This window comes from Vogesella aquatica (assembly GCF_028548455.1).
Classification (GTDB): Bacteria; Pseudomonadota; Gammaproteobacteria; order Burkholderiales; family Chromobacteriaceae; genus Vogesella; species Vogesella aquatica.
This window is the reverse complement of sequence record NZ_JAQQLF010000013.1, coordinates 57672-113616: the sequence shown is the minus strand read 5'-3', so window position 1 is coordinate 113616 and position 55945 is coordinate 57672. Positions and strand designations below refer to the sequence as shown.

Here is a 55945-nt window from a genome sequence, read left to right as displayed (position 1 = left end):
CTGCTGGGCGGAACGCTGGGGGTGGGCGTGTTGGCGTTTGCTATCAAAATGCTGATTGCGGCAGCCATTATCCAGTACCCCGACACCATGACCCGGCCCTGGTTGCAGTTTTCTGCGCTGGGGCTGGCACCACCACAGGGCGGCGACGCCTTTGCTGCGGCCGTGTCGCGCCGCTATGTCTGGCAGGCACTGCCGTTGCAGGCCCCCCAGCCTGCGGCCAACCCTGGCAGCCCGGCCAAGGTGGCGCTGGGGCGCCGCCTGTTTAACGAAACACAGTTGTCGGCGGATGGTACGCAGTCCTGTGCCACCTGCCATGCCCTGACACGGAAGGCGGGGGGCGATGGCCGCGTTATCGCCGTGGGCATCCGCGGGCAGCAAGGGTCGCGCAATACCCCCACCGTATGGAATGCCGCATTCCAGCAACAGTTGTTCTGGGATGGGCGGGCCGCCTCGCTGGAAGAACAGGCCAAGGGGCCTATCCTCAACCCGCTGGAAATGGGCCTGCCCACTGCAGCTGCCGCTGAGGCGCGCATCCGGCAGCTGCCCGGCTATGCCGGCGGCTTTGCTGCTGCTTTTGGCGATGCCGGCATCAGTTTCGAGCGGATGGCGCTGGCGCTGGCAGCCTACGAGCGCACGCTGATTACCGCCGACAGCCCGTACGACCGCTATGTGCGCGGTGAGCGCCAGGCGCTGGACGCTGCGCAACGCCGCGGCATGACCCTGTTCGACACACTCAATTGCGTGCTGTGTCACAACGGGCCCAACTTCAGTGCTGCCGGGCTGGGCGGTAGCGGGGGGCCGCGCCGCCTGTTTCCGGCCAACCCTAGCGTGTACGAGCAACGCTATCGTCTGTTTGACGATGCCGGCCAGCGTGGCACGTGGCGTGTGCCGTCCTTGCGTAACGTGGCGCTCACCGGCCCCTGGCTGCACAACGGGTCGATAGACCGTCTGGAAGAGGTGGTCCGCATCATGGCCACTGCCCAATTGGGGCGCAGTGGCGGGCTGCAAAGCTGGCTGGGGGACGATGCCACCCTGTACAGTGAGGATCGCAGCCCGTTGACCGACCGGCAGGTGGCCGACCTGGTGGCCTTTTTGCAGGCGCTCAGCAGCGATGCGCTACGTGTTGCCGCCACGCCGCGCGCAGCGGCCTTGCAGAAGGGAGCATCGTGACCCTGACCGATTACCCGCCGTTCAGCTTGCTGGGTGCCCGCAGCCAGGCCTTGCTGCGACAGTGCTCGCTGCAGCGGCACGAAGTGTCACCGGCGCCCTTGCTGGGCAAGGGACAAAACATTTCCGGCGCCTATGTGGTGCTGTCCGGCTGCTTACGCGTCTACACGCTGACGCCTGCCGGGCACGAGGCCACTCAGTACTTCATCCGCCCCGGTGAAACCTGCGTGTTTGCCCTCAACAGCCTGTTCAATGATGTGCGTTACCCGGCCTGGGTGGCGGTGGAGGAGGCGGCCGAGATTGCCTTCATACCCGGGCCGGTATTCCGCAGCCTGTTCGCGCTGGAACCGGTCATGCAGGACCTCACCGTGCGGACTCTATCCGTGCTGGTGTTCCGCCTGATGGCCATGCTGGAAGAAATGCACGCCTGCACGCTGGGCCAGCGGCTGGCGAACCTGTTGTTGCTGCATGCCGGTGCGGATGGGCGGGTGAGCATGACGCAGCAGGTCATGGCCAATCATTTGGGTAGCAGCCGCGAGGTGGTGGCCCGCCTGATCGGCGCGCTAGTGGCATGCGGCGCCGTCAGTTCGCATCGCGGCTATGTATGCGTGCGGCAGGCTGCCTTGCTGGCTGCCCGCAGCGGCATGTGATGCGGCCAGCCGTTACAGCCAGCCAGACTGCTTGAAGCGCCACCACAGCACGCCATCGAGCACGGCCATGATCAGCAGGGTTGTGGGGTAGCCGGTGACCGATTTCAGTTCCGGCATGTGTTCGAAGTTCATGCCATAGATGCCGGCAATCATGGTGGGTACGGCAAACAATGCCGCCCAGGCGGCCAGTTTCTTGCTGACGCTGGAATCGTCCAGCGAAATCATGGCCAGGTTCACCTGGATGGCGGTAGCCAGCATGTCGCGTTGCGACTCCAGATTGCGGATGATGCGCGCCAGGTGGTCGTCCACGTCGCGATAGTAGTCTTGCAGCCCGCCGCATACCCGCGGCACGCGCCCGCCGTGCAGGCGCGCGGTGGCTTCGTGCAGCGGCACCAGTGCGTGGCTGACCATCACCAGCTTGCGCTTTAGCGCGTACAGGTCTTGTATGTTTTGCCGCGCCTGGCCGTTGCGCGAGAACAGCCGTTCTTCCAGCGCTTCCAGCTCGTCTTCCAGCTGGTGCATCACCGAAAAGTAGCGGTCCACCACGGCGTCCATCAGCGCGTAGAACACAAAGCCGGCACCATGCTGCAGCAGGTGCGGCTCGCGTTCGCAGCGGTCGCGCACGTTCTGGAAGCCTTTGCGTGTGCCGTTACGGATGGACAGCACATAGTTGGCGCCGACAAATACATCGACCTCGCCCTCGTTCAGGTAGCCCTCGTCATCCAGCTGCAGGGTTTTCATCACGCAGAACAGCATGTCGCCGTATTCGTCCAGCTTGGGCCGCTGGTGGCCGTGCTGCGCGTCTTCCACGGCCAGCTCGTGCAGGTCGAATTCGCGCGCCAGCTGGCTGATTTCGCTGGGTAGCGGGTCTTTCAGCGCTACCCACACAAAACAGTCTGGCCGGCGCAGGTAATCGTGTATGTCGGTGCTGGCGATATCGCCCAGTTTCTGGCCGTTCTGGTAGGCCACGCAGTTGATCAGCATGCGGCTTGTCTCGTTATGGTTATATTGCCGGCCCGGGTGGCGGGTGTGTTCAAGGGTATTGTTGTGCCTGCGGCGGTGCATTGCCAGCTTCATCTTGGCATCGTGCCGCAGCGGCCTGGTGGCCGTGCTGGCCTGCTTTGGCAATAAATGCCGTTCAGTGCGGCGATGGTGCTGTGACATTGCCCGGCTCTTGAAATAGCCGGTGTATGCGGCCATGTACCGGTTTTATTCCTGTTTTCGGGGTGCTGTGGTGAATAAACCAAGCCTGCTGCAAAAATTTACGCCGCTGGGCGGTTTGCTGCCCTTCATGCGCCCTTATCGTGGCCGTTTTGTGCTGGCGGGCCTGTCGTTGCTGGTGGCCGCCGGGGCGACGTTGCTGCTGCCGGTGGCGTTTCGCTACCTGATCGACCACGCCTTCACCCAGCGCCAGGCGGTGGACGGCTATTTCCTGGCGCTGTTTGGCCTGGCCAGTGTGCTGGCCCTGTTTACCGCGCTGCGTTTTTATCTGGTGTCGTGGCTGGGCGAGCGTGTGACGGCCGATTTGCGTAGCGCGGTGTACCGGCATGTGGTGGGCATGAGCCCGGAATACTTCGAGACCCTGCAAACCGGCGAGGTGCTGTCACGGCTGACCACCGACACCACGCTGGTGCAAACCGTGGTGGGCACCAGCCTGTCGATGGGCCTGCGCAATGTGCTGTTGATGCTGGGTGGCCTGGTGATGCTGGCGGTGACCAGCCCTAGCCTGACGGGTTACATCCTGCTGACACTGCTCTTGGTCATCGTACCGATTCTGGTCTACGGCCGCCGTGTGCGCGCACTGTCGCGTTCCAGCCAGGACCGCATTGCCGATTCCAGCGCCATGGCGGGCGAGGCGCTGAACGCCGTGCAGACGGTGCAGGCGTTTGCGCAGGAAGGGCACGAAGTGGCACGCTTTGATGCCTCGGTGACGCGCAGCTTTGATACCGCGCTGGCGCGCATCGTGGCGCGTAGCCAGCTTACCGCCCTGGTGATCTTGCTGGTGTTCGGTGCCATCGTGTTTGTACTGTGGCTGGGCGCGCACGCCGTGCTGGCCGGGCAGATGAGCAGCGGCCAGCTGGCACAGTTCATCCTGTACGCGGTGGTGACCGCCGGTGCCATCGGTGCGGTGGCCGAGGTGTGGGGCGACCTGCAACGCGCGGCCGGAGCCACCGAGCGCCTGCTGGCCTTGCTGGCGCAGCGCTCGCCAGTGCAGCCGCCCGCGCAGCCGCAGTGGCTGCCGCCAGAAGGCGAGGGCCTGCAGCTGGATAATGTCACCTTTGCCTACCCGTCGCGCCCCGGCCAGCCGTCGCTACAGGGGCTGAGCCTGCAGGTGCGCCCGGGCGAGCACGTGGCGCTGGTGGGGCCGTCCGGCGCCGGCAAGACCACGCTGTTCCAGTTGCTGCTGCGTTTTTACGACCCGCAAGTTGGCCGCATCCGCCTCAACGGTGTCGCCATCGACCAGCTGGACCCGGCCGCGTTGCGCCGCCACATCGGCATTGTGCTGCAGGACACGGTGATCTTTGCCGCCAGCGCGCTGGAGAACATCCGTTACGGCCGCCCCGACGCCAGCGACGACGAGGTCATCGCCGCCGCCCGTGCCGCCGCCGCGCACGATTTCATCGAAAAGCTGCCCGAGGGCTACCACAGCTTTCTGGGCGAGCGCGGCGTGCGCCTGTCTGGCGGCCAGCGCCAGCGCATTGCCATTGCCCGCGCCATTCTGAAAAACCCGCCTGTGCTGCTGCTGGACGAAGCCACCAGTGCGCTGGACGCCGAGTCGGAACAGCTGGTGCAGCAGGCGCTGGAGCACGCCGCTGCCGGGCGCACCACGCTGGTGATTGCCCACCGCCTGGCCACCGTCAAGCAGGCAGACCGCATCATCGTGCTGGAGGGTGGGCGCATTGTGGCCGAGGGCCGTCACGAAGCGCTGCTGCAAAGCTCGCCGCTGTACGCCAGGTTGGCCGCATTGCAGTTTGGCCAGGCTTAGAGCCTGGCGGCCGGATGTGCGATAATCGCCACCCGTTTTTCAGCCCCCAACAGGAAGCATCATGCAGATAACCGAAGCCCGCGTAGAACGCCTCGTGGTACACCGTGTCGGCAACCCGGCCCGCAGCGAGCCCTTGCAGCTGTCCGGCAAGGCCACCCAGGTGGACGAGGGCGTATCGGCGCTGATCCTGGACGGCTACCTGAAGGGCATTGTCTCCGACAAGAAAAAGTACCAGTTCTACCACGAGAGCGACCTGAACCTGAACGAGCTGTACCACTACAGCCGCCAGTTCTTCCGTGGCGAGGCCGACCTGCTGGAGGTGTCGCAGCGCATTGCCAAGCACCTGTACGCCCGCTCGCAGCACCCCAACATCATGGCCGGCGACTTGCTGGTGATCCTGTTTTCCGGCCTGAGCGACGGCGACCGCGAAGTGCGTGCGCTGGGCCTCTTTAAAGCCGAAATCCAGGAAGACTTCCTCACCATCGTGGAAAGCGGCGAGGTGTTCGACATCAGCCACGCCAGCGGCATCAACCCGCGCCTGATCGACAAGGGCGCGCTGCTGCTGGAGCACGGCCCGCTGCTGTACGCAGTGGACCGCCAGGGTAACGAAGCCAAGTTCTGGCTGGACGACTTCCTGCAGGCCATGCGCGTGCCCGATACCAGCACCAGCAGCAAGGTGGTGGCCGAGGTGCTGGAGCAGATCTCGGAAGAAATTGACGACCCGCAGCAGCAGGTGCGCTTCAAGGACGAAGTGATGAACCTGTGCAAGACCGAGCCGGAGCTGTCGCCGCGCCAGATGGGTAGCATGGCCGAGCGCTACGTGGGGCCGGAAGAGGTTGGCCGCCTGTTCGACAACGCCGCCGAAAGCTACGGCTTTTCGCTGGAAAGCGACGCGCCGCTGCCGGCGCAATCGGTGGCCAAGCGGTTGGAGAAGAGCTGGAGCAAGGTCGGCATCGGCCATGGTGTCAGCCTGCTGCTGCCGTCCGACCTCAGCCTGCAGAACGTGCGCAGCGTGAAAGGCGAAAACGGCGAGCTGACGCTGACGCTGTTTTTGCAGCAGAAGGAAGACTAGCCGTTACCAGCCCATGATGCCAACGGTGCTAGCGCAGGGCTTCCATCACATGGACGCCCTGGTTTTACTGGAGCTGGCGCCGCTTCTGGTGCAGGGCGTGGATGTCTGCAAGGATGGCGCTGGCACGGTTTTCCCATCGATGGTGTTGTCGGACATGTGATGCCGCTGCCTGGCCGATGTCGCGCAGCGTCTCGTGTTGTGCTTTCCACTGTGACAGCGTATCGCGCAAGGTTTCCGGTTGGTAGGCGATGTAGTGTTCGCCATCGGTGAAATGCGCCTGTACATCATGTTCCGGGTCGTAGTCGGTATGATTAATCAGGATGACGCCGCCGGCAGCCATGCATTCGAGTACGCGCTGGTGCATGCCGAAGGCGCCATTGTGCAGATTGAACTGGCTGCGACGATAGACATTGCATAACTCGCTACCCCAGCTCAGGTTGCGTTGATAGTAAGGCGCCAATCGCTCCCATCCCAGCCACTGGTTCGGGCCAAAGAGCTGTAGTTGTAACCCTTCGTCCAGCACGGCATTGGCATTGCCCAGTCGATCGGGAATCCGTGGGAGCTCTGTGTCAAGCAGCAGCAGTGTCCAATGTGAGTCGAACAGGGCTAGCATCTCGTCAATGCTGATGGAGATCCCCAGGCGTTTGTTGATCTCGGCTGTCATCAGGGCATGGATATCGCCGGTGGAGTGGCGGCTGATGGATACCTTGTGCTGGTAGCTCAGGCTGAAAATGAGATCGCCTACCGATACCTGCCGGCCTTGATGCTGGGCAATGAGCAGCTCGTGCATGGCGGGGGTCGGCTTGATCGGTTTCGGAATATAGCCGCAAATGGACGCGAGTCCCGGCTCCGGCCGGCTATCCGGCAGGTTCGCGTACAGGTCGGTATCGGCACCAGGTTGCAGGATTTTCCACTCCTGGCTAGTGGCCTGGGCCTGAAGGCCGAAATAGTCGGCTTTCAGCAGGCCGTACAGCAGGTCGCTGCCGCCAAAGCGAGGATCGGCACGGTGCAGCAGCTTGTTGCCGCTCACCGGGTCCTGATGCCAGGCATCCTGAATCCAGCACAGGTGCAGGCAGGATGCCGGCAGGGACAGCGGCGACTGGCCTCGTGTGCGGTTGATTTCGAACACGGCATCCGGGCACAGCTTGTCCAGCTCGTTGCCCAGTGCGTCGGCGGGTTTGTCAGCATCCAGCAGCTGGCAGTCCACACCGATACGGTGAAACCCTTTCATCAGGGCAAAGCACATGTTCAACAGATAGGTGTTGCTGGTGCTGCACAGTATGGCCAGTCGGAGCGGGGTCATCATCAGTTTACGAATACCGGCATGTCATCATGTTTGAAATAGCGCACGTAGTCATCAATGATCAGGCGCAGTTCTTCTTCTTCCTCTTCGGAGCGGATTTCCGGAATGATGAAATCCGGCACCGGGTTCTTGCAGAATTCGGTCCAGATATCTGTCTTGAACTTGCCGGTGCGTAGCAGCTCTTCGTAGTAGGGCGTTTCCGCCAGCGGCGACAGCAGGTTGAAGTAGGGCAGCTTGATGCCAAGGTCGCGGATGCGTTGCGGCAGGGTACGGCGGTACTCGCTGGTTTCGCCCGGCGCGCCGATGATGAAGTAGCCCAGAATGTCGATGTCGTACTGCTGGCACAGCGTGGAAAACTGCTCGATGTGCTTGTAACGGGAGGCCTTCTTGAAGCCGGCCAGAATGGTGTCGTCCAGGCTCTCGATGCCGACATGCAGGCGTTTGCAGCCGGCTTCGGCCAGGTCTGCGATAACCGACTCCCGTACCTCTACCGTGCCCCTGGCACTCCAGTCTACCTTGATGTTTTCCCGTACTAGCGCTTTGGACATTTCGCTGACGCGGTTGCGGTTGACGTTGAACGCGTCGTCCAGGATGTGGATCGAGGTAGCACCCAGCTCGACCAGCGCCTTGAATTCTTCCACGCAGCGCTCGGCGGACTTGAAGTTGAAGGTTTTCTGTTGCACGTCGCAATAGGTGCAGGCGTACGGACAGCCTTTGGAACTGAACATCGGCAGACGCAAGGCGCCAACGTCAAACAACAGGTCTTCGTTTTTCTCGATGCGATAATCGTCGATATTGAGCAAATGGCGAGCCGGTAGCGGAATGGTGTTCAGGTTGACCTGGCCACCCCAGAACACGCCTTCCGGGCAGCCGGCTTGCAGCCATTGCGGGAAGGTGACTTCGGCATCATCCACGAACACGGCGTGGGCACCTTGTTCCAGAATGTAGTTGTAGCTCTTGGTGGCGTGCGGGCCACCGACAATCTTGATGGGTGCGCTGGTGCGTTGCAGGATCTGCACCATGGCCCAGGCACGGTAGGTGACTACCGACAGGCCCAGGACATCCGGTGCCCAGGCTTCGATCTGGTCGATGGTTTCCTGCAGGTCCAGACCCAGGCTGGCCGCATCCAGTACCTTGACTTCGTATTCGGGCGGCACGCAGGCCGCGAGGCTCAAGACACCCAACGGCATGTATTTTACGGCTTTGTTCTTGTAGAACTTGGCGGTGACGCGATCACGTACTTCACCTTCGTAAGGCATGACAACAAACAGGATTTTTTTGGGTTTCACGTTTTGCTTCCGTCTATTTGTCAGTGAGTGTGTGTTAAGGCAGGCCAGTATAATGCCATTTTTGCATTTGGCATTGGATGGTGGCGCATCCTGACATAACGACACACTGCGCACAAACTTTAGACTTTGTTAACGAAACACTATTGCTAGTTGGGTCTTTTCTATCGATAGCGCATGCCATTCGGGGAGATATCCACTGGTTGACAGCCTCCGGGCCGGTGGCGTGTTCAGCCTTCTTTCAGCTCTTTCAGGTACTTGTACACGGTGGCACGGCCCAGCCCCAGCACGTTGGCAATGTAATGCGTGGCGCTCTTGCCCTGGAAAGCGCCTTCGGCATGCAGCGCGGCCACCAGCTGGCGGCGCTGGTCGCGCGTCAGGCCGTTCAGTGCCAGCTGCCTGTGCTGCAGCCAGCCGTGCATGAAGGTATTGATACGCTCCTGCCAGTCGTCACGGAATAGCTCGGCCGGCTGCGCCACCAGCCCGGCGCCTTTGAGCAGCATGCCCAGCATGCCGTGCATGTCTTCGAATACCGCAATGTTGAAGTTGATGCACATCACCCCCAGCGCCTGCCCGTCATCGTCAAACAGCACGCTGCTGACGCAGCGCATGCGGCGCCCATCCCAGTTCAGCTTTTCGTAGGGGCCGACAAAACGGTCGGCAATGGTGCGCTCGATGTCTTCCAGCCCGGATTCGTCACCGATTTCGCGCCGCGACAGGTTGTTGGCCAGGTAGCGCACGCGCTGCTCGGCCAGGTCGTGGATCACCACCTCGGCGTAGGGGAAGAACAGCTTGGTGATGCTGTCGGCCAGGTGGGCGTAGCGGGACAGCAGCAGGTCGGTAGCGTGGGTAGCGTGTCTCATGGGCATGGGTTCCGGGCAGAGGCGGCATAGTGCCGTAGCGCAAGGTTGGCCACAAGTGCGGCCAACCTTTTGTCCGGATCTAGCCGCCTTGCTGCACGCGTTGCAGCAGGGCGTGGGCAATGGCGATGTCCTGCAGGCCCATGCCGATGGAGCGGAAAAACACGTGGCGCTGGTAGTCCGGGCGCGGGCAGTGGCCGGTTACCAGCTCGGCCAGGTCGCCACGGATGGCATCGGCCTGCCACTGGTGGTCGCGTGCGGCCAACACCATGTCGCCGGCGCGGCTGGGGGTACTGGCGCGGTGGTCGCAGTACACGTCCAGCTGCGATAGCAGCGCCGGTGCGATCTCGTGCGCCTGGGCCACATTGGTGCTGATCGAGGTAATCAGCGCCGGGCGGCGCAGTGCGGCCACGTCCAGTACCGGGCTGCCGGACGAGGTGCACAGCATCACCACGTCGGCGTCGGCGGCGGCATTCTCGGCCGAACTGGCCAGCTCGATGCGGGCATCCATCGCCAGCAGCTGTGCCTGCAGGGCGCTATCTGCTGCCAGGCCGGGGGCAAATACGCGGATGCGCGTCCACGGCCGCAGGGCCAGTACGTGGCGCAGGTGGGCCTGGCCGACTGCGCCGCAGCCGATCAGCGCCAGCTGCTGGCTGTCCGGGCGCGCCAGCTGTTCTATTGCCAGTGCCGTAGTGCCGGCGGTGCGCTCTACGGTGAGCAGGCTGGCGTCGCAGAACAGCAAGGGTTGGCCGGTCTGCATCGAGAAAAGGCTGGTCCAGGCGGTTACCAGCGGCTTGCCGCCCGTCACGATATACGGCGACAGCTTGGCACCAAACAGCTGCTGGCTGGCCAGTACGCCCTGGTAAGTGATGACATCGCCGGTGTCACCCGGAAACAGTGTCAGCGTTTGTGGTGGCTGCACCGCCTGGCCCTGGCCCAGTGCGGTGAACAATTGCAGCAATACCTGACGTACCGGCAGCTGCGGCAGGTGCGGGCGGATGGCGTCGGCGGTCAGAACTAGCGGGGCGGCGTGGTGGTTGATAGCGTGCATGGTGTCTTGGCATGGCGGATGGCAATGACCTTAGCTTAGCGATGAAGAAAAAAATTGTCCACGATGGAAATTTTATCTATTCTTGCCGGCAAGCGGCCAAGACGAGCCGCCACCCGCTACCGGCAGCCGCCGGGCAGGACCCCGCCAGGAGAAATCATCATGAGCAAAACCCGCACTGCCAGCCGTTATCTGCTGCCCCTTATCGCTTTGCTGGCCGGCCCGGCGCTGGCCGGTGGCCAGGCCGTCCGCATGGGGCTGGAGCCATTTTACGCACCATTCGAAAGCAAGCTGCCCGATGGCAAACTGGTGGGTTTCGATATCGAGATCGGTAATGCCATTTGCGAACGCATGGCGGCCAAGTGCAGCTACGTGGAAACCTCGTTCGAGGGGCTGATTCCGGGGCTGATGGCGCGCAAGTTCGAGGTGATCAACTCGGCGATGAACATTACCGCCAAGCGCCGCGAATCGATTGATTTCACCGTGCCGATCTACATCGTCCCTATCCAGATGGTGGCGCGCCGTGACAGCAAACTGCAGCCTACCGTGGCCGCGCTGAAGGGCAAGACCGTCGGCGTGCTGCAGGGCGCCACGCAGGAAGACTTTGTGCGCAAGCACTGGGAGCGCGCAGGCGTGAAGGTGGTGGCCTACCGTGACCAGAGCCAGATCTACCTGGACCTGGCCGCCGGCCGCCTGGATGCCTCGGTACAGGAAGGGCAGAATGCGCAGGAAGGCTTCCTCGATAAACCGCAGGGCAAGCCCTTCGAGTTCAAGGGCAAGGTGCTGAGTGACTTTGCCACGCTGGGCGAAGGCACCGGCTTTGGCGTGCGCAAAGGCGACCCGCTGAAGGCCGAGCTGGACAAGGCTATTGCGGCGCTGAAGCAGGACGGCACCCTCAGCCGCTTGTCGCAGAAGTACTTCAAGCGCGACATTATCGCCAAGTAGGTTTTTACCCGCCCGGCTAGCCGCCGGGCGTCGGTGCGCCAGGGTTGGCCGCATCGTTTGACTATCGCCGCGGCCAGGCCGGCGCGGCAGCAGGAAGGCAACAAGCAGCATGGATGCAGATGTAATCGTACTGGGTGCCGGCATGGTCGGCGTGTCGGCCGCCTTGGCCCTGCAGCAACGTGGCCGCCAGGTATGGCTGCTGGACCGGCGCGCCCCTGGCGAGGAAACCAGCCACGGTAATGCCGGCCTGCTGGAGCGGGCGGCGGTGATACCGTACGGCTTCCCGCGCCAGCTATCGTCGGTATTGCGCCTGGCGGCCAACCGCTCGCCCGACGTGCGCTACCACCCGGCCACGCTGCCGTCCTACGCCGGCTGGCTGTGGCAGTACTGGCGCGAGTCGGCACCGGCACGCTTGGCCGCTACCGGCCGCGCCATGCTGCCCTTGCTGGAAGCCTGCCTGCCCGAACACGACGCCTGGATTCGTGCTGCCGGTGTGACCGAGCTGCGCCGCAGTGAAGGCCTGCTGGAGGCGTGGCGCGGCGAGGCCACCTTTTTTGACGAAGCGGCCAATGCGCAGCGTATCGCCCGCGAATACGGCCTGGGCCTCACCGTGCTGGACGCAGCGGCGCTGCACCAGGCCGAGCCTGGGCTGGGGCAGGGCTTTAGCGGGGCGATTCACTGGCACGACCCGCACAGCATCCGCGACCCCGGTGCGCTGGTACGCGGCTACGCGGCGTACTTCCAGACGCTGGGCGGGGTATTGAAGCAATGCGCGGTACAGGGTTTGCGCCAGGCGGGCAACGGCTGGCAGGTGCATACCGACGCCGGTGTGTATCAGGCACGCGAGGTGGTGCTGGCGCTGGGGCCGTGGTCGGACGACCTGTACACGCCGCTGGGTTACCGCATTCCGCTACAGGTCAAACGTGGCTACCACATGCACTACTATGCGCGTGGCCCTGGCCTGCAGCGCACGGTGGTGGATATGGAAAACAGCTTTCTGGTGGCACCGATGGCGCGTGGCTTGCGGCTGGCCACCGGTGTGGAGCTGGCGCGCCGTGACGCGCCGCCCACGCCCAATCAGCTGGCGCAGGCCGAAGCGCTGGCGCAAGGCTTGTTCCCGCTGGGTGAGCGCGTGGATGCCGAACCGTGGGTGGGCTGCCGCCCCTGCCTGCCGGACATGCGCCCGGTGATTGGCGCCGCGCCGCGTCACCCGGGTTTGTGGTTCTGCTTTGGCCACAGCCATCTGGGGCTGACGCTGGGGCCGGTGTCGGGGCGCCTGCTGGCCGAGATGATGCTGGGCGAGCAGCCGTTTACCGACCCTGCGCCGTACTCGCCGGCGCGCTTTGCCTGAAGTGAATGTGCGGTTTCGAAAGGCTGGGCGGTACTGCTTGGTAACATGTGGGTGAAGCGCCAATAGCCCGTTGGCGCGAGCCGGACAAAAGTGCAGCCCCCAGGTTTTAAGCAGCCGATTTGTTTGAGCCGCGTGACGTTAGCACGCGGCGAGTTCGGCGGCGCCTGGGGGCTGTGCTTTTGAGCGGGGTTTCGAGCAGCCCCGGGTCGCCTTTTCTTTGGGTACTTTCTTTTGGCGAAGCAAAAGAAAGTACCCCGTCCGCCGGGCGGAACCGGCAATGCCAAGCATCATCCGCGTAGCGGATCCTGCCGTGGTCACGCCACGTTCTCGGCCGGTGCTGGCCGATCAGCACTCCACAATATTCACCGGCACCTCGATCACATTGATCGCCAGGCCGCCGCGTGCGGTTTCCTTGTACTTGGTGCTCATGTCGCGGCCGGTGTCGCGCATGGTCTTGATCACGCGGTCCAGCGATACAAAGTGCTGGCCGTCGCCGCGTAGTGCCATGCGGGCGGCGTTGATGGCCTTGATCGACGCCATGGCGTTGCGCTCGATGCACGGCACTTGCACCAGGCCGCCCACCGGGTCGCAGGTCAGGCCCAGGTTGTGTTCCATGCCGATTTCGGCGGCGTTTTCCACTTGCTCCGGCGTGCCGCCCAGCACTTCGGCCAGGCCACCTGCTGCCATGGAACAGGCCGAGCCGACCTCGCCCTGGCAGCCTACCTCGGCGCCCGAGATCGACGCGTTCAGCTTGAACAGGATGCCGATGGCGCCGGCGGTCAGCAAAAAGCGCACGATACCGTCGTCGTTGGCCGCAGGGATAAAGCGGGCGTAGTAGTGCATCACCGCCGGGATGATGCCGGCAGCACCGTTGGTGGGCGCGGTCACCACGCGGCCACCGGCGGCGTTTTCCTCGTTTACCGCCAGCGCGTACAGGTTGACCCAGTCCATCACGGTAAGTGGGTCGCGCAGCGCGGCTTCCGGCGAGGCCAGTAGCTTCTGGTACATGTCGGCGGCGCGGCGTTTCACCTTCATGCCGCCGGGCAGGATGCCTTCGCGCTCGCAGCCGCGCTTCACGCAGCTTTGCATCACTTGCCAGATATTCAGCAGGCCGGCGCGCACTTCGTCTTCGCTGCGCCAGGCCAGCTCGTTTTCCAGCATGATCTGGCTGATCGACTTGCCGTGGCGCTGGCACAGCGCCAGCAGCTCGGCTCCGGTCTTGAACGGGTGCTTCAGCTCGGTAACGCCGGGCGGGGTAAAGCCGGCGTCGATGGCCGCCTCGTCCACCACGAAGCCGCCGCCTACCGAGTAGTAGGCGCGCTTGGACAGGCTGTCGCCGTTGGCCGCAAACGCTTCGAAGATCATGCCGTTGGGGTGGTAGGGCAGTGCCTTGCGCTTGTGCAGGATCAGGTGTTCGCCCTCGATAAAGGGCACCACGTGGCTGCCCAGCAGGCGGATGGCCTTGTCGGCACGGATGGCGGCCAGCATATCGTCTACCGCATCGGTATCGACCAGGTCGGGGTGTTCACCTTGCAGGCCCAGTAGCACGGCGGTATCGGTACCGTGGCCTTTGCCGGTGGCGCCCAGCGAGCCGAACATCTCGGCTTTGACGCTGGCGGTGGCGGCCAGCAGGCCGTCTTTTTCCAGCCGCGCCACAAACTGGCGCGCGGCACGCATCGGGCCGACGGTGTGGGAGCTGGACGGGCCGATGCCGATCTTGAACAGGTCGAATACGCTGATAGCCATGCTGCTTCTCTTTTTATGGTGTGGGCGCGGGTGGCGCCACGGGTGTTGTCTGTCCGGCCGGGTGGGCCATGGTGGGTGGGTGCTGCCCGGGCAGCGGCGGCATTGTACTGAGCAATGCCGCCGCTGTGTGTACTACCGATGCTGCGGTGCGTTTTAACGATACACGGGGAAGGCCGCGCACAGCTCGGCCACCTGGCGGCGTACGCGCGCGGCGACCTCGGCGTTATCGATATCGTCCAGGATGTCGCATACCCAGTGCGCTACCTGGCCGGCTTCGGTGCTGCCGAAACCGCGGCTGGTGATGGCCGGGGTGCCGATGCGGATGCCGCTGGTCACAAACGGGCTTTGCGGGTCGTTCGGCACCGCGTTTTTGTTGACGGTAATGCAGGCCGCGCCCAGTGCCGCGTCGGCGGCCTTGCCGGTGAGGCCCTTGTCGATCAGGCTCAGCAGGAACAGGTGGTCGTCGGTTTTGCCGGATACCACGGTATAGCCGCGCTGGCGGAATGTCGCCACCATGGCGCGGGCGTTATCCAGCACCTGCTGCTGGTAGGTCTTGAACTCGGGCTGTAGCGCTTCCAGGAAAGCCACCGCCTTGGCGGCGATTACGTGCATCAGCGGGCCGCCCTGGATGCCGGGGAAGACCAGCGACTGCAGCTTTTTCACCAGCGCTTCGTCCGGGTTGGCCGCCAGGATCAGGCCGCCGCGCGGGCCGCGCAGGGTTTTGTGGGTGGTGGTGGTCACCACATGGGCGTGCGGTAGCGGGCTAGGGTACAGTCCGGCCGCCACCAGGCCAGCCACGTGTGCCATATCTACGAACAGCCACGCGCCGACGCTGTCGGCAATCTGGCGCATGCGCGCCCAGTCCACTACCAGCGAATAGGCGGAGAAACCGGCCACCAGCATCTTGGGCTGGTGTTCGGTGGCCAGCCGCTGCACCTCGTCGTAATCGATGGCGCCGCTTTCCGTGTTGATGCCGTACTGCACTGCCTTGTAGATCTTGCCGGAAAAATTGACGCTGGCGCCGTGGGTAAGGTGGCCGCCGTGGGCCAGGCTCATGCCCAGGATGGTGTCACCCGGCTGCAGCAGCGCCATGTACACGGCGGCGTTGGCCTGGCTGCCAGAGTGCGGCTGCACGTTGGCGTAGCGCGCGCCAAACAGCTGGCAGGCGCGGTCGATGGCCAGCTGCTCCACCACGTCTACGTGCTCGCAGCCGCCGTAGTAGCGCTTGCCGGGGTAGCCTTCGGCGTATTTGTTGGTCAGCTGGGTGCCTTGCGCCTGCATCACGCGCGGGCTGGTGTAGTTTTCCGAGGCAATCAGCTCGATGTGGTCTTGCTGGCGCTGGGTTTCGGCCTGGATGGCGGCCCACAGGGTGTCGTCGAAGCCGGCAATCTGCATGTCTTGCGTGAACATATCTGTCTCCATGTCGTGTCTGGCTGCTGGCAGCAGCCGTGTGCATGGCTCTTTGGCGGGTGCCCAGGGTGCCGCGTGGCGGCATGGGCGGGCGGGGCATGGCTGGCACAAAGGCGAGGGCACCCGACCGGCCATGCCGGACGATGCCCCCTCTGTCCCTTGTGCCTGAGATATTGCGGCGCGCGATGGCGTACCGGGTGTCCTTCGGCGAGGTGGCGTTGCGGCCAACCTTCTCTCCAGAGTGCCTGACACACACAGTTCTTTTGCCTGAGAGTTTCTGGGGCGATTCCCCTTCGGCGCTGCCGCGTAGGCAGTCTCTCCTGTGTATGCGGCGCGGTGCGGCGGGGCGGGGCCCTGCCGTGTCGCACGTGGCTTGCAGAATCTAGAAGACGGTGCTTGCTGCTGTCAATGCATGCGGCAGATTTATCGATGTGCGAACGCAGCAAATCGCCGCCCCTTGCGCGGGGCAAGCAGGGCGGCGTGACAGGTGTTTTGCTGGCGGGCTAGAACATGCCGTTGCCGTTGGCGTCTTTGGCGGGCACCGGCTGGATCACGTCCCAGTGCTCGGCAATCTTGCCATCCTGCACGCGGAAGATGTCCACTACCGCCACGCCCAGCTCGCCGGGCTGGTCCTGGCTGTGCACGTGCAGCATCACCAGGTCGCCGTCGGCCAGTACCCGTTTGATGCTGGCGCGGCTTTGCGGCGCATTGGCGCGTATCCAGCGCACGTAGTCCTGCAGCGGGGCGACGCCGTTGGCCACCTCCGGGTTGTGCTGGATGTAGCCGGGCGCCAGATACGTGGCCGCCTGTTCGGCGTCAAGCCGGGTAAAGGCCGCGTCGTAAAAAGCCAGCACCAGCGCCTTGTTGGCGTCTTCGCGCGGGCCGGCCAGTGCCGGCAGGGAGCTAGTAGCCAGGCCTGCGGCCAACATTGCGCCGATCACTACCCGCTTCATTTGGCCGCTGCTACGGTAAAGCGCTGGCGGTGGTGGCGCGCCTGCTCGGCTTCGTCCACGATGGCTACCGCCAGGTCGGCCACGCTGATGCCGGCCGGCGCGTCGCCGTCCATCAGCAGTTCGTTGGCGCCCAGCTGGTACTGGCCGCTGCGCTCGCCCGGGGCCAGCAGTGCCGGTGGCGACACGAATACCCAGTCCAGCACGCTTTCGTCTTGCAGCTGGTTCAGCGCCTGGCGCGCGCCTTCTGCGCCTTCCTTGTATTCGGCCGGGAAATGCGGGGTGTCGATCAGCTGCAGGCCCGGTGCCACGTACAGGCTGCCGGCGCCGCCTACTTCGATGAAGCGCGCCACGCCGGCGGCCTTGGTGCCGGCCACAATGGCAGCGTGGCCTTGCAGGAACAGCGTGCGGATGTCGGCTTTGTCCCAACCCGGGTTGAAGGCGCTGATCACCACGTCGTGGCCGGCCACGTCACGGGCGATGGCGTCGGCGTCGTAGGCGTTGCTGGCCTTGACGGTAAGGTTGGCCGCAGCGGCAACCCGTTCCGGGCGGCTGACCAGTGCGGTAACGTGGTGGTCGCGGGCCAGTAGTTCTTGCAGCAAAGCCTGGCCAACAAAACCGCTAGCGCCGATGAGTGCGATGTTCATGCTGTGTCCTTTCGGGGGAGGGGAATAAGTGCATGGTAGATCACGCGCTTTGGGCTGATAATCCGCTATGAAATTCAATCATTGTTAAGCTGAGGTTGGTAATGGACGAACTACGCAGCATGGCGGTGTTTGCCGCCGTGATCGAACACGGCTCCATGAACGCTGCCGGGCGCACGCTGGGCATGACGGCTTCGGCAGTGAGCCAGCACATCAAGCGGCTGGAGCAGCAGCACCAGGTGGCGCTGCTGCACCGTACCACCCGCAAACTCACGCTCACCGAGGCCGGTGGCGTGTTCTATCGCAGCTGCGCCGCCATGCTGGCGGCCGCCAATGAGGCCAGCGTGCAGATGGCCGCGCTACGTGACGAGCCGGTGGGCGAGCTGCGCATCGCCGCCCCCAGCGGTTTTGCCGGTGGCGTGCTGGGGCAGGCGCTGGCACCGTTGCTGGCGGCCAACCCTGGCTTGAGCCTGCGGCTGTTTTTCCAGGACGAGATGATCGACCTGGTGCAGCACCGTATCGACCTGGCGCTGCGTGCCGGTAACCAGCCGGATTCCACACTGGTGGCGCGCCATCTGGCCGACTGGCCGTTCGTACTGGTGGCGGCGCCGGCCTATCTGGCGGCACGCGGCACGCCACTGCAGCCTGGGCAACTGTACCAGCACGACTGGATAGGGCTGGAGCAGGAGCATGGTCTGACGCCTTTGCGTTTGCAGCGGGAGGGCGAGGTGGAAATGCTGCGCTTGCGCAGCCGCATCGCCAGTAACAGCATGCTGTCGGCACGCGCGTTTGCGCTGGACGGGCTGGGTGTCGCCATGCAGCCCGGGCCGGAAGTGCGCAGCCATCTGCAGTCGGGTTTGCTGGTGCAGCTACTGCCGGACTGGCAGGCGCCGGCGCTGCCGGTCTATGCGGTAACGCCGCGCCGCGACGTGCTGCCAGCCAAGGTGCGGCACGCTATTGCGTTATTGCAACAATCCATGCACTAGCCATTGACTGTTTATTGTGCAATTATTGACATTCGCATTTATAGGTAAGTTAAAAAAACTTGTATGTATTGCAATGTTTGGCTAACAAATAAAAGGGCGCACTGAGATTTAAAGATTTCGTTGGCCAAAGCCCGCGCGGTAGCGCATAAATTCAATGAAAATGCTTACAAGTGAGAAGGAAACGTTTTTTATCTAGCCCATTGGGGCATGATTACGTGCCATTTCGACAGTATTTTGTATGCAAGTTGTTTTGTGTTGCCTGGGGAATCTGACTGGCGTGCTTGGTAGTACCATCCCGCAGTCCGAAAAAACATATCAATAGACATTCAGGGGAAGCTCGAATCATGACACTACGCACGCGCTTGATGATCTTTGTCCTGCTGGTACTCACTACCTTATCGGTGGTGTTCTGTACCGTGGCGTACCTGAAAATGAGCTCGGCGCTGGAACAAGAAATCCAGAACGAAATCAAGATGGCTGCTGACAACAAAGTAAGCTTTGTCAGCGAATGGGTGGATAGCCGCCAGAAAATCGTGGGCTCCGTGCTGCCGCGTTTCGGTACCGGGGAGCTCAAACCCGTACTGGACCAGGCACGCGACGCCGGTGGCTTTGACGACATGTACGTCGGCCAGCCAGATAAAACCATGACCCAGTTTACCGGCGGTTCGCCAGTGCCACCGGGCTACGACCCTACCGGCCGCCCATGGTATCTGGCTGCCAAGGATGCTGCGGGCCCCATTGCCTCGCCACCTTATATTGATGCCGCGACCAAGCGCCCCATCATCACCTTCGCCCAGGCACGCAAGGATGGTGGCCAGCTGGTGGCGGTAGCCGGTGGTGACGTTACCCTGGCACGCGTGGTACAAGAAGTGACCGCAGCCAAGCTGCCCGGCGACGGTTTTGCCTTCCTGGTCACAGCCGAAGGCGACGTGATTGCCCACCCGCAAAAAGACTCCGGCCTGAAAAAAGTCGGCGAAGTGATGCCTGGTTTTGACCTGGGCGCGCTGACTAAAGACGGCCAGATCCAGGAAGTAGAGCAGAATGGTGTTACCGATCTGGTAGCACTGTACCCGGTGCCGAAAACCAGCTGGCTGTTTGGTGTGGTGGTGCCGAAATCGGCCGCACTGGCCCCGGTGAAGCAGCTGCTTACCGTAATGGTGGGTCTGGCGGTAGCTGCACTGCTGCTGGCCGGTATCCTGGCCTACGCAGGTGTCGCCAAAATGCTGGCACCGCTGAACGTGCTGCATAAAGCCATGGTAGAAGTGGCCAGTGGCCAGGGCGACCTGACCAAAACCCTGCCGGTAGGCAACCGTGACGAAGTGGGCCAGATCGCCGAAGCGTTCAACCAGTTTGTGGCCAAGCTGCGCGAGATGTTCATCACCGTGCGTGACGAATCGGATGCGCTGGCCCGCGATGCGGCCGACCTGAACCGTGTGGCCGAGCAGATTGCCCAGGACTCGCGTGTACAGTCCACCGAGCTGTCGGCTACCGCCGCTACCATCGAGGAAATCACCGTCAGCATCAACCACATTGCCGACCATGTGGGTGAAACCGAAGCCTTGGTATCGCGTTCGCGCAGCAACTCGGTAGAAAGCCACCGCGCCATGAGCGAAGTGGAGCGCGAGGTGCAATCCATTCTGCACGCGGTATCGTCGCTGCACGGTGTGATGGGCAGCCTGTCCGGCCAGTCCGAGCAGATCAAGGGTATTGTCGGTGTGATTCGCGATATTGCCGACCAGACCAACCTGCTGGCGCTGAACGCTGCTATCGAGGCGGCCCGTGCCGGTGAAAGCGGCCGCGGTTTTGCCGTGGTGGCCGACGAGGTGCGCAAGCTGGCCGAGCGTACCGCTACGGCCACCGTGCAGATCGCCGAGATGATTGACACCGTGATCCGCCGTACCGGCGAGGCCATTACCCACGCCGATGTCACCAACGAAAAAGTGAGCTCCGGCGTGACCCTGTCGCGTGAGGCTGCCAGCAAGGTAGAAGAGATCAAGCACAGTGCCGAGGAAATTTCCTCGCGCATGAGCGAGATCACCTCGTCCACCGCCGAGCAGGGTGTGGCCACCAACGAAATGGCGCGCAGTGCAGAGCGTGTGAACGTGATGGCGCAGCAAACCGATACCAGCCTGCAAGAAGCACTGGCTACCATTACTGTGCTGGCTTCGCGTGGTGACGAGCTCAAGGCGCTGGTAGCGAAGTTCCGCCTGTAACCGGGTATCACGGCCGGGCGCGTACCGGCCGCCCATTTGTCAGACAAACCCTGTTTGCTTTGCAAGCAGGGTTTGTTTTCACTATGACGGGCCCCGCAGACGGGGCCTGTTTCGCATCCAGAGGCAGCTATGCAAGACCCATTGGCCGCAGTGGCCGTAAATGATGTAATCATCCTGGATGGCGCGATGGCGTCCGAGCTGGAGCGTCGCGGTTGCGACCTTAACGACGCGCTATGGTCGGCCCGCGTGTTGCTGGAGGCGCCCGAGCTGATCCGCCAGGTACACTACGACTACTACGCCGCCGGTGCCGACGTGGCCACCACGGCTAGTTACCAGGCCAGCTTCGAGGGCTTTGCCAAGCGCGGCATTGGCCACGAGCAGGCCGTGGCGCTGATGCAGCAGTCGGTGCACCTGGCGCAAGAGGCGCGCGATGCCTTTTGTGCCGATGCGGCCAGGCTGGCCGGCCGCAAGCGGCCACTGGTGGCGGCCTCGGTAGGGCCGTACGGCGCCATGCTGGCCGACGGTTCCGAATACCGTGGCGGCTATGGCCTGAGCGTGCAGCAGCTGATGGATTTCCACCGCCCGCGTATTGCGGCCCTGCTGGCCGCCGGCCCCGACTTGCTGGCTGGCGAGACCTTTCCGTGCGCAGAAGAGGCGCTGGCACTGGCCACCCTGCTGCGCGACGAGTTCCCCGACGCGCGCGCCTGGGTCAGCTTCTCCTGCCGCGATGCGGCCAACCTCAGCGACGGCACACCGCTGGCCGACGCGGTAGTGGCGCTGGCCGACTTCCCGCAGATCGTGGCCGTCGGCGTCAACTGCACCGCGCCGCGCCACATTGCACCATTACTGGGCGAGGCGGCACGGGTTTCGGGCAAGCGCCTGCTGACCTACCCCAACTCCGGCGAGAGCTACGAGGCCACCACCAAGACCTGGCACGGCAGTAGCGACCCTGGTGCCTTTGCCGATGCCGCCCGCCAGTGGCGCGCCGCCGGTGCTGCCTGCATTGGCGGCTGCTGCCGCACCACGCCGCAAGATATCCGTGCGCTAAGCGCCTGGTTGCGCCCGCAGCGCTAGGGCTTGGCCTGGCCGGCGCCGGCCAGCTTCGCCACAACAAGGCCTGTCTGCCACGCAGACAGGCCTTGTTGTTGATAGGCAGGGTGGCGCGCTGTGCCCGTTATCGGCGTAGCCCGGCTTGGCCAGCGAGGCCGTGCTTTTATCGCTATTGCTGGCAAGCTTGTTGCTTGTTGCAGTGCAGCGTCCGCCAGCTTACCCGCTGGCAGGGCGCCGACCTGACAACAGCAAGTGGTAACACCATGACGAGCGAAAGCAAGTGCCTGGAAGGCGGACACAATCCGCTGGCACATACCTGGGCGGAAGACCTGCTGGCCTTCCTGATCGGCACCTCCTTTATCGGCCTGGGCATGGCCATGTTCGCGCAAGCCGGCCTGCTTACCGGCGGTACTGCCGGCATCGCCTTCCTGTTGCACTACTACAGTGGTGCTTCCTTTGGCTGGCTGTTTTTCATCATCAACCTGCCGTTCTACTGGCTGGCACTGCGCCAGATGGGGCGCGCTTTCACCTTGCGCACCTTTGTGGCTGTGGGCCTGGTATCGCTGTTTTCCAGCTTGCACCGTACGCTGTTCCCGTTTGCCGGCAGCCTGAATCCTTATTACACCGGGCTGTTGGGTGGCCTGCTGATCGGCATGGGCGTTATCGCGCTATTCCGCCACAAAGCCAGCGTGGGCGGGGTCAATATCCTGGCGCTGTACGTGCAGCAGCGTTATGGGCTGCGGGCAGGCAAGCTGCAGTTCGGCTTTGACTTGCTGGTGATGGCCGGTGCGCTGCTGGTAGCAGGTTGGCCGCAGCTGCTGGGCTCGCTGATTGGTGCGGCGGCCATGAGCCTGGTGATCGGCTTTTACCACCGGCCGGATCGTTATATTGCGCAGTCCTGACGCGCGGGGTAGAAAATTGCCGCGCTGCCTGCCTGTCATGGGTTGAGGGTGGGTTATTTATCCATATGGCGATTTTTATGGAAATTAATTGCTTTGTTATTGATTTTTAAAACTTCTTGATGCTGATTAATTGTGATTATTGGCAGTATTGGTAAAATAACAGGATTGTTGCATTGCAATAGAGAACCCAAGATGACCGCTACTGCTACCACCCTTCCACCTGCCACCGCAGACGATGCGCTGGGCCACACCTGGCTGGAAGACGCGCTTGCCATTCTGGTGGGCACACTGCTGATTTCTTTTGGCGTGGCCATGTTCAAAAGTGCCGGCCTGCTCACCGGTAGCACTGCGGGGCTGGCATTTCTGCTGCACTACCAAACCGGCCTGCCGTTTGGCGTGGCCTTTTCGATGATCAACCTGCCGTTCTACTGGCTGGCGGTAAAACGCATGGGCTGGGTATTTACGCTGAAGACCTTCGTGGCGGTGAGCCTGCTATCGCTGTTTACCAGCCTGCACGGCCAGTTTGCCAACTTTGGTGGCCTGAACCCGTTTTACAGCGGCCTGATCGGCGGCCTGATGATGGGGATGGGCTTTATCGCGCTGTTCCGTCACAAGGCTAGCCTGGGCGGGGTGAACATCCTGGCGCTGTATGTGCAGGACCGTTACGGCATTCGCGCCGGCAAGCTGCAGCTGGGTGTGGACATGGTCATCCTGCTGGCGTCGCTGTTTCTGGTGAGCGTGCCGGCACTGCTGGGCTCCATTCTGGGGGCGGCGGCGCTGAATATGGTAATTGCCATGAACCACCGGCCAGACCGTTATATCGGCACCTGAGTCGTGCGTACTCCATAAAAGACCGGCCACAGGCCTAATGCCAGTCAGTTAACGCTGACTGGCGTTTTTTTGGGCTAGGGCTTGTTGCGTTGAAGAGTACTTGTGTGTCCGCGATGCGGACGATGATTAGATGCCGGTTCCGCCCGGCAGACGGGAAAGGGGGCGGGTTGCCGCCCCCTTTTCATTCCCCCGCAACCCGGGGCTGCTCGAAACCCCGTCCAAAATGGCACACCCCAGGCGCCGCCGAACTCGCATCGCTGAGCAAATCAAAGATTTGCACGCAGATCGCTAACGGCTCGGGACTCAAACAAGTCGGCGTCTTGCGCGTGCGACTCTTCGATTCGCTCAGCACAACCCTGGGGCGAACCATTTTGATCGGCTCGCGCCAACGGGATGGGGCGCTTCACTCACGACCTACCACTTGATGGGCAAGTATATTCGCTTAACTGACTGGCATTAGGCCATTGGCCGGCCTTTTGTGCCATGCATTAACAGACTGGCTTATTCCACAAAGCGCATCTTGTAGCTCTTGGCCTTGATCTTGCCAGCGCTCAGGCGCTCGAAAGCCTGCTGCGCGATGTGGCGGTCCAGCGCCACGAAGGTGTTGAACTCGAACACGGTGATCTTGCCCACCTGTTTGCCGTCCACACCGCCTTCGCCGGTCAGGGCGCCCAGAATGTCGCCCGGGCGCAGCTTCTCGCGTTTGCCGCCGGCGATTTCCAGCATCACCATCGGTGGCTGCAGCGGGCCGCCTGGGGCCGGTTTCAGGTCGGCCAGTTCTTCCCAGGCCAGGTCGGCTTTCTGGTATTCCTCGATGCTGGCGGCGCGGCGTGCGTCGCTAGGGCTGACCAGCGTCAGCGCCAGGCCGTGCTTGTCGCCGCGGCCGGTACGGCCGATACGGTGGATATGCACTTCCGGGTCGTGCGCCACGTCCACGTTGATCACCAGGTCCAGGTCCTTGATGTCCAGGCCGCGGGCGGCTACGTCGGTGGCCACCAGCACGGTGATGGTCTTGCCGGCAAAGCGCGCCAGGATCTGGTCGCGGTCACGCTGTTCCAGCTCGCCGTACAGCGCTTCGGCGCTAAAGCCAGCTTGCTGCAGCTCGGCCACCAGCTCTTTACAGCGCTGTTTGGTATTGCAGAAGGCCAGGGCGGAGGTTGGCCGCACGCTGTGCAGCACGCGGGCGACGATGTCCAGGCGCTGGTCCGGGTCGATCTCGTACCACCATTGCTCGATTTGGCCGGCGTCGTGCAGCGCTTCCACTTTTACCATGTGCGGCTGCTTCATGAACTGCTCGGCCAGTTTGCGGATATTGTCCGGGTAGGTGGCGCTGAACATCAGTGTCTGGCGGTTGCGCGGGCAGGCGCGCACGATGCCGACGATTTCTTCGATAAAGCCCATGTCTACCATGCGGTCGGCTTCGTCCAGTACCAGGGTTTTCACGCCGGCCAGCTCCAGCGTGCCGCGCGACAGGTGGTCTTGCAGGCGGCCCGGGGTGCCTACCACGATGTGGGCGCCGTGTTCCAGCGAGGCGCGTTGCGGCGCCATTGGCGTGCCGCCGCACAGGGTAATCACCTTGATATTGTCGATGCAGCGTGCCAGGCGGCGGATTTCCTGCGCTACCTGGTCGGCCAGCTCGCGCGTGGGGCACAGCACCAGAGCCTGGATGGCAAACCAGCGCGGGTTGATATTGGTGAGCAGACCCAGGCCAAATGCTGCTGTCTTGCCGCTGCCGGTTTTGGCCTGGGCGATGACGTCGCGGCCGTCCAGGACGGCAGGCAGGCTTTCTGCCTGGATGGCGGTCATGCTGGTGTAGCCCAGGCTATCGAGGTTGGAAAGCAGGTTTTGCGGCAGTTGCAGGGTGCTGAATTTGGCTTTGTTCACAATGACTTGGCGTGGGTTGATATGGCAAGGCGCGGAGTGTAGCAGCTGGCGGCGCTGCGGCCAACCTTGGGCGCGGTTTTAACGCGCTGCCGGTGCGGCGCCTGCACGGTATCAGCGCGGGCTCAGGCGCAGCAGCTGGCCGTTGCGGTCGTCGGCAAACCACAGCGCACCGTCGGCAGCCTGGGCGATTTCCACCGGGCCGGCCGGCCCGCCTTTGCCACGCCATGGCCCCAGTAGCGTGTGCGGTTTACCCTGCGGCAGCCCGCGGCTATCGGTGGCGTAGGCCACAATGCGCTGGCCATGCTGGCGGTAGCCGTGCAGGCCCACTAGCAGTTGGCCGCGCCAGGCCGCCGGTGCCTTGGGCCCCAGCCACCACGCCAGGCCCAGTGGCGCGCTGTGCGCCGGCAGCAGCATGGCGGGGGCGCGGGTAGTGCGGCAGGCGTAGCGGGGGAATTCCGGCGCATTGCGCTGCGTGTCGTAGCAATACGGCCAGCCGTAGTGGCCACCGGCTTGCAGCAGGTTCAGCTCGTCGTGCGGCAAGCCGTTGTCGTTGGGCAGGCCGGCGGCCAGATGCAGCGCGTCGCGGCTGTTTTCGGCCTGCAGCACGCTGCCGCCTGGGTGCACGGCAATGGCCATGCTGTTGCGCAGGCCGCGCGCCAGCACGCCCAGGTTTTGCAGGCGGCCGTCGGCCAGCACGCGGTAGCGGCGCACGCTGCCGGCCGGGTTGCCGCCTTCGGCCTCGCTGCACTGCGTCTGGCCGCGTTGCGTCTCGCAGTTGTCCGAGCTGCTGCCGATGTTCACGTACAAGGTGTCGCCCGCCAGCGTAAAGCTGGTCAGCGGGTGGCGCTGGCGCAGCGGCAGGCTGGCGACGGTTTGGCGCTGCGCGGGTGTTGCCAGCGTGAGCAGGCTGATGCGGCCAACTTCGCCCAGCAGGATGCGGCCACCGGGCAGCACGGCCACGCTGTGCGGGCGGTCCAGCTGGCGCGCCAGTACGGCCTTCTGCCAGCCATTGCCGCTGCGGGTGAAGCGCAGCAGGCGGCCGGCCGGCGCGTCCCAGCGCACCATCTCGGTGAGCAGCACGCTGCCGTCCGGCAGCAGGGCAATGCCGCGCGGCAGCGTTAGCCCGCTGGCGACCACCCCCGCACACAGGCCGGCTGCAACTGGCGCGTCCAGTGCGGGCAGGGCGCCACAGTTGGCCGCAAGGGCAGGCTGCACAGCCAGCAAGGCTACGCCGAATAGCAGGGTGTGTGTTTTTGTCATAAATATTTTGATTTAATATAACGCCTTCATTTGCAGGCTTTGTTTAACAATAGCGTCAAAGTCCTGTCATGGTTGCGTCATGCTGGCTACCTACACTGCGCGCATTCTTTTCAGCCGCAGGGCACATCATGCAGCGCGACAACCTTGCCGTTACCCAGGTGGCCGGCCACTTGCTGGACCAGCCGCCGGTGGTGTCACCGGACAGTAGCAATTACCAGGTGCTGGCAGTGTTCACCAGCCACGAAGCACTGGCCAACCTGCCGGTAGTGCGCGATGGCCAGCCGCTGGGCATCATCAACCGCAACCATTTCATGAGCATGCTGGCACGGCCGTTCCACCGCGAGATCTTTGGCCGCAAGCCGTGCACCGCTTTCATGGACACCAACCCGCTGGTGGTGGACTACCACCTGCCGCTGACCGAGCTGTCTTTCGAGGCGCTGCAGCGCGGGGGCAAGGTGCTGTCCGATGGTTTCATCATCACCGTGGACGGCGCCTACGCCGGCGTGGGGCAGGGCGTGTCGCTGATGCAGGCACTGGCCGACCAGCAGGCCGAGAAACACCGCCAGATGATGGACAGCATCCATTATGCCTCGGTAATCCAGCAGTCGTTCCTGCAAAGCTCGCGCCGCGACATGGCGGCCTGCCTGCAGGACTACTTCATGGTGTGGGAGCCGCGCGACGTGGTGGGTGGTGACTACTACTACTTTGTGAAGCGCGACGACGGCTTCTTTGTGGCCGTCATCGACTGCACCGGCCACGGCGTGCCGGGCGCGTTCATGACGCTGATCATGGCCTCGGCGCTGAAACAGGTGCTGGGCAGCCACGACCTGCACGACCCGGCCGCGCTGCTGGGGGCCATCAACCGCCAGGTGAAGGAGTCGCTGGGCCAGCTGGCCGACCACGAGCGCCACCCCGAGCTGCACGTGGACGTGCGCAGCGACGACGGCATGGACTGCGCCTTCTGCTGGTACGACTACGCCAGCCACACGCTGACCTTTGCCGGCGCCAAGACCCCCATTTTCGTGCTGCCGCCCAAGGGCGACGAGGTAGACGTGGTGGACGGCAACAAGAAGGGCGTCGGTTACGTCAGCACGCCGCTGGATTACCAGTGGGACAACCGCACGGTGAAGCTGAAGCCCGGCAGCCGGCTGTACATCAGCACCGACGGCATCATCGACCAGATCGGCGGCGCCAAGCGTATCTGCTTTGGCAAAAAACGCTTCAAGGAACAGATTCTCAAACATGCCCACCTGCCGATGGCACAGCAGCAGCAGGCGCTGCTGGAAGCCTTTCACCACTGGCAGGGCGAAAACAGCCGCCGTGACGACGTGAGCCTGTTCGGCGTACACATCAAGGAGCCACACGCATGAGCCTGGACCACTTTTACCGTTTTCAAGACCTGGCGCGCCAGCAGAGCGTGGTTTTCTACTACACCGGCTATTTTTCGCAGGCTATTGTCAGTGCCATGGGCGATGCGCTGCGCCAGCGCCTGAACCAGACCGACGCCAGCAATATGCAGCGCCGCAAATTGTTCTCGGTGTTTATCGAGATGGCGCAGAACGTGGTGCATTACTCGGCCGAGCACCTGTCGGCCAGCGACAGCACCGACCAGGAAATCCGCCGTGGCGCGCTGTGGGTGGGCGAGCAGGATGGCCACTTCTACGTGGTCTGTGCCAACCCGGTAGCGCGCGAGCAGGTTGGCCGCATCCGCGACAAGCTGATGCCGCTGCTGGGCATGAGTAACGACGACATCAAGCAGCTGTACAAGCAAAAGCTGCGCAGCGACAACGACGCCGAAAGCAAGGGCGCCGGCCTGGGCTTTCTTACCGTGGCGCGCGACGCCACCGAGCCGGTGGAGTTCGACTTTATCGACGAAGACGGCCCGCTCAGCCCCATCACCATGTTCTATCTGAAAGCCTCGATCTGATATGCAAAACCTCCATATCCCCGCCACCAGCTACAGCCCGCAAGTGGACTTCGACTTCGCCCGCCACCAGCTGAGCTTGCGTGGCGAGAGCTACCCGGAAAACGCCAGCGTGTTTTTCGCCCCCATCATGGCCGCGCTGGACGCCTACCTGGCGCCGCTGGACCACGTGCGCATTAGCGTGGACGTACAGCTGGCCTACTTCAACAGCGCCAGCACCAAGGCCATTCTGGCCGTGTTCGAGCGCCTGAACGCTGCCGCCGTAGCCGGTAACTACGTCACCGTTAACTGGCACAGCGACCCGGACGACGACACCATCATGGAGTTTGGCCAGGAAATCGCCGAAGACAACCCGGCGCTGGACGTGCACCTGCTGGAGCTGGCCTGAGGGCGCAGCTGCTGTGCCGAGGTGCAGCAAAAAGGCGTTAGCGGCACAGGGCCGCTAACGCCTTTTCCACGCTGGCCTGACCGCAGGGTCAGTCCGAGGTGTCAGCGTGTTGCTCGTGTTGCGGCAGCCAGCGCCGCAGCCACTGCTGCATGTCGTCCACCACGGTGTATACCACCGGCACCACCAGCAGGCTGAGCAGGGTAGAGGTAAGCAGGCCGCCGATCACCGCAATCGCCATCGGCGCGCGAAAGCTGGGGTCGGCGCTCAGGCCCAGCGCAATCGGCAGCATGCCGGCACCCATCGCCACCGTGGTCATCAGGATGGGCTGGGCGCGCTTGTGGCAGGCGTCCAGCATGGCGGCCAACCTTGTCAGCCCCTGTTCGCGCCGCGCTTTCACCGCGTACTCCACCAGCAGGATGGCGTTTTTGGTGACCACGCCCATCAGCATCAGCAAGCCGATGATGGACGGCATGGAAAAGCTGTTGCCGGTGAGCAGCAGCGCCAGAAACGCGCCGCCCACGCTCAGCGGCAGCGCCATCAGGATGGTCAGCGGCTGCAGGAAGTCGTGGAACAGCAGCACCAGCACCACGTAGATGCACAGCACGCCTACCGCCATCGCCATGCCGAAGTTGCCGAACAGCTCGCCCATGCGCTCGGCGTCGCCGGACGGCTGCAGGCTGACACCGGCCGGCAGCTGGCGCAGCGTTGGCAGCGCGTTGGCTTGCTGCTGCACTTCGCCCATGCTGCGCTGGCCCAGCTCGACGTCCAGTGTGACCTGGCGCTGGCGGTCGCGGCGGTTGATCTGGCTGGGGCCGCTGCCCACGTTCAGCGCGGCCACGCTTTGCAGCGGCACGCTGCCGCTGGTGGCCGGCACCCGCAGCTGGCCCAGCGCGGTCAGGTTGCCGCGCACGCTATCGTCCAGCCGCACGCGGATGTCCAGCTGCCGTTGCGGCAGCGACAGCTTGGCCAGGCTAGTGGAGAAGTCGCCGTAGGTGGCCAGCCGTACGGTGTCGGCCAGTGCGCTGCTGGTGACGCCCAGTTCGGCGGCGCGGGCGGCGTGCGGGGTGATCTGCAGCTCTTGCTGCTGCAGGCTGGCGTCCGACTGCACGTTGCCGATGCCGGGCAGGCTGCGCAGCTCGCGCTCCAGCTGGCGGGTAGTGGCCAGCAGCGCGTTGCTGTCTTCGCCGGTCAGCGTCAGTTGCAGCTTTTCGCCGGTGTTCTGGCCGCCTACCGCCAGCCGCGCACCGGGCACGTCGCGTACTGTAGCCCGCAGCGCGTCTTCGATGACGGCCTGGCTGACGCTGCGCTCGCTGCGCGGCGTCAGTGTAATGGTGAGGGTGGCGCTGTTGTTGCTGTTGCTGCTGCTGGCGCCGGGGCCGCCGCCGGTACTGGCGGTGCCGACCGAACTGAACACGTGGCGCACGTGGGCTACCTTCAGGACGCGCTGCTCGGTGGCGGCCACCACAGCACGGGTATCGTCCAGCGTACTACCCGCAGGCAGCGTTACCGTGATGCTGGTGCGGCCAACGTCGGCCGCCGGGACGAAACCGGTGGGTAGTAGCGGCACCAGCGCCAGCGAGGCCACAAAAAACAGCCCGGCTGCCGCTAGCGTGGTCTTGCGGTGCGCCATGCACCAGCCGGCCCAGCCCAGGTAGCGCTGCATCAGCTTGCTGTCTTGCTGCTGCACCGGGTGCGCTTTCAGCATGCTGGCGGCCATCATCGGCGTCAGCAGGCGTGCCACCAGCAGCGAGGCCAGTACCGCTGCGGCGGCGGTGAGGCCGAACTGGCGGAAGAAGCGGCCGGTAATGCCGCTCATGAAGGCGGTGGGCAGGAACACCGCCACCAGCGTAAAAGTGGTGGCGATCACCGCCAGGCCGATTTCGTCGGCCGCTTCCAGCGCCGCCTGGCGTGGCGATTTGCCCATGCGCAGGTGGCGCACGATGTTTTCCACCTCCACGATGGCGTCGTCCACCAGGATGCCGATCACCAGTGCCAGTGCCAGCAAGGTGAGGGTGTTGAGGCTGAACGACCAGTAATACATCAGTGCGAAAGTGGGCAGGATGGACAGCGGCAGCGCGGTGGCCGACACAAAGGTGGCGCGGCCGTCGCGCAGGAACCACCACACCACCAGCACGGCCAGGATGGCGCCTTCCAGCAGCAGGTGCATCGAACCTTGGTAGTTGTCCTCGATCGACGCTACGGTATTGTAGGCCTCGGCAATGCGGATCTGCGGGTGGGCGGCCTGCAGCTGCGCCACGGTCTGGCGGGTGCGTTCCACCACCGCCACTTCCGATTCGCCCTTGCTGCGGGTGACCTGGAAGCCGATCACCGGTTTGCCGTCCATGCGGGCGTAGGTGCTGCGCTCGGCCTGGGTGTCGCTGACCGTGGCCAGCTGGTCCAGCCGCACGTGGCGACCGTCGCCCAGCGGAATCGGCAGCGCCGCCAGTGTGGCCACATCGCCGGTGGCGCCCAGCGTGCGCAGCGTTTGCTGGCCACCGGACACCCGGCCCTGGCCGCCGGCGCTGTCTTGCTGCACATTGCCCAGCTGGCTGGCCACGGTAGCCACGCTGGCACCCAGCGCGTTCAGCCGCAGCGGGTCCAGCGCCACCAGGATCTCGCGGTCCACACCGCCGACACGGGCCACCTTGCCCACGCCACGGGTGGCCAGCAGCGCCTTGTTGACGTCGTTATCGATAAACCAGCTCAGCTCGGCTTCGCTGAGGTTGGCCGCCTGCACGCTATAGGTAATCAGCGCCTGGCCGCTGGTGTTTACCTTGCTGACGGTGGGCGTCTGCATGGCGGCCGGCAGCTTGGCCTTCACGCTGTCTACCGCGTTGCGCACCTGGTTCAGCGCTTCTTCGCTGTTTTTTTCCAGCGGGAACTCCACGCTCACGCTGACAGCACCGTCGGTGATGGTGGTGGTGATGTGCTGCACGTCGCCCAGGGTGGCGATCTGGTTTTCCAGCGGGCGGGCGACTTCGGTTTCCAGCTGGCTGGGCGCCGCGCCTTCCAGGCTGGCGCTGACCGTCACGGTGGGGAAGTCCATGTCGGGGAAGTTCTGGATGCCCAGCGCGCGCAGGCCCCACAGGCCTGCCAGACTCAGCAGCACGAACAACAGGATGGCCGGTACCGGGTTGCGGATCGACCAGGCAGAAACGTTCATCGTGCCGCTCCGCTCTGGCTGACACGCACGCTGTCGCCGTCATTCAGGAAGCCGCCGCCGCTTTTTACCAGCGCCGCGCTGCGGTCGGTTTTGCCCAGCAGCTCTACATCGTTGCCTTGCCTGCGGCCAACCTTTACCTCGCGCTGGCGCACCAGGTTGCCGGCCTGCAGTTCGAACACGTACTGGCGCCCGTCGCGCACGGTGACGGCACTGGCCGGTACGGTGTAGGCCATCTGCTGGCCAAGGCTGAGCTGGCCACTGGCGTACATGCCGGCGCGGGCGCTGCTGTTGCCGGCCAGGTCGATATAGGCCAGTGCCAGGCGGTTGCTGCTGTCCAGCGCCGGTGCCAGCTGGCGTACGCGGCCACTGGCGGTGTTGCCATCGGGCAGCTGCAGCGTGGCTTGCATGCCAGGCTTGATACTGGACAGCTGGCTGGCATCCACTTCGGCACGCCATTCCAGCCGTTGCTGCCGCTGCAGGGTAAACAGCTCGGTGCCGCTGGATACCACCTGGCCCAGCTGCGCGCTGCGCTTGGTGATGACGCCATCGTCGCTGGCGCTAATGCGGGTGTGGCCCAAGGTGATGCGGCTGGCGGCCAGTTTGGCCTCGGCGGCGGCCACGTCGGCCTCGGCGGTCTGCAGCGCCTGGGCGTATTGTTCGATTTTTTGTGCCGACAGCGCGCCGCTATCGGCCACCGCGCGGGCGCGGTCCAGGTCGCTGCGCGCGGCGCCCAGTGCCACGCGGGCCTGTTTCAGGCCGGCTTCGTTCTGGCGGATGTCGGTCTGGATGCTGTCGGCAAACAGCTCGGCCAGCACCTGGCCCTTGCGTACCACGGTGCCCACGTCGGCGTGCAGCGCGGTAATGCGCAGGCCGCCGGTTTCGGCGCTGATGCTGGCTTCCTGCCAGGCATGGATGCCGCCGCTCAGGGCCAGGCTTTGCGGCCAGATGCGTGGCTGCATGTAGATGGTTTCCACGGCCAGCGCGGTGGCTCGGGCCGGAGCCGCCTGGGCCGCCTGGGCCGGGCTCTGCCACAGTGTGATGGGTAGCAACAGGACAATGCCGATAAGGCCTGCGGGCAGGAGCAGGGCTGCGCTGATCAGCCCAGCGAGGGTGAGATGCTGCTTTTTCATGAGGCTTGGCTTTCATTCTGGGTGATCCAGCCACCGCCCAGTGCCTTGTACAGGGCAAGGGTATACAGCAGGCGGTCGCGCTGGAGGGTGATCAGGTCTTGCTGGCTGGCAATGCTGCTGCGCAGGGCACTGCCCAGGGCCAGTACGCTGGCGGTACCGGCTTGCCATTGCCGGTTCACTGCGGCTAGCTGGCCTGTGGCGAGCTGGTGCCGGGCGCTGAGCGCGGCTTCGCGCTGGCGGCTGCTATCCACGCGCACCAGGGCTTGTTCCACTTCCTGTACCGCGCTGCGCACGCTGCTCTGGTAGCTGGCCTGGGTCTGGCGGTAGTTGGCCCCGGCCTGGGTGACGGCGGCCTGGCTGCTGCCACCGTCGAGCAGGGGCAGGCTCAGCGTGGGGCCGAAGCTCCAGCTACTTTGCTGCCGGCCCTGGTTGCGGCTGGCGCTGAGCGTGCCGGCGAGGCTGAGCTGCGGGTAACGGCCGGCTTCGGCCACGCCGATGTCGGCACTGGCGGCGGCCAGCTGGCGCTCGGCGGCTTGCAGGTCCGGGCGCTGGCGCAGCAGGTCGGCCGGTACGCTGTCTACCTGCAAGTTGGCCGCAGCAGGCAGGCGGGCCGGCTGGCTTGCCAGCAGCGCGCGCAGCTCGGCTTCCGGCATGCCGCTGACGGCGACCAGCGCTTTCAGGTACAGCTCGGTCTCGGCTTGCTGCGCCAGCAGGGTGTTGTCGGCACTGGCCAGCGCGGCTTCGGCGTCGGCACCGTCTACGGCGGAGCTGAAGCCGGCCTTCACCAGCACGCGGGTGGCGTCGGTGCTGTCTTGCTGTGACTGGCGCGACAATTGCGCCAGCTCGGTTTGCAGCTGGCTGGCGCGGTAGTTCACGTAGTAGTTGGCCAGCTCTGCCGCCAGGCTGGCGCGGGCGTCGTGCCAGCCGGCCTCGCTGGCTTGCAGGCGGGCAGTGGCCGCTTCGTGGTTGCGTTGCAGCTTGCCCCAGAGGTCGATTTCCCAGCTGGCGTCCAGCGCGCTGCTACGGCTGATGCCGCTACTGCGCTGGCGGGTGACGCCGGTGCTGAGGCTGGCACTAGGGACGCCGGCCTGTGCTGCGGTATCGACGTCGGCGCGGGCGCTGTCGATAGCGGCCAGCGCGCTTTGTAGCGACGGGTGCTGTTGTTCGGTGACGGCCAGCAGGCCGTGCAGTACCGGGTCGTCTAGCTGCTGCCACCAGTCCAGCAGGCTGGCCAGCCTGCCGTCGTGGGCTTGTGGTGCCTGCCACTGGCTGGCCAGTGGCAGGTCGGGGGCGGTATAGGCCGGGCCGATAGTGGCGCAGCCACCCAGCAGGGTCAGCGCAGCCACCAGCGGCAATAGCCGGTACCAGGCGGGTAAGGTCATGCGGTGCTCCGGTAAGTGCGGCAGGGGAAACCCTGCCCGCAACGAAGGCGCCAGTGTGCATGGCCGGTTTATGGTGTTTACGTCGGCTTTGTATCGGTATTGAAATATGGTGCCAGTGGCATGGTGCCGGGTTTGCGTAGGACACACTGCACTGGCACATCGGTCCGCGTGGTGCCGCGGGGGGCGTTGGCCGCGGCTAGTGGTGGTTGGCCGGGTGTTCGGGGCAAGTGAGCAGGTGGTCGTTCACCACGCCGGTGGCCTGCAGGAAGGCGTAGATCACCGTGCTGCCGACAAAATTCATGCCGGCTTTCTTCAGCGCCTTGCTGATACTGTCCGATAGCGGTGTGCTGGCCGGGGCTTCAGCCAGCGTGGCCCAGTGGTTTTGCACCGGCTGGCCACCCACCTGCACCCACAGCCAGGCGGCAAAGCTGCCGTGCTCGCGCTGCATGGCCAGAAATACCCGTGCGTTGCGGATGGCGCTGTTTACCTTCAGCCGGTTGCGCACAATGCCCGGGTCCAGCAGCAGTCGTTCCACGTCGGCCTCGGTCATCGCTGCCACTTTTACCGGGTCGAAATCGTGGAATACTCGGCGGTAGTGCTCGCGTTTGCGCAGGATGGTGATCCACGACAACCCGGCCTGCGCGCCTTCCAGTACCAGCATTTCAAATAGCTTCTGGTCGTCGTGTACCGGCTTGCCCCACTCGTGGTCGTGGTAGGCCATGTACAGCGGGTCGGCGCCGCACCAGCCGCAGCGTTTCAGTTCAGTCATGCATTTTCTCCAGGTCTTCCAGTGCCAGCAGCAAGCGCAGGCGGTCGTCGCGCGCCACCTGCTGCCAGTGGCGGCCGCTCAGTGCGCCTTCCAGCGCCCATAGCAAGTTCAGGCTAGCGCCTTGCCCGCTGCGCTTCACTTGCAGGTAAGCAGCAACGGCACCCAGCTGGCGCAAGTTGGCCGCATCGGGTATGCCAGCCGCCCGCAGCATGCGCCACGAGGCCGGGCCAAGGTTGGCGGTAGCGTTCATGCCACCAGTGTAACGCGGCGCTGCTGCCAGCGTGTTGTCAGCAGCATGGCAGTGGGGGTGCCGCGCCAGCACAGGGCTAGTACCTGCGCACCACGGTATTGCGATGGCTATGCGGCTATTTGGTTATAAGAAAACGGTCTGGCAGAACTTTTGGCTTGATGTATCGTGCAAAGCGGCCCGCGCCCCGGGCCCGATGCAGAAAGGAAAGCAGCATGAGTGGCAAAGTATGGTTGATCGGTGCCGGCCCCGGCGATGCGGAATTGCTGACGCTCAAAGCGTTGCGCGTGCTGCAGGCCTGTGACGTATGGCTGGTGGACGATCTGGTGGGGCGCGACATGCTGGACTTTGCCCGCCCCGGCACCCGTATTGTGCCGGTGGGCAAGCGCGGCGGCTGCAAGTCCACGCCGCAGGCCTTCATTTTGCGGCTGATGGCGCGCTATGCCCGGCAGGGGCGGCAGGTGGCGCGGCTGAAAGGCGGCGACCCGTTCATTTTTGGCCGTGGCGGCGAAGAGTGGGCGTGGCTGGCCGAGCGCGGCGTGGCGGTAGAGGCGGTCAACGGCATTACCGCCGCTTTCGCTGCGGGCGCCGACCTGGGCTTGCCGCTAACCCATCGCGGCGTAGCGCGTGGCGTGGCGCTAGTGACCGCCCACACCCAGGACGGTAGCCAGCCGGACTGGGCGACGCTGGCGCACAGCCGGCTGACCGTGGTCTGTTATATGGGTATGGCCGGTTTGCCACAGCTGGTGCCGCAGCTGTTGGCCGCCGGTTTTGCGGCCAACTTGCCGGTGGCGGTAGTGCACCGCGCCGGCTGCCGCGAGCAGCAGCACCTGGTGACCACGCTGGCGCATCTGCAGGCCGACGTGGCAGCCAGCGGCCTGGCCAGCCCGGCGGTGATCATTCTGGGCGAGGTGGTGGACCACGCCATGAAACTAGCCTTGCCGGCGGCAGAAGCCAGCAGTGCTGTAGCGTAAGAACTGCTGCTCAGGCCAATCGCCAGGGGTGGCGCCGGATGGTGTAGCCCAGTGCAGCACCTGCGCCGCTGGTGGCCAGCATCAGCAGGTAAAGGGCACTTTCTTGCGTGCCCGGCGCGTGGCCACCGAGCCACCACAGCGTGGCCAGCTGTAGCGGCCAGCCAGCCGCCACGCAGCGGCCCAGCGTTGTGAGTGTCGCCCTTGCGTGGGGCGCGGCGGCCAGCCAGCCCAGCGGCAGATAAGCCAGCAGCAGGGCGAGCAGCAGCGGTAAAGATAGCCACCAGTACAGCCCCGGTGGTGGTGCCAGCATGATCAGCCCTGGTGCGGTCATGGTGGCTAGCGCGGCGGTGCGCCCCAGCGCCGACGCAAGGGGTGCCAGTAACAGGCTGGCCAGCAGCAGGCGAGTGGAAGGCTTCATGGTGGTGACCCTGGCGCGTAATGGGCTTTCATTTTAACTCCAATGGCATTTTTTCTTTGTGCGCGAACACGGTGGTTACACGTGTATTGCAATAAAATATTGGCAATATCGCCGCGTCAGGGTGTTTGATTGCGCATTTTCGGCTTTGTGCTGCTGTGGTCTGGCGCTGTGGCGCCAATGTGGTACTTTTATCGACGGATACCCCCGTGTACTGCGCCTTGCGCGGTGCCAGACGTTAGAGAGAGAAACCACAAGATCATGTTTGCACACGTTGAAGCCTATGCTGGCGACCCCATCCTCACCCTGGTGGAAACCTTCAACAAGGATACCCGCAGCCCGAAAGTGAACCTGGGCATCGGCCTGTACTACGACGAGGAAGGCCGCATTCCGCTGCTGCCGTCGGTGCAGAAAGCCGAAGCGCGCCGCGTGGCCGAAGCCGGCCCGCGCAGCTACCAGCCGATGGAAGGCGCGGCCAACTACCGCACCGCCGTACAGCAGCTGCTGTGGGGCGCCGGGCACGAAGCCGTACAGGCTGGCCGCATTGCCACCATCCAGACCATTGGCGGCTCCGGCGCGCTGAAAATCGGCGGCGACCTGCTCAAGCGCTACTTCCCGAATGTGGATGTCTGGGTCAGCAACCCTACCTGGGATAACCACCGCGCCATGTTCGAAGGTGCCGGCTTTACCGTACACGACTACCCGTACTACGACGCCGCTACCGGTGGCGTGAAGTTTGACGACATGATCGCCTGCTTCAGCCAGCTGCCGGCCAAGACCATCGTGCTGCTGCACCCGTGCTGCCACAACCCTACCGGCGTGGACCTGGACAAAGACCAGTGGCGCAAGGTGATCGAGGTGGTGAAGGCGCGTGACCTGCTGCCGTTCATGGATATTGCCTATCAGGGCTTTGGCGACAGCCTGGACGACGATGCGTTTGCCATCCGCGCCATGACCGAAGCCGGTGTGAGCTTTGTGGTGAGCAACTCGTTCTCCAAGAACCTGTCGTTCTACGGCGAGCGCTGTGGCGGCCTGTCGGTAGTGTGCGGCACGGCAGAAGAAGCCGGCCGTGTGCTGGGCCAGATGAAAGCCACCGTGCGCCGCAACTACTCCAGCCCGCCAACCCACGGCGGCCAGGTCACTGCCATCGTGATGAACGATGCTGCCCTGCGCGCCGAGTGGGAAGGCGAAGTCACCGAGATGCGCGTGCGCATCAAGACCATGCGCCAGAAGCTGTACGAAGTGCTGAGTGCCAAGGTGCCGGGCCGCGATTTCAGCTACTTCATCAGGCAGCGCGGCATGTTCAGCTACACCGGCCTGAGCCCGGCGCAGGTAGACCGCCTGCGCGAAGAGTTTGCCGTGTACCTGGTGCGCTCCGGCCGCATGTGCGTGGCAGGCCTTAACAGCAGCAACGTGGAATACGTGGCCGACGCCATGGCCGAGGTGCTGAAAGGCTAAGCCTGGCTGCGATGGCCAACGGCAAACCCCGCTGCGGTAGCGGGGTTTTTTGCGCCATTGTTATTGCTGTTTGCTATGTGATAGTAAATTTCCATTGCTTCCATTAAATCAATTCAATGGTCATGCTGGCCGCAGGCAACTATGCTGATCTCACCAAGTCAGACAGATACCCCAAGCAAGGAGAGACAGCATGAGCAACGAACAGAAATGCCCCTTCCACAGTGCTTCCGCTACCAAAGCCACCTTCGGCGCCCGCGCCAACCGTGACTGGTGGCCCAACCAGCTGAACCTGGGCATCCTGCATCAGCACGCCCCGGCGTCCAACCCGCTGGGCGACGATTTCGATTACGCCGAAGCCTTCCAGCAGCTGGACCTGGCGGCCGTGAAGAAGGACCTGTACGCGCTGATGACCACCTCGCAAGCCTGGTGGCCGGCCGATTGGGGCCACTACGGCGGCCTGTTCATCCGCATGGCCTGGCATAGTGCCGGCACCTACCGCACAGCCGACGGCCGTGGCGGTGGCGGCACCGGCAACCAGCGTTTTGCCCCGCTGAACAGCTGGCCGGATAACGGCAACCTGGACAAGGCACGCCGCCTGCTGTGGCCAATCAAGCAAAAATACGGCAACCAGTTGTCGTGGGCCGACTTGATGATTCTGGCCGGTAACTGCGCACTGGAATCCATGGGCTTCAAGACCTTTGGTTTCGGCGGCGGCCGTGCCGACATCTGGCAGCCGGAAGAAGACATCTACTGGGGTGGTGAAAAAGAATGGCTGGCCACCAGCGATAAAGAAAACAGCCGCTACAGCGGCAAGCGCGAGCTGGATAACCCGTTGGCTGCGGTGCAGATGGGCCTGATCTACGTGAACCCGGAAGGCCCGGACGGCAACCCCGACCCGGTAGCCAGCGGCCGTGACGTACGCGAAACCTTTGCCCGCATGGCGATGAACGACGAAGAAACCGTCGCACTGGTAGCCGGTGGCCACACCTTCGGTAAAGCGCACGGCGCTGGCGACCCAAGCCTGGTGGGCCCGGAGCCGGAAGCCGCCCCGCTGGAAGCGATGGGTCTGGGCTGGATCAACCAGCTGGGCAGCGGCAAGGGCGTGCATACCACCACCAGCGGTATCGAAGGTGCGTGGAAACCCAACCCGACCACTTGGGACAATGGCTACTTTGACATGCTGTTCGGCTACGAGTGGGCGCTGACGAAGAGCCCGGCCGGTGCCCACCAGTGGGTAGCCCAGAACGTGAAGCCGGAGCACATGATTCCGGATGCGCACGACCCTGCCAAAAAACACGCGCCGATGATGACCACGGCCGACCTGAGCCTGCGCTTCGACCCGGTCTACGAGCCGATTTCGCGCCGCTTCCATCAGGACCCGCAAGCGTTTGCCGACGCCTTCGCCCGCGCCTGGTTCAAGCTGACGCACCGCGACATGGGCCCGAAAGCGCTGTACCTGGGGCCGGAGGTGCCGGCTGAAGACCTGATCTGGCAAGACCCGATCCCGGCGGTGGATCACGCGCTGGTGGACGATGCCGACGTGGCCGCGCTGAAGGCCGAGGTACTGGCCAGTGGCCTGAGCGTAGCCGAGCTGGTGGCCACCGCCTGGGCGTCGGCGTCTACCTTCCGCGGTTCCGACAAGCGCGGTGGTGCCAACGGTGCCCGCATCCGCCTGGCGCCGCAGAAAGACTGGGAGGTCAACCAGCCGGCACAGCTGGCCCGCGTGCTGGCCGTGCTGGAAGGCATCCAGCAGCGCTTTAACGCCGCGCAGCAGGGTGGCAAGAAAGTATCGCTGGCCGACCTGATCGTGCTGGCTGGTGGCGCGGCGGTAGAGCAGGCTGCAGCAGCAGCCGGCCACGCGGTAACGGTACCGTTTGCACCAGGCCGCATGGACGCCCTGGCCGAGCAGACCGACGTGGAATCGTTTGCCGTGCTGGAGCCGCAGGCCGATGGCTTCCGCAACTATCAGCAGCAGGCGTTCCGTGTGCCTGCCGAGCAGCTGCTGGTGGATAAAGCCCAGCTGCTGAAGCTGAGTGCACCGGAAATGACGGTACTGGTGGGCGGCCTGCGGGTACTGGGCGCCAACGCCGGTGGCGTGCAGGACGGCGTGTTCACGCAGCGCCCTGGCGTATTGAGCAACGACTTCTTTGCCAATGTGCTGGACATCGGCACCGTATGGGCGCCGACGTCGGAAGAAGCCAGCCGCTTTGAAGGCCGCGACCGTGATACGGGCGCCGTGAAATGGACAGCCAGCCGCGTGGACCTGGTATTCGGCTCCAACTCGCAGCTGCGGGCGCTGGCCGAGGTGTACGCCCAGCAGGACGGCGAAGCCCGCTTCGTGCGCGACTTCGTCCGCGCCTGGAACAAGGTGATGACGCTGGACCGTTTCGACCTGAAGTAAGCGCTGTATCGCTGCTGCCTGTCCGCCGCAGGTGGCAGCTTCGTCAACAGCAAGGCCCCGCCAATGGCGGGGCCTTGCTACTTTGCACTGCGGCCAACCTTTGCGCAGAGGCAGGGTTGGCCGCAGCGGGGCGGCGGGCGTTTACTGCACTACCGACTTCACTTTCCAGTCGTTGCCTTCCACTTGCGAGATGGTCACCGGCGCGTTTTTCAGGTTGCCGGCGGCGTCAAAGCTGAAGTCGGCAGTGACGCCTTTGAAAGCGGTCTTGGCGATCAGTGGCAGGAACTTGGCCGGCTCGGTGCTGTTGGCGCGTTTCATCGCGTCGGCCACGATCATCACCCCGTCGTAGAACTGCGGCCCCAGCAGCACCACGTCCTGCTTGAAGCGCGCTTTGTAGCGGCTTTCGAAGTCCTTGCCCGCCGGGCGGCTGCCCAGTTCGCCACCGGCTACCGCCGAGTAGTGGCCCACGGCATCCGCGCCGGCCAGCTGGATGAAGGTGGGCGTGTTCAGCATGTCGCCGCCCATCAGCCGCGCATTGATGCCCAGGCGCTTCATCTGGCGCGTCATGGGCGCCGCTTGCGCGTCGGCGCCGCCGTAGAAGATCACGTCCGGGTTCTGCGCTTTCAGTGCGGTGAGGATGGCGGTGAAGTCGGTGGCCTTGTCGTTGGTGTATTCACGCTTGAACGGCTTTTTGCCCATGCCGGCCAGCGCTTTCACAAACTCGTCGGCAATGCCCTGGCCGTAGGCGGTGCGGTCGTCGATGACGGCAATGCGCTGCGCTTTGAGCTGCATCACCGCGTAGCGCCCCAGCGAGCCGCCGATCTGGCTGTCGCTGCCTACCAGGCGGAAGGTGGTCTTGTAGCCGCTGGTGGTGTAGGCCGGGTTGGTAGACACCGACAGCTGCGGGATGCCGGCGTCCGAGTAAATGCGCGAGGCGGGGATGGATACGCCGGAGTTGAAGTGGCCGATGACGGCTTTGACGCCAGCGTCTACCAGCCGCTGCGCCACCTGGGTGCCCACGCGCGGGTCGGCCTGGTCGTCTTCCGATACCAGCTCGAATTTCACCTTCTGGCCGGCCACGGTGATCGGCTTGGCGTTCAGGTCGTCGATGGCCATGCGGGTGGCGTTTTCGTTGTCTTTGCCGTAATGCGCCTGCGGGCCGGACATCGGCGAGGCAAAGCCGATTTTCACCACGGTGTCGGCAAATGCCGGAGAAGACATGGCCAGGACTGCGCCGGCTACCCATACCGCCAGTTGTTGCTGCTTCATGTGTTCACTCCATTTCTCGTTGCTAGGTCCAGGTTGGCCGCAGCGCGGCCGATTTGCCCGGCGGCTGCCGGGCGGGTATTGCCGGTAAGACGGCGGTGGCATTGCACGTGGCGTGCCTGCTGGCCGGCTTGCCGGTTATTTCTATAAAGCAAATTAAAAACAGCCACTTGCCTGTCTGGTGTGCGGGCTGCTTTGCTTGCGGCTTGCACCAATTGCATACAAACGATTGTCAATGATCGACCAATGCGGTGCGCGTGCTCAGAAACGGTTCAGCCGGTACGGCGCCATGTCGATGCCACAAGCTTGGCCGCCAATCTGCGCCGCCAGCAGGGCGCCGGTGGTGGCGGCCAGCGTCAGGCCCAGGTGGCCGTGGCCGGTGGCAAAGTACAGCCCGGCTACGTCCGGCGCCGGGCCGATCACCGGCACGGTGTCGGGCACCGATGGCCGGTTGCCCATCCATACGCTCATGCCCTCGGTGCTGAAGTCGCCGACGATGCGCCGCGCCTTGTCCAGCAGGATGTGCGCGCGTCGCCAGTCCGGCGCGGCGTCGCGGTGGGCTAGCTCTACCGTGCCGGCCAGGCGCAGGCCGCCATTGGCCATGGGCAGGATCACAAAGCTTTCGCTGGCGCACTGGATGAAGTGCTGCAGGGCCACGCCGGCATTGGGTAGCGTGACGTGGTAGCCGCGCTCGCTTTCCAGCGGCAGCCGGTAGCGGCCCTGGCGTGCGAAGCGGTCGCTCCATACGCCGCAGGCAATCACCACCGCGTCGGCATCCAGCGTGCCGTGGTGGGCGGTGTCCACGCCCTGGCATTGCCCGCCGCTGTGGCGTACTTGCAGCACCTCGTCTTGCACAAAGCGGCCGCCATCACGCATGAAGGCATCGAACAAGCCGCGGCTGAAGGTATACGGGTCGTCCACGTGCGACCACGCCGGCACGTGCACCGCGTACTGCCATTCATCTGCGATGCCGGGCGATGCGGCCAACAGCGCGGCGCGGTCCAGGGCTTGCCACGCTACGCCGTGCGCGGCTTTGGCTTGCCAGGCGGGCAGGGCGGCGCGGAACTCGGCCTCGCTGCGGTACAGCGTCAGGTTGCCGTGGCGGCGCCACAGGTGTTGCAGGCCGGCGTGGGCGATCAGTGGGGTGTAATCGTCGTTGACGCGGTTCAGCAGCGCCGCCAGTGCGCGGGTGAGCTCGGCCACGCGCTGCGGGCGGCTGGCGGCCACAAAGCGCGCCAGCCACGGTGCCAGCGTGGGCAGGTAGCGCCAGCGCACCGCCAGCGGCCCCAGCGGGTCCAGCATCCAGCCGGGCACCTTGCGCAGCACGCCAGGCTCGGCCAGCGGGATGACGTCGCTCACTGCCAGCGCGCCGGCGTTGCCGTAGCTGGTTTCGCGCGCTGGTTCGCCACGGTCCAGCAGGGTGACGCGGTGGCCGGCGCGTTGCAGTTGCAGTGCGGTGGCGATGCCGACAATGCCGGCGCCGGCCACGAGGATGTGTTGGGCGGGCGTGGTCATGTTCAGCCCACCACAAAGCCGTGCACGTACGGGTCGGCGTCGTCCAGCAGGATGCGGTTGTAGCCGGTGGTGATGGCCCAGCCGGCAATGCCGGGGATGATAGCCGGGATGCCGGCTACCTCGGTAACAGCCTCGATGGTGCCGGTGAATTGGCTGCCGATCAGGCTTTCGTGTACCAGCACGTCGCCCGGCTGCATCAGGCCGCGGCCAAAGCGCTGCGCCAGCCGTGCCGAGGTGCCGGTGCCGCACGGCGAGCGGTCCAGCGCGGCGGCACCGTACAGCACCGCGTTGGCCGCGTGCGAGCCGGGCTGCTTCGGGGCGCCGGTCCACTGTACGTGGCGCACACCGCGAATAGTGGCATCCAGCGGGTGCACGATGTCGTAGTGGGCATTGATGTAGTCGCGCAGCTCGTTACCCATCGCTACCAGCTGGCCGGGGGTGTAATCGGCCATGTCGCGGTAGTTTTGCTGCGCTTCCACGATGGGGTAGAAGTTGCCGCCGTAGGCGATGTCCACTTTTAGCCGGCCCAGCGCGGCGATGTCTACCTCGACATCGCGTAGCAGCAGGAAGGACGGCACGTTGGTCAGCTTGACCGACTGCACCTTGCGGCCAACTTGCGTGTATTCGGCCACCACCTTGCCTGCTGGCGTGTCCAGGTTCAGCACGCCCGGCGTGCGCGGCGTTACCAGCTGGTGCTCGATGGCCATGGTCACCACGCCGATGGTGCCGTGGCCGCACATGGGCAGGCAGCCGCTGGTTTCGATGTACAGCACCGCCACGTCACAGTCGTCGCGGGTGGGTGGGTACAGGAAGGCGCCGGACATCTGGGCGTGGCCGCGCGGTTCGAACATCAGCCCGGTGCGCATCCAGTCGAAGCGGGCCAGAAAGTCCTGCCGCCGCTCGGCCTGGGTGTTGCCTGCCAGTGCCGGTGCGCCCTTGGTGACCAGCCGTACCGGGTTGCCACAGGTGTGGCCGTCTATGCATTCAAACTCCGTCACTGCCATTGCCATGCTCCTTTGCTTGCGGTGGTTTCACTGTATGCAGTGGCGGTTTTGAATACAATAATGGATGCAATATTTGTTGAAATACTACAGCGTGCGCAGCTGCTTTGCAGAATGGTTTTCTGTTAATAATACAAATAAAAACAGGTATTTATGGTGTTGTTGTAAAAAGTCACTGCTGCATTGCGGCAATTTGACGATGGCAAATAAACGCGTTTTTGTATCCAAAACTACTTGTTTTCTGGATGCAAAACTCTCTAGCATGAAATGGACCCGCAGCCACTGCGCTGCACCCACACCCTGCAAGGAGCACCCTGATGGCACACCTCTGGACTGGCGTTTTTCCCGCCGTTACCACCAAATTCCACGCCGACGAAAGCCTGGACCTGGCTGCTACTGTCAGCCACATCCAGTGGCAGCTGGATTGCGGCGCCGACGGCATCATCGTCTGCGGCTCGCTGGGCGAAGCGTCCACCCTCACCGCCGACGAAAAGATCAGCATCCTGAAAGCGGCCAAGGAAGTGGCCGGCAACAAGCCGGTACTGCTGACCGTGGCCGAAGACAGCACCCGCGCCGCCGCCGCGCTGGCGCAGGCCGCGCACGCCGCCGGTGCCGACGGCATCATGCTGCTGCCGGCCATGCGCTACGTGTCCGACGCGCGCGAAACGCTGAACCACTACCAGCGCGTGGCCGACGCCAGCCCGCTGCCGATCATGATCTACAACAACCCGGTGGCTTACGGCGTCAATATCACCCCCGAGATGTACGCGCAGATGGCGGCCGAGCCGAAGTTCGTGGCCATCAAGGAATCCAGCGGCGACATCCGCACGCTGACCAATGTGATCAACGCGGTGGGAAGCCGCTTTGCCATCTTCAGCGGCGTGGACGACCTGGCGCTGGAAAGCCTGCTGATGGGCGCCGACGGCTGGGTAGCCGGCCTGGTGGTGGCGTTCCCGAAAGAAACGGTGGCCATCTACAAGCTGGCGCGCGCCGGCCGCGTGGAAGAGGCCCGCGCCATCTACCGCTGGTTCGCGCCGCTGCTGCACCTGGATGTATCGATGAAGCTGGTACAGAACCTGAAGCTGGCCGAGGCCATGGTGGGGGTGGGCAGCGAGCACGTGCGCGCGCCGCGTCTGCCGCTGGCCGGTGCCGAGCGCGAGCGGGTGCAGGCCATCATCGCGGCCGGCATCGCCAGCCGCCCGGCGCTACCCACGCTGTAAGCGTCTGCGGCCAACCTTGCCTGGCCGGGTTGGCCGCAAGTTTTGCCTGTTGTTGGCCGCATGGCTTGGCGGCGGCGGGTAAAGCGCTGATTGCTGCGTCAGCAGCAGAGTAAAAAGTGATTTTTGAAAGGCGACCTTGTCTGCTTGCCAGGCCGGGTTTGTCACCCATCTCGGGCGGCGGTGCCGCCCCAGGGAGCCAAGCAATGTTCTGCAACCTGATAGACGGGCAATGGCGCGGCAGCGGCCACGCCATCGTCAACCGTAACCCTTCCGACCTGCACGACGTGGTGGGCGAGTTTGCCACGGCCAGCGCCGGCGACATGCGCGACGCGGTAGCCGCCGCGCGCGCGGCGCTGCCGGGCTGGCGCGCCACCACGGTGCAGCAGCGCGCCGATATTCTGGACGCGGCCGGTAGCGAAATCCTGGCGCGCAAGCAGGAGCTGGGCACGCTGCTGGCGCGCGAAGAAGGCAAGACCCTGGCCGAAGCGGTGGGCGAGGTAGCCCGCGCAGGCCAGATTTTCAAATTCTTTGCCGGCGAGGCGCTGCGCGGCCACGGCGAGTGGCTGGACTCGGTGCGCCCCGGCGTGGAGGTGGCGATTAGCCGCGAGCCGGTGGGCGTGGTGGGGCTGATTACGCCGTGGAATTTCCCCATCGCCATCCCCGCCTGGAAGGCCGCGCCGGCGTTGGCTTTCGGCAATACCGTGGTGCTGAAGCCGGCCGAGCTGGTGCCGGCCAGCAGTTGGGCACTAGCGGATATCTTGCAGCGCGCCGGCCTGCCGGACGGCGTGTTCAACCTGGTGCTGGGTAGCGGCCGCGTGCTGGGCCCGGCCATGCTGGAGGCCGGTATCGATGCGCTGAGCTTTACCGGCTCGCAGGCTACCGGCCAGGCGCTGGCTGCCGACTGCGCCGCACGCGGCATCAAGCTACAGCTGGAAATGGGCGGCAAAAACCCGCTGCTGGTGGCCGACGACGCCAGGCTAGAGCAGGCGGTGGAGTGCGCGATCAACGGCGCGTTTTATTCTACCGGCCAGCGCTGCACCGCCAGCAGCCGGTTGATCGTGTGCGCCGGTATTTACGATGCCTTTGTGGCGCGGTTGGCCGAACGCACGGCGGCGTTGCGGGTGGGGCACGCGCTGGCACCGGATACCCAGATCGGCCCGGTAGCCAGCGAGGTGCAGCTGGCGGCCAACCTGCGCTACGTGGCGCAGGGGCAGGCTGAAGGCGCCAGCTTGCTGTGCGGCGGCGATGCCTTGCAGCTGGCCACGCCCGGCTACTACCAGCAGCCGGCGCTGTTTGCCGGCTGCACGGCGCAGATGGCCATCAGCCGCGAAGAAATCTTTGGCCCGGTGGCGGCGGTATTGCGCGCCGATGGTTACGAGCATGCGCTGGCACTGGCCAACGACACGCCGTACGGCCTGGCTGCCGGCATCTGCACCCAGTCGCTGGCGCTGGCCACCCATTTTCGCCGCCACGCCGAGGCCGGCATGGTGATGGTGAACCTGCCCACCGCCGGCGTGGATTACCACGTGCCTTTCGGCGGCCGCAAAGGCTCCAGCCTGGGCCCGCGCGAGCAGGGCCGCCACGCGGTGGAGTTCTACACCACGGTAAAAACCGCTTATCTCGGCCTGTAGGCACGCTTTGCCCCTGTGAAGTGTGCCTGGCCGGTGCTGCTGCCGCGCGCGGCGCTGCCGGCAACAGGGTTTGCTCTGCCTTGTGCAGCTTGCCGCCCCCGCATGGGGGCGTTTTTTTTGCCGCTGTGTTAGGGTTGGCCATCTTCAACGGGTGATGCTTCATGAGTACACAGCAGGAAACGGGTAGCCAGAGCCTGGTGCAGGTGGCCGCCGAGGCCATTCGCCAGCGCATTCTGGCGGGGGAATGGGCCGATGGCGGCCAGCTGCGGCAAGAGGCGCTGTCGCGCCAGCTGGGCATGAGCCGGGTGCCGATCCGCGAGGCGCTGCGCCAGCTGGAGGCCGAAGGGCTGGTTACCATCAACGAAAACCGTGGTGCGGTGGTGACGCAGCTGTCGTTGCCAGAAATCGTGGAGCTGCTGCGCGTACGCGTGCTGCTGGAGTGCGATGTGCTGCTGGAGGCGATACCGCGCCAGACCAGCGCCGACATTGCCGAGGCCGAGGCGCTGCTGGGGCAGTTCGAGGTGGCGCTACGCAATAAGGATATCGGCGCCTGGGGCATACTCAACGCGCAGTTTCACCTGGCACTGTACCGCGCCGCCGGGCGTGGCCAGACGCAGGCCATTATCGAGCAGCTGCACAACCGTACCGACCGCTACACCCGCATGCAGATCCTGCTCACCGGTTTTAGTGACCGTGCCCACCACGAACACAGCCAGCTGCTGGCACTATGCAAGCAGAAGGACGCTATCAGTGCCGCGGCTTTCTTGCGCCAGCACATCCTGCACGCCGAAGAGGCACTGGAAGCCTGGTACCGCGCCCACGAGGTAGCACCCAAGCCGCGCCGTGGCCGCAAGCCGGCGGCGGGCTAGCGCTGTTTTCCGGGACAAGCTGTTCTTGGTGCAACGCGACATATGGCGGTTTCTTTTATTGAAACCAGTCCGGTACGCCGCTAGTATCAAACAACGATATGTGAATGGATGCCACCGGGAATCATGCCTGTCTATGAAGCATTGAATGCACTGAGTACCCCGGTGTGGATTGTGTCGCCGCAAACCGAAGAGGCGCTTTTCGCCAATCAGGTGGCCACCGTGCTGGCCGGGGGAGCTGGTGTTAGCGAATTGCGCCACGGTAGCCTGTCTGCGAGGCCGCAGGCAAAGTTGGCCGACTATACGCCAGCAGTGCTGGCGCGCGAGCAGGTGGTGGAAATCTGGACGTTCCAGCGCCATGGCCAGGCGGTGTCTTTGCCGTGCCGGCTTACCCGGTTAAGCATGGGCGAACACGCCGGGGCCATTCTGGTAGAGGCGCTGGCGTCTGGCGATGCCATGCTGCACGGCTGGCCACCCGCCGGGCAGTGCCTGTCCAGCCCGGGGCGGGATAACGAGGTGCGTGGCTTTTACGAGGTGCTCTTCCGCACCAATTCTGCCCCCATGTTGCTGATCGACCCGGAAGCCGATGGCCGTATCCTGGATGCCAACGAAGCGGCAACACGATTTTACGGCTACCCGCGCGAGGTGTTTGCCGGCAAGCACACCTGGGAAATCAACGAGGCGGGGCGTAGCATACTGCCGGTAATGCAAGCCGTGGCCAGCCTGCCAGGCGGCCACAGGCCGCTTAGCTTTGTGCATCGCCTGGCTGACGGCAGCCTGCGCAATGTGCAAACCTATGCCGGCCCGGTGGTGCTGGATGGCCGCCGCCTGATGCTGTGCGTGGTGCACGACATTACCGAGCAAGAGCAGCTCAAGCGCGAACTGGAGCAGGCTGCGCTACGCGACCCGCTGACCGGTTTGTGGAACCGGCGGCACATGATGACGCAGCTGGAGCAGGCGCTGGTGGGCAAGCGGGTGCAAGACACTGCCTTTTGCCTGATTTTGCTGGATGTAGACCACTTCAAGCTGGTGAACGACAGCTATGGACATCAGGCCGGCGACCGCATGCTGGTGGCTTTGGCGCATACGCTGGCTTCGCGCTTGCGCGAGAGCGATACGCTGTGCCGCTGGGGCGGGGAGGAGTTTCTGTTGCTGCTGCCATCCAGCCGGCAGGACAGTGCCCTGCAGCTGGCCGACACCCTGCGCCAGACGGTAGCGGCCATGACGCACGATGATTTGCCAAGCATTACCATCAGCCAGGGCGTGGTACAGCACCTGCCCGGCGAAAGCCTGCACAGCCTGGTGAGCCGCGTGGATGCGGCGCTGTACCAGGCCAAGCACGCCGGGCGCAATGTGGTGGTAACAGGCTGATGCGGCTACGGCGGGCAGCGCTGAAAGCGAATTGACAGCTTGGCCGGCTACACTACGGTCTGTTTCTCGGAATTTGTTGCCTCTTTAGATTGCTTGGCCCGTTTGCCGCGCCCGCCCCTCTGGGGGCGGGCTTTTTCTTGCCTGCCCGCCAGCCCTGTGCGACGGTTGCCGATGTAAAACGCCCGGTCAGCAGGGCTGGCCGGGCGTGCATGAGGGTGCTGTATGGTTAGTGCTGGCGGCCAACAATGGCGGCGGTGGCAATCAGCTCTTCCAGCAGGGCCAGCGAGCTGGCACCGCCCAGTGCAAACGGGTTCAGCTCCGGTTTTTCCGAGTGGCGCAGCAGCAGGCTGGGGTTGGCCTTGGCCAGGTTGACCTGGCCCATGGTCCAGCTGGCAAAGCGGCGCTGGCTGATTTCTTCCAGTAGCAGCAGCTCTACATCGTGGTGGCGCGGGTCTTTGGCGATGCTGTTGTACAACGCGCTGACTTCGGCGCGGCTGCCTTCCAGCACCTGCATGAAGATATCGCCGCTGTAGCACAGGATGCCGGTAATACCGCGGGCCGGGTTGTGGGCATGGGACTGGGCCAGGATGGTTTCCAGCAGCGCCGTAGTGTGCGGCTGGCTGCTGCGGCTGGCGTAGAGCAGGCGGACAAGCATGGTTTTCCTCAAGCTTTCTTGTTGGGCAGCAGGGACAGGAACTCGCGGCGCAGGTCGGGGTTGGTCAGGAATACGCCACGCATCACACTATTGATCATCTTGGAGTCCATGTCCTTGACGCCGCGCCAGTGCATGCAGAAATGGTCGGCTTCCATCACGATGGCCAGGCCGTCCGGATTCATTTTGTCCATCAGCAGCTTGGCCAGCTGGATCACGGCTTCTTCCTGGATTTGCGGGCGGCTCATGATCCATTCGGCCAGGCGGGCGTACTTGGACAGGCCGATCAGGTTGCTGTGCTCGTTCGGCATCACGCCGATCCACACCCGGCCCATGATGGGGCAGAAGTGGTGCGAGCAGGCGCTGCGCACAGTGATGGGGCCGACGATCATCAGCTCGTTCAGGCGCTCGGCATTGGGGAATTCGGTAACAGGCGGCTGGCTGACATAGCGGCCTTTGAACACCTCGTTCAGATACATCTTGGCCACACGGCGCGCGGTGTCGTGCGTGTTGTGGTCGCTGTCGGTGTCGATGACCAGGCTGTCCAGCACGTCTTTCATGCGGGACTGCACTTCGTCCAGCAGCTCGTCCATTTCGCCGGGCTGGATGAACTCGGCAATATTGTCATTGGCGTGAAAACGGCGTTTTGCGCCGCGTATGCGCTCGCGGATACGCGCGGATACCGCTACGTAAGTCTGGGCGTTGTGCTGGGTGCTGTCTTGGCTCACGCGTTTATGCTCCTCATCGTGCGGGTAGCACGCTTGGGTTTTTACAGGGTAGGGCGCTTGGAAGATAGCTGTGCAGGCGGTGAAAGGCAACACTTTGCCTGGTAGGGGTTTATGTTTACTGCAGCCCTGGGCGGCTAAGGCATGCCAGCAAAAGCGCGCCACAGGGGCGCGCCATTGTTGTGTGATCGCGGGGCTTCAGGTGTTGCGGAATACGATATCGCATTCCAGATTGGGCTTTTGCATGCCGCGCAGGGTGGCCAGGTTGATGATCAACGGGCTGCGTACATTGGCGCGCAGTTGGGCTAGCAAGGGGTTGGTTTCCTCGCTGTCCAGCTCGCGGTAAACGATCAGCAGCACCATGGCGTCTTCCGGGCGTGCCAGTGCCAGGGTGGCGATTTCCTCGTCGGACAGCAGCACTTCGTAGCGTATGCCCAGGCGGCTAGGGTCGGTGACGCTAAACAGTACGTCCGGGCTGTCCAGTGATTGCAGCCAGTACACACGCGGGTTGTTGCGGTCCGCATCGTGAAACAGCTTGAAACGGGTGCAGTTTTCAAAGGCTGGCAGGCCGTGCTCAAAAGTAATGATGGTGTTTTCGTCGACTTCTACTTCGCCCAGCAGGCTGGAATTGAACAGCATGGCGCGCTCCTTGTGTGGTCAGGCTTTCATTATGCACAAGGCGTGCGGCCAGGCCACTGACTTTTGTCAGCTTTGTGGCGGCCCCGGTGGCAGGTACAATGCCGCCCCATGAGCGACCCCCTTTCCCTTTACCCGGCAATCGAGGCGGCACTGATGTGCGACTGCATCGTGGCCAAGCCCGCACAGGCGCAAGCCTTGTACCGCCAATGGCTGGCGGGCGGCTATGCACGCGCCGGTGGCGCGCTGTACCCGGTGCCGGCGCCGGGCCGGCCGGCGCGCCCGTTGCTGGTGGCAGCAACCGATGTGCCCCGGCGGGGGCTGGGTAGCGCCGAGGGGCGGGCAGCGCTGCTGCACGCTATCGCGCATATCGAATTTAATGCCATCAACCTGGCGCTGGACGCGGCGTGGCGCTTCCGCGCTATGCCGGATGCCTTTGTAGATGACTGGCTGCGCGTGGCGGCAGAGGAGGCGCAGCATTTTTTGCTGTTGCAGCAAAGGTTGGCCGCACTGGGTTACGCCTATGGCGATTTCCCCGCGCACAACACCTTGTGGGACATGGCGGTACAAACCGGCCACGATGTGCTGACGCGCATGGCGCTGGTACCAAGGGTGATGGAGGCGCGCGGCCTGGATGCCGTACCGCCGATACAGCGCCGCCTGGCCATTGTCGGCGACCACGACAGCGCGGCGGTGCTGGCTACCATCCTGCAAGAAGAAGTCGGCCACGTGCGCATCGGCAACTACTGGTTTACCACGCTGTGCGACGCGCGCGGGCTGGACCCGCTGGAAACTTTCCGCAGCCTGCTGGGCCAGTACCAGGTGGCACTGCTGCGCGGCGAGATGAATCGCAGCGCGCGGCTGGCGGCAGGTTTTACCGAATTTGAACTGAGCATGCTGGAAGACTTTAGCGTTACCCGGCAGCGTACCGTTACACGGAGCAAGCATGAACAAGCTGTTTGACACCCTGCGGCACAACCGCCGCCTGGCTATGGTGGTGACCCTGGCCGGCACCCTGCTGTTTACCCTGGCGTCTGCCGCGCGCGCGGCGGCCGGTGGCAGTGGCTGGGAGGCGGCGCTGGCGGCCTTGCTGATGCTGGCCGGCGTGGCGGGCCAGTTCATGGGCATATTGGCGCTGATGAAAAAACCCCGTCGCTAAAAGGGTGTTGAAAAACAGGGCTTTATGTCGCGATTGTGATCGTTTGCCACCTTGACGCTGGGTAGGGGCACGCGCATAATCGCGCCGCAACAAACCCTTAACCAGACAAGGCTCCTATCCGGAGCCTTTTGTCTTGTCTTGTATCCGGAGACACCCATGGATTTTCAGGCATTTTTGCGCGAGCTGGAAAGCCACGCGCTGCCTGCCGCCGAGTTTAACCATCGCGCGCACCTGCAGGCGGCGTGGGCTTACCGCAGCCGCTACCCGGCGCGCGAAGCCGCCGCCCGCTGCGCGCATACGCTGTCGCGCTACGCCATGGCCCACGGCGCGGCAGAGAAGTATCACCACACGCTGACCATGGCGCTGCTGGCCATCATGTACAGCCGTCTGGATGCCACGCCCGCACAGCAGGCCAGCTGGGACGATTTTGTTGCGGCCAACCCCGACCTGCTCTGTGGTACCCAGGCGCTGATAGCGCAGCATTATTCCGAACAAAAACTGCAGGAACACGACGCCCGCCGCGGCTTTGTCGCGCCCGACCGCGCGCCGCTGCCCATGTCCTGCCTGTTGCACTGAAACGCGAGAAGATCAATGAAATCACCCGAACTGCTCCTGCCCGCCGGTACGCTGGACAAAATGCGCGCCGCCTACGACTTTGGCGCCGACGCCGTATACGCCGGCCAGCCGCGCTATAGCCTGCGTGCGCGCAATAACGACTTCAAGCTCGAAGAGCTGCGCATCGGTATCGAAGAAGCCCACGCCCGTGGCAAGAAACTGTTTGTGGCCAGCAACATCCTGCCGCACAACAGCAAGATCAAGACCTATATGGCCGATATGGAGCCGGTGATCGAGATGAAGCCGGACGCGCTGATCATGGCCGACCCCGGCCTGATCATGATGGTGCGCGAACGTTGGCCGCATGTGCCCATCCACTTGTCGGTACAGGCCAACACCACCAACTACATGGGGGTGAAGTTCTGGCAGAAGATGGGCGTGGAGCGCATCATCCTGTCGCGCGAGCTGAGCCTGGACGAGATCGCCGAGATCCGCCAGGAATGCCCGGACATGGAGCTGGAAGTGTTTGTGCACGGCGCGCTGTGCATTGCCTACTCCGGCCGCTGCCTGCTGTCCGGCTACTTCAACCACCGCGACCCGAACCAGGGCACCTGTACCAACGCCTGCCGCTGGGACTACAAGGTGCACGACACGCAGGGCGACGACGCCGGTGACGTGAAGCCGCAAAAGATCGACTTCGACTTTGGCAAGGCGCTGGAAGAAGCCAACCAGAGCTTCTCGTCCTGCGGCAGCCAGCAGCGTCACCCGCTGGCCGACAAGACCTACCTGATCGAAGAAGCCAACCGCCCCGGCGAGCTGATGCCCATCATCGAAGACGAGCACGGCACCTACATCATGAACTCCAAAGACCTGCGCGCCGTCGAGCAGGTGGAGAAGCTGGTGAAAATCGGCGTGGACTCGCTGAAGATCGAAGGCCGCACCAAGAGCCTGTACTACGTGGCGCGTACCGCCCAGACCTACCGCCGCGCCATCGACGACGCGGTGGCCGGCCGCCCGTTCGACTACAGCCTGCTGGCCGAGCTGGAAGGCCTGGCCAACCGTGGCTATACCCCGGGCTTCCTGGAGCGCCACCAGACGCAAGAGCACCAGAACTACCTGTCCGGCCATTCCATCGCCAAACAGAGCCAGTACGTGGGCGACGTGATGGAAGTGGACGCCGACGGCTGGGCGCTGATCGACGTGAAAAACCGCTTTGCCGTGGGCGACCGCGTGGAAATCATCCACCCTAGCGGCAACCGCACCGTCGAGCTCACCGAAATGACCCGCAACGGCGAGGCCACCAGCGTGGCGCCGGGTAACGGCGTGAAGGTGAAGATCCCGGGCATGGCCGGTATGGAAAAAGCCCTGCTGGCGCGCCTGCTGTAAGCCGCCACTGCGTTTGTCGTATCGAAAGGCCGCCTCTTAGGGCGGCCTTTTGTCATAATGCATTTTTTTGCGCAGGAAGCAGGCATGAAGCATGGCATCGCCGCGGCACTGGCCGCCTTGACCTTGGCTGCGTGCGGTAGCGGCCAACCGCCAGCGGGTAGCCCGCCGCACCACACCGCCGACGGCTACCAGAACCTGTACCCCTTCCACCAGCCGGGGCTGGGCGACATCCTGCGCTGGCGCTGGGAAGAATGGACCGGCCCCGAGGTAGTGCAGCGCCCGGAGCGCATCCCGCGTGTACAGCCGGACCTGGCCTGGCTGGCGACCAACCGCAGCACCGCCAGCTATACCTGGCTGGGTCACGCCAGCGGCCTGCTGCAGCTGGGCGGCCAGAATGTGCTGATCGACCCGATTTTTTCCGAGCGCGTGTCGCCGGTGCAGTGGCTGGGCCCGCGTCGCTATCTGCCGGTACCGGCCACGCTGGCGCAGCTGCCACGTATCGACACGGTGCTGATCTCGCATAACCATTTCGACCACCTGGACCGAGACAGCATCGACGCCTTGCTGGCGCAGCCCGGTGGCCAGCCGCAATTCGTGGTGCCGCTGGGCATCGATGCCTGGCTGCGCGACCGTGGCGCTACCCGTGTCAACGCGCTGGACTGGTGGCAAAGCGCCGATCTGGGTGGCTTGCAGTACACCGCCACGCCGGCGCAGCACTGGAGCAAGCGCAGCCTGAGCGATACCAACGAAACGCTGTGGGCCGGCTGGGCGGTAAAAGGGCAGGGCAAGACGGTGTGGTACTCGGGCGATACCGGCTACCAGCAGGCGCTGTTTACCGATATCGGCCGCCGCCTCGGCACCATCGATCTGGCGCTGTTGCCGGTGGGCGCTTACCTGCCGCGCTGGTTCATGGCGTCGCAACACGTGGACCCGTTGCAGTCGGTGCAGATGTTCCGCGACGTGAAGGCGCGGCAGGCGGTGGGCATACACTGGGGCGTGTTTGCACTGGCCAGCGAGGCAGTCGATGCGCCGCTGGACGACCTGCCGGCCGCGCGGCGCCAGCTGGGTGTGAGTGAGCAGGCGTTCCGCCTGTTACCGCTGGGCGGTACGCTGCGCCTGCCATAAAGTGCGTGCGGCTTGCGGCAAAGGTTGGCCGCAGGGCGCTTT

At 64.2% G+C, this 55945-nt stretch carries 49 protein-coding genes and 2 riboswitches (1 of these 51 running past the window's edge); of the genes, 26 read left to right on the top strand and 23 right to left on the bottom strand.

Annotated elements, in window-relative coordinates; translation table 11 throughout:
• Together PQU95_RS11700 and PQU95_RS11695 are read left to right on the top strand one after the other, a co-directional pair.
• On the top strand, positions 1–1170 hold the 3' portion of the coding sequence (locus PQU95_RS11700) for a cytochrome-c peroxidase (RefSeq protein ID WP_272752184.1). It extends 129 nt beyond the left edge of the window; 1170 of the gene's 1299 nt are visible here — the last part of the coding sequence; its start codon lies off the left edge, out of view; the stop codon is at positions 1168–1170.
• Positions 1167–1817 (top strand): Crp/Fnr family transcriptional regulator, encoded by a 651-nt coding sequence (locus tag PQU95_RS11695; protein WP_272752183.1) that lies wholly within the window; start codon positions 1167–1169, stop codon positions 1815–1817. The genes PQU95_RS11700 and PQU95_RS11695 overlap by 4 nt, the downstream gene beginning before the upstream one ends.
• Before the next feature lie 12 nt (positions 1818–1829).
• On the opposite strand, the gene corA is transcribed toward PQU95_RS11695, so the two are convergent.
• Positions 1830–2801 (bottom strand): magnesium/cobalt transporter CorA, encoded by a 972-nt coding sequence (gene corA, locus PQU95_RS11690; RefSeq protein ID WP_272752182.1) that lies wholly within the window; start codon positions 2799–2801, stop codon positions 1830–1832.
• A gap of 250 nt (positions 2802–3051) precedes the next feature.
• Between corA and PQU95_RS11685 the strand changes: the two genes are divergently transcribed.
• Positions 3052–4803: an ABC transporter transmembrane domain-containing protein gene (locus PQU95_RS11685; protein WP_272752181.1), complete on the top strand. Its 1752-nt coding sequence runs from the start codon at positions 3052–3054 to the stop codon at positions 4801–4803.
• Positions 4804–4864: 61 nt separating this feature from the next.
• The gene (locus PQU95_RS11680; protein ID WP_272752180.1) at positions 4865–5875 is read left to right on the top strand and encodes a nucleoid-associated protein; all 1011 of its coding nucleotides are present in this window, start codon (positions 4865–4867) and stop codon (positions 5873–5875) included.
• Between the two features lie 64 nt (positions 5876–5939).
• Here PQU95_RS11680 and PQU95_RS11675 read toward each other — a convergent pair whose 3' ends face one another.
• From PQU95_RS11675 to PQU95_RS11660, 4 genes are all read right to left on the bottom strand, one after another.
• Positions 5940–7181 (bottom strand): glycosyltransferase family protein, encoded by a 1242-nt coding sequence (locus PQU95_RS11675; RefSeq protein ID WP_272752179.1) that lies wholly within the window; start codon positions 7179–7181, stop codon positions 5940–5942.
• Positions 7181–8467 carry a B12-binding domain-containing radical SAM protein gene (locus PQU95_RS11670; protein WP_272752178.1) on the bottom strand — a complete coding sequence of 429 codons (1287 nt, stop codon included), beginning with the start codon at positions 8465–8467 and terminating at the stop codon, positions 7181–7183. Before PQU95_RS11670 ends, PQU95_RS11675 begins: the two co-directional genes overlap by 1 nt.
• 227 nt (positions 8468–8694) lie before the next feature.
• Positions 8695–9327, bottom strand: a complete 633-nt coding sequence (locus PQU95_RS11665) for a helix-turn-helix transcriptional regulator (RefSeq protein WP_272752177.1) — start codon at positions 9325–9327, stop codon at positions 8695–8697.
• Positions 9328–9406: 79 nt separating this feature from the next.
• Positions 9407–10375 carry an ornithine cyclodeaminase family protein gene (locus PQU95_RS11660; protein WP_272752176.1) on the bottom strand — a complete coding sequence of 323 codons (969 nt, stop codon included), beginning with the start codon at positions 10373–10375 and terminating at the stop codon, positions 9407–9409.
• A 159-nt stretch (positions 10376–10534) separates the two neighbouring features.
• On the opposite strand from PQU95_RS11660, the gene PQU95_RS11655 reads away from it, so the two are divergent.
• Together PQU95_RS11655 and PQU95_RS11650 are read left to right on the top strand one after the other, a co-directional pair.
• Positions 10535–11317, top strand: a complete 783-nt coding sequence (locus tag PQU95_RS11655; RefSeq protein ID WP_272752175.1) for a transporter substrate-binding domain-containing protein — start codon at positions 10535–10537, stop codon at positions 11315–11317.
• 109 nt (positions 11318–11426) lie between these two features.
• Positions 11427–12668 (top strand): NAD(P)/FAD-dependent oxidoreductase, encoded by a 1242-nt coding sequence (locus PQU95_RS11650; protein WP_272752174.1) that lies wholly within the window; start codon positions 11427–11429, stop codon positions 12666–12668.
• Positions 12669–13013: 345 nt separating this feature from the next.
• On the opposite strand, the gene PQU95_RS11645 is transcribed toward PQU95_RS11650, so the two are convergent.
• The 4 genes from PQU95_RS11645 to PQU95_RS11630 form a co-directional block, all read right to left on the bottom strand.
• The gene (locus PQU95_RS11645; RefSeq protein WP_272752173.1) at positions 13014–14414 is read right to left on the bottom strand and encodes an L-serine ammonia-lyase; all 1401 of its coding nucleotides are present in this window, start codon (positions 14412–14414) and stop codon (positions 13014–13016) included.
• Between the two features lie 153 nt (positions 14415–14567).
• Entirely contained in the window at positions 14568–15824 is a 1257-nt protein-coding gene (gene glyA, locus PQU95_RS11640) for a serine hydroxymethyltransferase (RefSeq protein WP_272752172.1), read from the bottom strand.
• 148 nt (positions 15825–15972) lie between these two features.
• Positions 15973–16068: riboswitch (glycine riboswitch) on the bottom strand.
• 1 nt (position 16069) lies between these two features.
• Positions 16070–16157: riboswitch (glycine riboswitch) on the bottom strand.
• Between the two features lie 170 nt (positions 16158–16327).
• Positions 16328–16777 (bottom strand): nuclear transport factor 2 family protein, encoded by a 450-nt coding sequence (locus PQU95_RS11635; RefSeq protein WP_272752171.1) that lies wholly within the window; start codon positions 16775–16777, stop codon positions 16328–16330.
• Entirely contained in the window at positions 16774–17421 is a 648-nt protein-coding gene (locus tag PQU95_RS11630) for an NAD(P)-dependent oxidoreductase (RefSeq protein WP_272752170.1), read from the bottom strand. Before PQU95_RS11630 ends, PQU95_RS11635 begins: the two co-directional genes overlap by 4 nt.
• A gap of 101 nt (positions 17422–17522) precedes the next feature.
• On the opposite strand from PQU95_RS11630, the gene PQU95_RS11625 reads away from it, so the two are divergent.
• The 5 genes from PQU95_RS11625 (at position 17523) to PQU95_RS11605 (ending at position 23400) form a co-directional block, all read left to right on the top strand.
• Positions 17523–18404, top strand: coding sequence for a LysR family transcriptional regulator (locus tag PQU95_RS11625; protein ID WP_272752169.1), 882 nt, complete (start codon positions 17523–17525; stop codon positions 18402–18404).
• Between the two features lie 344 nt (positions 18405–18748).
• A complete protein-coding gene (locus tag PQU95_RS11620; protein ID WP_272752168.1) occupies positions 18749–20617 on the top strand; it encodes a methyl-accepting chemotaxis protein in 1869 nt (622 codons plus the stop codon).
• 129 nt (positions 20618–20746) lie between these two features.
• On the top strand, positions 20747–21691 hold the full coding sequence (gene mmuM, locus PQU95_RS11615; protein ID WP_272752167.1) for a homocysteine S-methyltransferase: 945 nt from the start codon (positions 20747–20749) through the stop codon (positions 21689–21691).
• A 239-nt stretch (positions 21692–21930) separates the two neighbouring features.
• Positions 21931–22569 carry a YitT family protein gene (locus PQU95_RS11610; protein WP_272752166.1) on the top strand — a complete coding sequence of 213 codons (639 nt, stop codon included), beginning with the start codon at positions 21931–21933 and terminating at the stop codon, positions 22567–22569.
• 192 nt (positions 22570–22761) lie between these two features.
• Positions 22762–23400: a YitT family protein gene (locus PQU95_RS11605; protein ID WP_272752165.1), complete on the top strand. Its 639-nt coding sequence runs from the start codon at positions 22762–22764 to the stop codon at positions 23398–23400.
• A 501-nt stretch (positions 23401–23901) separates the two neighbouring features.
• On the opposite strand, the gene dbpA is transcribed toward PQU95_RS11605, so the two are convergent.
• Complete coding sequence (gene dbpA / locus PQU95_RS11600) at positions 23902–25284, bottom strand: ATP-dependent RNA helicase DbpA (RefSeq protein ID WP_272752164.1); 1383 nt, start codon at positions 25282–25284, stop codon at positions 23902–23904.
• A gap of 111 nt (positions 25285–25395) precedes the next feature.
• Positions 25396–26544, bottom strand: coding sequence for a PQQ-dependent sugar dehydrogenase (locus PQU95_RS11595; RefSeq protein ID WP_272752163.1), 1149 nt, complete (start codon positions 26542–26544; stop codon positions 25396–25398).
• Between the two features lie 128 nt (positions 26545–26672).
• Between PQU95_RS11595 and PQU95_RS11590 the strand changes: the two genes are divergently transcribed.
• From PQU95_RS11590 to PQU95_RS11580, 3 genes are read left to right on the top strand one after another with little or no spacing between them, the layout of a single operon-like run.
• Positions 26673–27914, top strand: a complete 1242-nt coding sequence (locus tag PQU95_RS11590) for a SpoIIE family protein phosphatase (protein ID WP_272752162.1) — start codon at positions 26673–26675, stop codon at positions 27912–27914.
• A complete protein-coding gene (locus PQU95_RS11585) occupies positions 27911–28471 on the top strand; it encodes a SiaB family protein kinase (RefSeq protein WP_272752161.1) in 561 nt (186 codons plus the stop codon). Before PQU95_RS11590 ends, PQU95_RS11585 begins: the two co-directional genes overlap by 4 nt.
• Position 28472: 1 nt before the next feature.
• A complete protein-coding gene (locus PQU95_RS11580) occupies positions 28473–28856 on the top strand; it encodes a DUF1987 domain-containing protein (RefSeq protein WP_272752160.1) in 384 nt (127 codons plus the stop codon).
• 88 nt (positions 28857–28944) lie between these two features.
• On the opposite strand, the gene PQU95_RS11575 is transcribed toward PQU95_RS11580, so the two are convergent.
• The 5 genes from PQU95_RS11575 to PQU95_RS11555 form a co-directional block, all read right to left on the bottom strand.
• Positions 28945–32019, bottom strand: a complete 3075-nt coding sequence (locus PQU95_RS11575) for an efflux RND transporter permease subunit (protein WP_272752159.1) — start codon at positions 32017–32019, stop codon at positions 28945–28947.
• A complete protein-coding gene (locus tag PQU95_RS11570; RefSeq protein WP_272752158.1) occupies positions 32016–33149 on the bottom strand; it encodes an efflux RND transporter periplasmic adaptor subunit in 1134 nt (377 codons plus the stop codon). The genes PQU95_RS11575 and PQU95_RS11570 overlap by 4 nt, the downstream gene beginning before the upstream one ends.
• Positions 33146–34531, bottom strand: coding sequence for an efflux transporter outer membrane subunit (locus PQU95_RS11565; RefSeq protein WP_272752157.1), 1386 nt, complete (start codon positions 34529–34531; stop codon positions 33146–33148). Before PQU95_RS11565 ends, PQU95_RS11570 begins: the two co-directional genes overlap by 4 nt.
• Positions 34532–34727: 196 nt before the next feature.
• Positions 34728–35300, bottom strand: coding sequence for a DNA-3-methyladenine glycosylase I (locus PQU95_RS11560; protein ID WP_308446611.1), 573 nt, complete (start codon positions 35298–35300; stop codon positions 34728–34730).
• Positions 35293–35550 carry a TfoX/Sxy family protein gene (locus PQU95_RS11555; protein ID WP_272752156.1) on the bottom strand — a complete coding sequence of 86 codons (258 nt, stop codon included), beginning with the start codon at positions 35548–35550 and terminating at the stop codon, positions 35293–35295. The genes PQU95_RS11560 and PQU95_RS11555 overlap by 8 nt, the downstream gene beginning before the upstream one ends.
• Positions 35551–35762: 212 nt before the next feature.
• Between PQU95_RS11555 and cobA the strand changes: the two genes are divergently transcribed.
• Positions 35763–36521, top strand: a complete 759-nt coding sequence (gene cobA, locus PQU95_RS11550; protein ID WP_272752155.1) for a uroporphyrinogen-III C-methyltransferase — start codon at positions 35763–35765, stop codon at positions 36519–36521.
• A 10-nt stretch (positions 36522–36531) separates the two neighbouring features.
• Here cobA and PQU95_RS11545 read toward each other — a convergent pair whose 3' ends face one another.
• Positions 36532–36939, bottom strand: a complete 408-nt coding sequence (locus tag PQU95_RS11545; RefSeq protein ID WP_272752154.1) for a hypothetical protein — start codon at positions 36937–36939, stop codon at positions 36532–36534.
• 258 nt (positions 36940–37197) lie between these two features.
• On the opposite strand from PQU95_RS11545, the gene PQU95_RS11540 reads away from it, so the two are divergent.
• Both PQU95_RS11540 and katG read left to right on the top strand, forming a co-directional pair.
• Complete coding sequence (locus PQU95_RS11540; RefSeq protein ID WP_272752153.1) at positions 37198–38394, top strand: amino acid aminotransferase; 1197 nt, start codon at positions 37198–37200, stop codon at positions 38392–38394.
• A 190-nt stretch (positions 38395–38584) separates the two neighbouring features.
• Positions 38585–40795, top strand: coding sequence for a catalase/peroxidase HPI (katG, locus tag PQU95_RS11535; RefSeq protein ID WP_272752152.1), 2211 nt, complete (start codon positions 38585–38587; stop codon positions 40793–40795).
• Positions 40796–40936: 141 nt separating this feature from the next.
• Here katG and PQU95_RS11530 read toward each other — a convergent pair whose 3' ends face one another.
• From PQU95_RS11530 to PQU95_RS11520, 3 genes are all read right to left on the bottom strand, one after another.
• On the bottom strand, positions 40937–42064 hold the full coding sequence (locus PQU95_RS11530; protein WP_272752151.1) for a branched-chain amino acid ABC transporter substrate-binding protein: 1128 nt from the start codon (positions 42062–42064) through the stop codon (positions 40937–40939).
• 258 nt (positions 42065–42322) lie between these two features.
• A complete protein-coding gene (locus tag PQU95_RS11525) occupies positions 42323–43576 on the bottom strand; it encodes an FAD-dependent oxidoreductase (RefSeq protein WP_272752150.1) in 1254 nt (417 codons plus the stop codon).
• A gap of 2 nt (positions 43577–43578) precedes the next feature.
• Positions 43579–44580, bottom strand: a complete 1002-nt coding sequence (locus tag PQU95_RS11520; RefSeq protein WP_272752149.1) for a 4-hydroxyproline epimerase — start codon at positions 44578–44580, stop codon at positions 43579–43581.
• Between the two features lie 314 nt (positions 44581–44894).
• Between PQU95_RS11520 and PQU95_RS11515 the strand changes: the two genes are divergently transcribed.
• The 4 genes from PQU95_RS11515 to PQU95_RS11500 all read left to right on the top strand — a co-directional run bounded on the left by PQU95_RS11515 (position 44895) and on the right by PQU95_RS11500 (position 49665).
• On the top strand, positions 44895–45797 hold the full coding sequence (locus PQU95_RS11515; protein WP_272752148.1) for a dihydrodipicolinate synthase family protein: 903 nt from the start codon (positions 44895–44897) through the stop codon (positions 45795–45797).
• Positions 45798–46000: 203 nt separating this feature from the next.
• Entirely contained in the window at positions 46001–47428 is a 1428-nt protein-coding gene (locus PQU95_RS11510) for an aldehyde dehydrogenase family protein (protein ID WP_272752147.1), read from the top strand.
• A gap of 161 nt (positions 47429–47589) precedes the next feature.
• A complete protein-coding gene (locus PQU95_RS11505) occupies positions 47590–48297 on the top strand; it encodes a GntR family transcriptional regulator (RefSeq protein WP_272752146.1) in 708 nt (235 codons plus the stop codon).
• A gap of 123 nt (positions 48298–48420) precedes the next feature.
• Positions 48421–49665, top strand: coding sequence for a GGDEF domain-containing protein (locus PQU95_RS11500; RefSeq protein ID WP_272752145.1), 1245 nt, complete (start codon positions 48421–48423; stop codon positions 49663–49665).
• Between the two features lie 226 nt (positions 49666–49891).
• On the opposite strand, the gene PQU95_RS11495 is transcribed toward PQU95_RS11500, so the two are convergent.
• From PQU95_RS11495 to fliW, 3 genes are all read right to left on the bottom strand, one after another.
• Entirely contained in the window at positions 49892–50320 is a 429-nt protein-coding gene (locus tag PQU95_RS11495) for a BLUF domain-containing protein (protein ID WP_272752144.1), read from the bottom strand.
• A gap of 8 nt (positions 50321–50328) precedes the next feature.
• Positions 50329–51045: a GTP cyclohydrolase I gene (folE, locus tag PQU95_RS11490; protein ID WP_272752143.1), complete on the bottom strand. Its 717-nt coding sequence runs from the start codon at positions 51043–51045 to the stop codon at positions 50329–50331.
• A gap of 195 nt (positions 51046–51240) precedes the next feature.
• Positions 51241–51681, bottom strand: coding sequence for a flagellar assembly protein FliW (fliW, locus tag PQU95_RS11485; RefSeq protein ID WP_272752142.1), 441 nt, complete (start codon positions 51679–51681; stop codon positions 51241–51243).
• A 108-nt stretch (positions 51682–51789) separates the two neighbouring features.
• Between fliW and PQU95_RS11480 the strand changes: the two genes are divergently transcribed.
• The 5 genes from PQU95_RS11480 to PQU95_RS11460 all read left to right on the top strand — a co-directional run bounded on the left by PQU95_RS11480 (position 51790) and on the right by PQU95_RS11460 (position 55903).
• Positions 51790–52641, top strand: coding sequence for a ferritin-like domain-containing protein (locus PQU95_RS11480; RefSeq protein ID WP_272752141.1), 852 nt, complete (start codon positions 51790–51792; stop codon positions 52639–52641).
• On the top strand, positions 52625–52837 hold the full coding sequence (locus PQU95_RS11475) for a hypothetical protein (RefSeq protein ID WP_272752140.1): 213 nt from the start codon (positions 52625–52627) through the stop codon (positions 52835–52837). Before PQU95_RS11480 ends, PQU95_RS11475 begins: the two co-directional genes overlap by 17 nt.
• 156 nt (positions 52838–52993) lie before the next feature.
• Positions 52994–53413, top strand: a complete 420-nt coding sequence (locus PQU95_RS11470) for a hypothetical protein (RefSeq protein ID WP_272752139.1) — start codon at positions 52994–52996, stop codon at positions 53411–53413.
• 15 nt (positions 53414–53428) lie between these two features.
• A complete protein-coding gene (gene trhP / locus PQU95_RS11465) occupies positions 53429–54778 on the top strand; it encodes a prephenate-dependent tRNA uridine(34) hydroxylase TrhP (RefSeq protein ID WP_147684948.1) in 1350 nt (449 codons plus the stop codon).
• Positions 54779–54862: 84 nt separating this feature from the next.
• Positions 54863–55903 (top strand): MBL fold metallo-hydrolase, encoded by a 1041-nt coding sequence (locus PQU95_RS11460; protein WP_272752137.1) that lies wholly within the window; start codon positions 54863–54865, stop codon positions 55901–55903.
• Positions 55904–55945 lie beyond the last annotated feature (42 nt).

What these genes read in the sequence shown, in the direction of transcription:
- corA (WP_272752182.1), bottom strand. Translation starts at nt 2,801, where the DNA reads ATGCTGATCAACTGCGTGGCCTACCAGAACGGCCAGAAACTGGGCGAT.
- PQU95_RS11680 (WP_272752180.1), top strand. Translation starts at nt 4,865, where the DNA reads ATGCAGATAACCGAAGCCCGCGTAGAACGCCTCGTGGTACACCGTGTC.
- PQU95_RS11675 (WP_272752179.1), bottom strand. Translation starts at nt 7,181, where the DNA reads ATGATGACCCCGCTCCGACTGGCCATACTGTGCAGCACCAGCAACACC.
- PQU95_RS11665 (WP_272752177.1), bottom strand. Translation starts at nt 9,327, where the DNA reads ATGAGACACGCTACCCACGCTACCGACCTGCTGCTGTCCCGCTACGCC.
- PQU95_RS11660 (WP_272752176.1), bottom strand. Translation starts at nt 10,375, where the DNA reads ATGCACGCTATCAACCACCACGCCGCCCCGCTAGTTCTGACCGCCGAC.
- PQU95_RS11655 (WP_272752175.1), top strand. Translation starts at nt 10,535, where the DNA reads ATGAGCAAAACCCGCACTGCCAGCCGTTATCTGCTGCCCCTTATCGCT.
- PQU95_RS11650 (WP_272752174.1), top strand. Translation starts at nt 11,427, where the DNA reads ATGGATGCAGATGTAATCGTACTGGGTGCCGGCATGGTCGGCGTGTCG.
- PQU95_RS11645 (WP_272752173.1), bottom strand. Translation starts at nt 14,414, where the DNA reads ATGGCTATCAGCGTATTCGACCTGTTCAAGATCGGCATCGGCCCGTCC.
- glyA (WP_272752172.1), bottom strand. Translation starts at nt 15,824, where the DNA reads ATGTTCACGCAAGACATGCAGATTGCCGGCTTCGACGACACCCTGTGG.
- PQU95_RS11635 (WP_272752171.1), bottom strand. Translation starts at nt 16,777, where the DNA reads ATGAAGCGGGTAGTGATCGGCGCAATGTTGGCCGCAGGCCTGGCTACT.
- PQU95_RS11630 (WP_272752170.1), bottom strand. Translation starts at nt 17,421, where the DNA reads ATGAACATCGCACTCATCGGCGCTAGCGGTTTTGTTGGCCAGGCTTTG.
- PQU95_RS11625 (WP_272752169.1), top strand. Translation starts at nt 17,523, where the DNA reads ATGGACGAACTACGCAGCATGGCGGTGTTTGCCGCCGTGATCGAACAC.
- PQU95_RS11620 (WP_272752168.1), top strand. Translation starts at nt 18,749, where the DNA reads ATGACACTACGCACGCGCTTGATGATCTTTGTCCTGCTGGTACTCACT.
- mmuM (WP_272752167.1), top strand. Translation starts at nt 20,747, where the DNA reads ATGCAAGACCCATTGGCCGCAGTGGCCGTAAATGATGTAATCATCCTG.
- PQU95_RS11610 (WP_272752166.1), top strand. Translation starts at nt 21,931, where the DNA reads ATGACGAGCGAAAGCAAGTGCCTGGAAGGCGGACACAATCCGCTGGCA.
- PQU95_RS11605 (WP_272752165.1), top strand. Translation starts at nt 22,762, where the DNA reads ATGACCGCTACTGCTACCACCCTTCCACCTGCCACCGCAGACGATGCG.
- PQU95_RS11595 (WP_272752163.1), bottom strand. Translation starts at nt 26,544, where the DNA reads ATGACAAAAACACACACCCTGCTATTCGGCGTAGCCTTGCTGGCTGTG.
- PQU95_RS11590 (WP_272752162.1), top strand. Translation starts at nt 26,673, where the DNA reads ATGCAGCGCGACAACCTTGCCGTTACCCAGGTGGCCGGCCACTTGCTG.
- PQU95_RS11585 (WP_272752161.1), top strand. Translation starts at nt 27,911, where the DNA reads ATGAGCCTGGACCACTTTTACCGTTTTCAAGACCTGGCGCGCCAGCAG.
- PQU95_RS11580 (WP_272752160.1), top strand. Translation starts at nt 28,473, where the DNA reads ATGCAAAACCTCCATATCCCCGCCACCAGCTACAGCCCGCAAGTGGAC.
- PQU95_RS11575 (WP_272752159.1), bottom strand. Translation starts at nt 32,019, where the DNA reads ATGAACGTTTCTGCCTGGTCGATCCGCAACCCGGTACCGGCCATCCTG.
- PQU95_RS11570 (WP_272752158.1), bottom strand. Translation starts at nt 33,149, where the DNA reads ATGAAAAAGCAGCATCTCACCCTCGCTGGGCTGATCAGCGCAGCCCTG.
- PQU95_RS11565 (WP_272752157.1), bottom strand. Translation starts at nt 34,531, where the DNA reads ATGACCTTACCCGCCTGGTACCGGCTATTGCCGCTGGTGGCTGCGCTG.
- PQU95_RS11560 (WP_308446611.1), bottom strand. Translation starts at nt 35,300, where the DNA reads ATGACTGAACTGAAACGCTGCGGCTGGTGCGGCGCCGACCCGCTGTAC.
- PQU95_RS11555 (WP_272752156.1), bottom strand. Translation starts at nt 35,550, where the DNA reads ATGAACGCTACCGCCAACCTTGGCCCGGCCTCGTGGCGCATGCTGCGG.
- cobA (WP_272752155.1), top strand. Translation starts at nt 35,763, where the DNA reads ATGAGTGGCAAAGTATGGTTGATCGGTGCCGGCCCCGGCGATGCGGAA.
- PQU95_RS11545 (WP_272752154.1), bottom strand. Translation starts at nt 36,939, where the DNA reads ATGAAGCCTTCCACTCGCCTGCTGCTGGCCAGCCTGTTACTGGCACCC.
- PQU95_RS11540 (WP_272752153.1), top strand. Translation starts at nt 37,198, where the DNA reads ATGTTTGCACACGTTGAAGCCTATGCTGGCGACCCCATCCTCACCCTG.
- katG (WP_272752152.1), top strand. Translation starts at nt 38,585, where the DNA reads ATGAGCAACGAACAGAAATGCCCCTTCCACAGTGCTTCCGCTACCAAA.
- PQU95_RS11530 (WP_272752151.1), bottom strand. Translation starts at nt 42,064, where the DNA reads ATGAAGCAGCAACAACTGGCGGTATGGGTAGCCGGCGCAGTCCTGGCC.
- PQU95_RS11525 (WP_272752150.1), bottom strand. Translation starts at nt 43,576, where the DNA reads ATGACCACGCCCGCCCAACACATCCTCGTGGCCGGCGCCGGCATTGTC.
- PQU95_RS11520 (WP_272752149.1), bottom strand. Translation starts at nt 44,580, where the DNA reads ATGGCAGTGACGGAGTTTGAATGCATAGACGGCCACACCTGTGGCAAC.
- PQU95_RS11515 (WP_272752148.1), top strand. Translation starts at nt 44,895, where the DNA reads ATGGCACACCTCTGGACTGGCGTTTTTCCCGCCGTTACCACCAAATTC.
- PQU95_RS11510 (WP_272752147.1), top strand. Translation starts at nt 46,001, where the DNA reads ATGTTCTGCAACCTGATAGACGGGCAATGGCGCGGCAGCGGCCACGCC.
- PQU95_RS11505 (WP_272752146.1), top strand. Translation starts at nt 47,590, where the DNA reads ATGAGTACACAGCAGGAAACGGGTAGCCAGAGCCTGGTGCAGGTGGCC.
- PQU95_RS11500 (WP_272752145.1), top strand. Translation starts at nt 48,421, where the DNA reads ATGCCTGTCTATGAAGCATTGAATGCACTGAGTACCCCGGTGTGGATT.
- PQU95_RS11495 (WP_272752144.1), bottom strand. Translation starts at nt 50,320, where the DNA reads ATGCTTGTCCGCCTGCTCTACGCCAGCCGCAGCAGCCAGCCGCACACT.
- fliW (WP_272752142.1), bottom strand. Translation starts at nt 51,681, where the DNA reads ATGCTGTTCAATTCCAGCCTGCTGGGCGAAGTAGAAGTCGACGAAAAC.
- PQU95_RS11480 (WP_272752141.1), top strand. Translation starts at nt 51,790, where the DNA reads ATGAGCGACCCCCTTTCCCTTTACCCGGCAATCGAGGCGGCACTGATG.
- PQU95_RS11475 (WP_272752140.1), top strand. Translation starts at nt 52,625, where the DNA reads ATGAACAAGCTGTTTGACACCCTGCGGCACAACCGCCGCCTGGCTATG.
- PQU95_RS11470 (WP_272752139.1), top strand. Translation starts at nt 52,994, where the DNA reads ATGGATTTTCAGGCATTTTTGCGCGAGCTGGAAAGCCACGCGCTGCCT.
- trhP (WP_147684948.1), top strand. Translation starts at nt 53,429, where the DNA reads ATGAAATCACCCGAACTGCTCCTGCCCGCCGGTACGCTGGACAAAATG.
- PQU95_RS11460 (WP_272752137.1), top strand. Translation starts at nt 54,863, where the DNA reads ATGAAGCATGGCATCGCCGCGGCACTGGCCGCCTTGACCTTGGCTGCG.